Raw genomic sequence first — 56338 nt, 5'->3', positions numbered from 1 at the left:
ACTGGATGAAGACCGCGTGGCCTTCTTCCGTCGTGACAAGACCACCACGGCTTACAGCCACAGCTAAGGAGAAGCCCGCCATGCTGTTCCACGTGAAGATGACCGTGAACCTGCCGCCCGACATGGACCCGGCCAAGGCCACTGCCTTGAAGGCCGATGAGAAGGAACTGGCCCAGCGCCTGCAACGCGAAGGCAAATGGCGCCACCTGTGGCGTATCGCCGGGCTATACGCCAATTACAGCGTGTTCGACGTGGACAGTGTCCAGGAGCTGCACGACCTGCTGATGCAATTGCCGCTTTACCCCTACATGAAGATCGAACTGGATGCGATGTGCCGTCATCCTTCCTCGATTCACCAAAACGATCGCTGAAAAGACCTGAATCAACCGCATTGCCTAATAACTACAAGATGAGGCTACACCCATGAATATCAAAATCTCGCAAACCGAATCGGTACAGCAGTTCTTCAAGCAAGCCACCGGGGCGTTCAACGATGCTGGCAACGCCAGGTCCAAAACCCTGATACACCGCATTGTCACCGACGCGGTGAAGATCATCGAAGAACTGGACGTCACGCCAGAAGAGTTCTGGAAGGCAGTCAACTACGTCAACGTGCTGGGTTCCCACCAGGAAGCCGGACTGCTGATGGCAGGCCTTGGCCTGGAGCATTACATGGACCTGCAACTGGACGCCCAGGACGAGGCGGCCGGGCAACTGGGCGGTACACCGCGCACCATCGAAGGCCCGCTGTACGTGGCCGGCGCGCCTCTGGTCCAGCACCAGGCGCGACTGGACGACGGCACCGACCCGGGCACCCTGCTGTTCATGCAGGGCCAGGTCACCGACACCGACGGCAAGCCACTGGCAGCCGCCATCGTCGACGTGTGGCATGCCAACACCGGCGGTACCTACTCCTATTTCGACCCGTCCCAATCGGAGTTCAACCTGCGTCGCCGCATCGAGACGGATAGCGAGGGGCGCTATCGCTTCCGCAGCATCGTGCCCTCGGGCTACGGGGTACCACCCACCGGCCCGACCCAGCAACTGCTCGATGAGTTGGGCCGCCACGGCCAGCGCCCGGCGCACATCCACTTCTTCATCTCGGCGCCGGGCCACCGGCACCTGACCACCCAGATCAACCTGGCTGGCGACCCGTACCTGTATGAGGACTTCGCCCACGCCACGCGGGATGGGCTGATTGCTGAAATCCATTTCAGTGAAGACCAGGCCCGCGCGCAGCAGCACGGCGTGACGGGCAAGTTTGCCGAAATCGATTTTGACTTCACCTTGCAGCCTACCGAGATACCCAAGGCAGACCAGCGGCCACCGCGGGTTCGCGCTCTGGAGGTCTGAGGCCAGGCCGCTACGGGGCTTGAACGCACATACCGGATAAAAGAAGGGCAGCCCGTGGGCTGCCCTTCTTTTATCCTTAGTGGTGCTCCCGCGTAGCGCGGAATTTCACGTCCGGCCAGCGCTCTTCCATCAGCGCCAGGTTGACCCGGGTAGGCGCCAGGTAGGTCAGGTGACCACCGCCGTCCACCGCGATGTTCTCCACAGCCTTGTTCTTGAATTCTTCGAGTTTCTTCTTGTCGGCGCACTCGATCCAGCGCGCCGACCAGACAGTGATCGGCTCGTAGGAGCACTCCACCTTGTACTCTTCCTTCAGGCGGCTGGCGACCACGTCGAACTGCAGCACGCCCACGGCGCCGAGGATGATGTCGTTGCTGCGCTCGGGGAAGAACACCTGAGTGGCGCCTTCCTCGGCCAACTGCTGCAAGCCTTGGCGCAACTGCTTGGACTTGAGCGGGTCGCGCAGGCGCACACGGCGGAACAGCTCCGGCGCAAAATGCGGGATACCGGTGAAACCCAGAACTTCGCCTTCGGTGAAGGTGTCGCCGATCTGGATGGTGCCGTGGTTGTGCAGGCCAATGATGTCGCCGGCAAAAGCCTCTTCCAGTTGCTCACGCTCGGAGGAGAAGAAGGTCAGCGCATCGCCGATGCGCAGGTCCTTGCCAGTGCGTACATGGCGCATTTTCATGCCCTTCTCGTACTTGCCCGAGCAGATGCGCATGAAGGCGATGCGGTCGCGGTGCTTGGGGTCCATGTTCGCCTGGATCTTGAACACGAAGCCACTGAACTTCTCTTCCACCGGCTCCACGGTACGCTCGTGGGCAACCCGCGCCAACGGGCGCGGGGCCCAGTCGACAACAGCGTCGAGCACGTGGTCCACACCGAAGTTGCCCAGTGCGGTACCGAAGAACACCGGGGTCAACTGGCCATTCATGAACTCGTCCTGGTCGAACTCGTGGCAGGCGCCCTGCACCAGTTCCAGTTGTTCCAGGAAACGCTCGTACTCGTCACCCAGGTGCGCGCGGGCCTCGTCGGAGTCCAGCTTCTCGATGATCTTCACCTCGGTACGCTCGTGGCCGTGGCCCGGGGTGTAGACAATGATGTAGTCGCCAGCCAGGTGGTACACGCCCTTGAAATCACGGTAGCAACCGATCGGCCAGGTGATCGGCGCAGCCTTGATCTTCAGGACCGCTTCGATCTCGTCGAGCAGCTCGATAGGGTCGCGGATGTCACGGTCCAGTTTGTTGATGAAACTGACGATAGGCGTGTCGCGCAGGCGGCAGACGTCCATCAGGGCGATGGTCCGTGGCTCTACGCCCTTGCCGCCGTCGAGCACCATCAAGGCCGAGTCCACCGCGGTCAGGGTGCGGTAGGTGTCTTCCGAGAAGTCTTCGTGACCGGGGGTATCGAGCAGGTTGACCATGTGGTCGCGATACGGGAACTGCATCACCGAGGTGGTGATGGAGATGCCGCGCTGCTTCTCCATCTCCATCCAGTCGGACGTGGCGTGACGGTCGGATTTACGCGACTTCACGGTACCGGCCACGGCAATGGCCTTGCCCATCAGCAAGAGTTTCTCGGTGATGGTGGTTTTACCGGCGTCCGGGTGGGAAATGATGGCGAAAGTGCGGCGTTTCGCGACTTCGGCGGCCTGTTGGGTCATGGGAAATCGCCTGCGAGGTGATTCAAAAAAGGGCGCAGATTATAGCTGAACCCGAGGCGAGCTGAAACCATGCGTCCACCTCGCCCGTCGCCGCCTTGTCAGGATGTGGCCAAAGCCGCCTGGGGCGCCTTCTGCGTCACGGCCTGCGGGCGGTACAACATCACATAGTAGGTACCCAGGCAGATCAGCCAGCAGAAAATCGCCGCCCAGACGTTATGGGAGAGGAAATGCGCGCCCTGGATCATGCGCCCCACCGAAAACACCGTGCCCAGGCCAAACGCGAAGATCAAGCCTGCGCGGGCCATGCGCGGGCGGCGGTCACGCAGCACGAAGAACAGCGAGAACAGGGTAAAACCAGTGGCGGCATGGCCGCCCGGCCAGCAACGGCCTGGGTCGGCGGTGGCCGGCCGGTGCTCGAACAGCTTGCTGTAGGTTTGCTGGCCACCGAATTCGGTCAGGCTCCAGGGGCATTGCACGCCCGTCAACGTCTTCACCGGGCTGGTGTAGCTGGTGGATAGCGTCATGGCCACCACCAGGCAGGCCAGCTCGCGACGGATCGGCAACAGACGCTCGACCACGAAACTGGCCAGGTAACCCAGGCCGCCCAACACCCCAATGGCGATCACCAGGCGCTTGGCCTGGTCATGCAGCACGGTTTCCAGCAGGTAGCTGTGCTTGCCGGTGAACGCGTGCTCCACCGGGCTGTAAAACAGCTTTTCGATGTCCATGTCGATAGTGGTCAATTCCAGCAGGCACAGCGCGATGGCGATGACGGCAGGAATGCCCAGGCCTATCCAGAGGTTCAGCGGGCGTGAAACGGGGCGTGGCGCAATTGTTGGCATCAGGGGTTCCACGGTTGACGGGAATGGCACCTCGATGCGTGAAGGCGGTGAGGTCCGAAGGGTACGGGTGTACCGCAGGATGGACCCGCGCCTGTCACCTGCCTGTCAACGACAGGTTAAAATTTCGTCAAAAAAACCGCCGCAGTATAGCTGCGGTTTCCTGACCGGCCAGCCCGCTGGGGCAATTAAGGGTGGCCAAATGCTGCCGCAGATGGGAACCTTTTAATACGTGGAGGCGTCCACTCCCCTGATATGACCGTTCGTCAGGGTGCTGAAACACCGCAACAGCTGCCTGACGAGGCTGCGCTTATGGCACGTACCGGCCCTGTCTTCACAGCCCGCCGAACGTGCTGCTTCTCGCGAACCCACCGTTGACCGCCAGGAATGGCCGGTTGCCACTGACGGTGTGTGCGCCGACTGAAAAAAGGAGTCCGCCTGTGGCTATTCGCTATGGCAAAGGGCTGATGGGGTGCGCGGCAGTCGTCGTCATCCTGGCCCTGCTGATCCACTGGATCGGCATCAGTACCATCGAGCAATACCGTGAAGATTTACTGTTTTACCTGCAAGCGCATCTGATACTGGTGGTGGCCTCCATGGCCGCAGCACTGGTGGTGGGGATTCCCGCGGGCATTGCCCTCAGCCGACCGAACATGGTTGGCCGCGCCGAACGTTTCATGCAGATCTTCAACATCGGTAACACCGTCCCTCCCCTGGCCGTACTGGCCATCGCCCTGGGCATACTTGGCATCGGCAGCGGCCCGGCCATCTTCGCCCTGTTCCTCGCGTCACTGTTGCCCATCGTGCGCAACACCTACGAAGGCCTGAAAAACGTTCAGGGCTCCCTCAAGGAAGCGGCCGTCGGCATCGGCATGACTCCGCGCCAGGTGCTGTTCCAGGTCGAGTTGCCCAACGCGGTGCCCATCATCATCGGTGGCGTGCGCGTGGCCCTGGCCATCAACGTCGGTACAGCCCCCCTGTCATTCCTGATCGGTGCCAACAGCCTGGGCAGCCTGATCTTCCCCGGCATCGCCCTGAACAATCAGCCGCAACTGCTGCTGGGCGCCGCGTGCACCGCGCTGCTGGCGCTGTTGCTCGACGGCCTGGTGTCGATGGCCAGCCGCCTGTGGCTGGAACGTGGTCTGACTCGCTGAGCGAAGGAACCTACATGAAAGTATCAAGCATGCTGCTGGGCCTGGCCCTGCTGTGCGCGGGCGTCGCCAACGCCGCGGAAAAACCGGTGATCCGCCTCGGCGCCCGGGTGTTCACCGAACAGTCGGTGCTGGCCGCCATCACCGCGCAATACCTCAACACCAAAGGCTACAACGTCCAGGTCACCAGTGGTCTGGGCAGCAACCTGGCGCGCAGTGCCCAGGAAACCAACCAGTTGGACATGGTGTGGGAATACACCGGCGTGTCGCTGGTGGCCTACAACCACGTCGACGAGAAACTCGACAGCGCCGCCACCTACCAGCGGGTCAAGGAGCTCGACGCGAAGAAAGGCCTGGTATGGCTCGCCCCGTCCAGGTTCAGCAACACCTACGCCTTGGCCTTGCCGGAAAAGATCGCCAAGGCCTACCCGCAGGTCAACACCATCACCCAGCTCAACCAGGTGCTGATGGACGAACCGAACAAAGGCCACGTGCTGGCCCTGGACACCGAGTTCGCCAACCGCTCCGACGGGCTGGTGGGCCTGACCAAAACCTATGACCTGAAATTCACCCGCCCCGACATCCGCCAGATGGATGCCGGCCTGGTCTATACCGCGCTGCGCAACGGCCAGGTGTTCACGGGGCTGGTGTACACCACCGACGGGCGCCTGAACGCCTTCCATCTCAAGCTGCTGGAAGACGACAAGCACTATTTTCCCGACTACACGGCCGCCCCCGTGGTGCGCCAGGACTTCCTCGACAAGCACCCTGACCTGGCCGCCGACCTCAAGCCGCTGGCCGAGCTGCTGGACGACGAAACCATGCGCCAGCTCAATGCCAAGGTCGACGTGGACCACCTGAGCCCCACGGTAGTGGCCGACCAGTTCCTGCGTGACCACCCCGTTCCTGCGGCCGCGAAGGAGCAACCATGAATTTCCTCGATACCTTCTCCCTGCTGGACTGGTCGCAGGTCATGCACCTGACCGGCCAGCACATCGCCCTGGTCGGCGTGGCCGTGAGCCTGGCCATTCTGGTGGGTGTGCCCCTGGGCATCGTCATGACCCGCTTCCCGGCCGCCGCCGGCGTCATGCAGGCCAGCGCCACGGTGCTGCTGACTATTCCGTCCATCGCCCTGTTCGGCCTGTTGCTGCCCTTCTATTCGAAGTTCGGCCAGGGGCTGGGGCCGTTGCCTGCCATTACCGCGGTGTTCCTCTACTCGTTGCTGCCCATCATGCGCAACACCTACCTGGCGCTGACCGGCGTGGAGCCTGGCATTCGTGAAGCCGCCCGCGGTATCGGCATGACGTTCGGCCAGCGCCTGCGCATGGTCGAATTGCCCATTGCCGTACCGGTGATCCTGGCGGGCGTGCGCACCGCCGTGGTCATGAACATCGGCGTCATGACCATCGCCGCCACCATCGGCGCCGGTGGCCTGGGCGTTCTCATCCTCACCTCCATCAGCCGCAGCGACATGTCGATGCTCATCGTCGGCGCCGTGCTGGTGAGCGTCCTGGCAATCATCGCCGACCTCGCCCTGCAATGGCTGCAACGCGCCCTGACTCCCAAAGGATTACTCAAATGATCGAACTTCAGAACCTGACCAAGACTTTCAACAGCAACGGCAAAGACGTCAAGGCCGTGGACTCCGTGAGCCTGACCGTCAACGAAGGCGAGATCTGCGTGTTCCTGGGCCCATCGGGCTGCGGCAAGAGCACCACGCTGAAAATGATCAACCGCCTGATCATGCCTACCTCGGGCAAGGTGCTGATCAACGGCGAAGACACCACGGGCCTGGACGAGGTGACCCTGCGCCGCAACATCGGCTACGTGATCCAGCAGATCGGCCTGTTCCCCAACATGACCATCGAGGAAAACATCACCGTGGTGCCACGCCTGCTGGGCTGGGACAAGCAGAAATGCCACGAACGGGCCCGCGAGCTGATGAGCATGATCAAGCTCGAACCCAAGCAGTACCTGCACCGCTACCCGCGCGAGCTATCGGGCGGCCAGCAACAGCGTATCGGCGTGATCCGCGCCCTGGCGGCCGATGCGCCGCTGCTGCTGATGGACGAACCATTCGGCGCCGTGGACCCGATCAACCGCGAGATGATCCAGAACGAATTCTTCGAGATGCAGCGGGCGTTGAACAAGACCGTGATCATGGTCAGCCACGACATCGACGAAGCCATCAAGCTGGGTGACAAGATCGCCATCTTCCGCGCCGGCAAGCTGCTGCAGATCGACCACCCCGACACCCTGCTGGCGCACCCGGTGGATGATTTCGTCAGCAACTTCGTGGGCCAGGACAGTACCCTCAAGCGCCTGTTGCTGGTGAAAGCCGAAGACGCCGCCGACAACGCACCGTCCGTCAGCCCGGAAACCCCGGTGGCCGATGCCCTGGAGCTGATGGACGAGCACGACCGCCGCTACGTGGTCATGACCGACGCACAGAACAAGGCCATGGGCTACGTGCGCCGCCGCGACCTGCACCGCCAGCAGGGCACCTGCCACGACTACCTGCGCCCGTTCAACGCCACCGCCGCCTACGACGAACACCTGCGCATCCTGCTGTCGCGCATGTACGAGTTCAACCGCGCGTGGCTGCCGGTGCTGGACGCGGAGAATGTGTTCCTGGGTGAGGTGACACAGGAGTCCATTGCCGCGTACCTGAGTTCAGGGCGTTCGCGGGGCATGAAAACCAACATCGTGTCGCCGGCGGAATTGGTTGAACAGACCACCGTCGCATGAACCAGTGGGGCGTGCGCGATCCAGATGGGGGGAACATCAGCCTGTCATGCAGGTCGGTTATCAAGGGTGTACCCAAGGCTCAGCGACGAACGCGTGTAAAAACGCGACATTTTTTGTTGATCTTGAGCCCCTCACGTCCTAAAGTTCGCGCCGACCGTCCATGCTGGAAACGATCCATCCGGCTCAAGTACTGACGACGAGACAGCAAGGCCATGAGGAAGCATGCTTCCAGTGGCCTTTTTGCTTTCGGCGACATGCCTTGGGAAGTAGGCGAACCAAAGTGGGGATACGGAGGGCGGTCAAGAGAGGTGTGCATCCGGTGCCACCTTCACCCATGAATATTTTCATTGTTTGCCAGCAGGAGTCCCAGCATGTCGATCCAGGTCGAAGACTATTTCGCGCGCGAAACCTTCCAGAAAATGAAGGCGTTCGCCGACAAGCAAGAAACCCCTTTCGTACTCATCGACACCCAGATGATCAGCCAGGCCTACGACGACCTGCGCGCCGGTTTCGAATTCGCCAAGGTCTACTACGCCGTGAAGGCCAACCCAGCCGTCGAGATCATCGACCTGCTGCGTGACAAGGGCTCGAGCTTCGACATCGCCTCGATCTACGAACTGGATAAAGTCATGGGCCAGGGCGTTGGTCCTGAGCGCATCAGCTACGGCAACACCATCAAGAAGTCCAAGGACATTCGCTACTTCTACGAGAAGGGCGTGCGCCTGTTCGCCACCGACTCCGAAGCCGACCTGCGCAACATCGCCAAGGCCGCCCCGGGCTCGAAAGTCTACGTGCGTATCCTGACCGAAGGCTCCACCACCGCTGACTGGCCGCTGTCGCGCAAGTTCGGCTGTCAGACCGACATGGCCATGGACCTGCTGATCCTGGCCCGCGACCTGGGCCTGGTGCCTTACGGGATCTCGTTCCACGTAGGTTCGCAACAACGCGACATCAGCGTGTGGGACGCCGCCATCGCCAAAGTGAAGGTGATCTTCGAACGCCTGAAGGAAGAAGACGGCATCCACCTGAAACTGATCAACATGGGTGGCGGCTTCCCGGCCAACTACATCACCCGTACCAACAGCCTGGAAACCTACGCGGAAGAGATCATCCGCTTCCTGAAGGAAGACTTCGGCGACGATCTGCCGGAAATCATCCTGGAGCCAGGCCGTTCGCTGATCGCCAACGCCGGCATCCTGGTCAGTGAAGTGGTGCTGGTGGCCCGCAAGTCGCGCACCGCCGTCGAGCGCTGGGTATACACCGACGTGGGCAAATTCAGCGGCCTGATCGAAACCATGGACGAAGCCATCAAGTTTCCGATCTGGACCGAGAAGAAAGGCGAAGTGGAAGAGGTGGTCATCGCCGGCCCGACCTGCGACAGCGCCGACATCATGTACGAGAACTACAAGTACGGCCTGCCGCTGAACCTGGCCATCGGTGACCGCCTGTACTGGCTGTCCACCGGCGCCTACACCACCAGCTACAGCGCCGTGGAATTCAACGGCTTCCCGCCGCTGAAATCGTTCTACATCTAAGCATTCGCTGTACAAGGAAACCGGGCCTCGCGCCCGGTTTTTTTATGGTGGCTCGCCACCCCGACTGGCCGCGTCAGGAACGCCCCGCAGCAACAGGCACACCGCATGCACCGCCGACGCGGCCAGGTCCGCTGCTACAGAGTCTCCGTCATCAGGGAATCGGCTTTCGCCTGGTACAGCGTCGCCATGGCACGAATGCGAGGATCGCTGGCCTGCAGCAACGCAGGCCCGCTGACACACAGGAAATTCAGGTTGCCGCCTTCCAGCGCCCGCCGCAGCCAGTGCAGCGCGTCCTCCACCCTGCCCGTCTCCGCCAGCACCGCCGCGTGGCTGAACTGGCCACGAAAATCCCCGGCTTCGGCCGAGCGTCGGTACCAATCATGGGCCTGGGCAGGGTCGGCGGCGCCCGCCATGCCGTTTTCCAGGTAACGCCCCAGCAGGTTCATCGATTTGGCATGCCCCATCAGCGCCGCACGGCGGTAGCAGGCCAGCGCCAGTTCATGGTCAAGGGCCACGCCCCGCCCGGTGCCCAGCAGGTTGGCGTAGTTGTACAACCCCCAGTCCAGCCCGGCGGCCGCGGCTTCGCGGTAATGCACGGCCGCTTGCCGCACATCCACCGGGCCACCCCAACCGTGCTCGTGGCAGCGCCCGAGCATGTTGCGCGCCATGGGGTGGCCGCCGTTGGCGGCGATGGCGAACCAGGTACGCGCCAGCCCCGGGTCACGCTCGATGCCCTGGCCGTCCAGCAGTATCTGCCCCAGCAGCGCCTGTGCGTCAGCCATGCCCGCACGGGCCGCCGTGAGGATAGCCTGGGCGGCGCGCGCAGGGTTGGCGTGCAGCATCGCACTCAGGCTGTCAGCGTCGAGCACTTCTTCGCGGCGTAGTTCAAAGCCCATCTCAGACGTCCACCCAGCGCCGCAACAAATTGTGGTAGGTGCCCGTCAGGCGGATCAGCGAGGGGTGGTCGGGCACATCACGCGTCAGGCTCTGGATGGCACCGTCCATCTCGAACAGCAGTGCCCGCTGGCTGTCCTCGCGCACCAGGCTCTGGGTCCAGAAGAACGAGGCGTAGCGTGCACCGCGCGTCACGGCGTTGACCTTGTGCAGGCTCGTGCCGGGGTACAGCACCAGGTCGCCGGCCGGCAGCTTGACCCTCTGGGTGCCGAAGGTGTCCTGGATCTCCAGCTCACCCCCGTCGTACTCGTCCGGGTCGCTGAAGAACAACGTCGACGACAGGTCGGTACGCACCCGCTCCGGGTTGCCCCGGGCCTGGCGCACGGCGTTGTCGATGTGGAAGTCGAAATTGCCGCCGGCCGTGTAACAGTTCAGCAACGGCGGAAACACCTTGTGCGGCAGCGCCGCCGACATGAACAGCGGATTTTGCCACAGGCGCTCCAGCATCGCGGCGCCGATCTCGACCGCCAGCGGGTGGCCTTCGGGCAACTGCAGGTTGTGCTTGGCCTTGGCCGACTGGTGCCCTGCGGTGAGTTTGCCGTCGGCCCAGTCAGCAGCCTCCAGCGCCTGACGAATGCGCGCCACCTCGTCTCGGGAGAAGATTCCGGGGATGTGCAACAGCATGACGGCGGTACCTGCAGGCGGAGGGATGCCAATGGTATTGATTCTTATTGACTGTGTACAACGCGCCATCGTACGAATTTGTAAAAAAGGTAACCGAAAATTGTAAAGAACGTAAATTCAACGCGAATGGCACCGTGTCGCAATTGATACCGAGTTTCATTTACCCTACATTCCGCCGCCTCGACACACCTTGGGGAAGGCTAAAAACAATGTCACGTCAACACGCTCACATACCTGTCAGCTCGCCACGCTTGCTGGTCTCGGCCATTGGCATGGCCTTGGGCGCCGCCTCGGCTACCCAATTCGCCCAAGCGGCCGAAGACACTGGCTCCAAGCAGAACGGGGCGATCTCGCTCGGTGCCACCAGCATTACCGGTGAGGCGCAAGAGCCTTCCTACCAGGTCGAGAAGTCGGCTTCGAACAAATATACCGCGCCGCTGACCGACACCCCGCGGTCGGTCACCGTCATCCCGCAGCAAGTGATCAAGGACACTGCCGCCACGTCGCTGCAGGACGCCCTGCGCACCGTGCCCGGCATCACCTTCGGCGCCGGTGAAGGCGGCAACCCGCAAGGCGACCGCCCCTTCATCCGTGGCTTCGATGCACAGGGCGATACCTACCTGGACGGCGTGCGCGACACCGGCGCGCAGACTCGCGAAATCTTCGACATCGAGTCGGTAGAAGTCAGCAAGGGCCCGAACTCGGCATTCGGCGGCCGTGGCTCTGCCGGTGGCAGCATCAACCTGGTCAGCAAACTGCCCAAGGATCACGACTTCATCGACGGTGGTTTCACGTACGGTTCCGACCAGACCCGCCGCTACACCCTGGACGTGAACCGCAAGTTCCTCGACACCGCAGCGTTCCGCCTGAACCTGATGAGCCACGAGCAGAACGTGGCTGGCCGTGACGCGGTGAACTACGACCGCTGGGGCGTGGCACCATCGGTGACCTTCGGCCTGGGCACCGAGAACCGCCTGAACCTCAGCTACTACCACGTGGAAAGCAACGACCTGCCGGACTCGGGCATTCCCTACGGCTACAGCTCGGCCACCGCTACCGCCCACGTGCACGACAAGCCCACCGATGGCGGCAACAGCAACAACTTCTACGGCCTGAAAGACCGCGACTTCCGCAAGACCCGCGCTGACATCAGCACCGTTTCGTTCGAGCACGACTTCAGCGACACCATGACGCTGAAGAACACCCTGCGCCACGGCAACACCGGTCAGGACTACATCCTCACCCAGCCAGACGACAGCCAGAAGAACGTCAACAAGTACGGCACCGTATGGCGCCGTGCCAACGCCCGCGTCAGCACCACCGAGACAACCACCAACCAGACCGACCTGTTTGGCGAATTCAACGCGCTGGGCTTCAAGAACAATTATTCCACCGGTGTCGAATTCACCCGTGAAGTCAGCCATGTCACCGGCTACACCTTCTCCAACCCGGCCAACAGCAACCCGACCGCAGCCTCGCCAGGCGGAGTTGGTTGCCAGCCGGGCGAGTCCTACGGCGGCACCTGTACTTCACTGAGCAACCCGAACCCGGACGACGACTACACCGGCACCATCACCCGCAACTACCAGGGTACCAAGACCACGGGTACCACCCGTGCCCTGTACGCGTTCGACACGATCGAGCTGGACCCGCAATGGCTATTGAACCTGGGTGCGCGCTACGACAGCTTCGACACCACTGCCAACAGCGACACCAGCGGCAAGGTCAGCAATGATTCGCACTTCTGGAACTGGCAAGCCGGCCTGGTGTTCAAGCCAACCGACAACGGCAGCATCTATGCCTCGTTCGCCACCTCGGCCACACCACCGGGCTCCATGCTTAACGAGGGCGTGGACGGCAACGGCATCCCTGCTGGCAATACCGTGATCCAGAGCGACCTGGAGCCGGAAACCACCAAGAACTACGAAGTGGGCACCAAGTGGGACCTGCTGAACGATCGACTGTCGCTGACCGCTGACGTGTTCCGCACCGAAAAGGAAAACACCCACGTCCTGACAGCCACCAACACCTACGAAAACGCCGGCAAGACCCGTGTAGACGGTTTCGAGTTGTCGGCCACCGGCAAGATCACCGAGAAATGGCAAGTGTTCGCTGGCTACAGCTACCTGGACAGCGAAATCGTCAGCGGCGGCCTGGCGGGTCGTAGCGGCACAGTGACAGGCGGTGCCACCACCGACGGCAAGGAACTGCCCAACACGCCGAAACACAGCGCCAGCCTGTGGACCACCTACCAGGTGGCGCCGAAGCTGACCATCGGCGGCGGTGCCTTCTACGTAGGCGAAGTCTGGGGCGACACGGCGAATACGGTGTACGTGCCGTCCTACACCCGCTACGACGCCATGGCCGCGTACAAGCTGAGCAAGAACGTCGACTTCCAGCTCAACGTGCAGAACCTGACCGACAAGGTCTATTACGACAAGGCGTACGCCGCACATTTCGCCAACCAGGCAGCCGGCCGCACCGTGTTGTTCAGCACCAACTTCCACTTCTGATTCAAGAGAAGTGCCCCAGCCCCGCTCACCGGTTGAGCGGGGCTTTTTCGTGCATGAGATTTATTCGCAACCGATCCGGCATAATGCCCTCCGCGTTCGGTGCCAGCTTTCGGCAAGGTGATTAAAAGTGTTGAAGAAAACACTGTTCCAACTGCATTGGTTTTTCGGCATCACGGCAGGCCTGGTGCTGGCGCTGATGGGCGTGACCGGTGCGCTGGTATCGTTCCAGGACGAGATGCTGCGCGCCCTGAACCCTGACACCCTGCACGTCCAGGTGCAGGACAGCGGGGTGCTGCCGCCCTCGGTGCTGGTGCCCAGGCTGGAAGCCGCCAAGGGCAAGCCCATTACCGCCTTGTGGGTGGAAACCGATACCGGCCTGGCCTCACGGGTGTTCTACATGCCGCCACCCGGCGAGCGTCGCGGCGAACTGCGTTATTTCAACGCCTATACCGGCGAACTGCTGGGCAAGGTGCGTGGCGAGGGGTTCTTCGGCTTTACCTTGCAACTGCACCGCTTCCTCGCCATGGGTGAAGTGGGCAAGAACATCACCGGGGCCTGCACCCTGGTTCTGGTGTTCTTCTGCCTGTCGGGCCTGTACCTGCGCTGGCCGCGCCAGGCGCTGAACTGGCGCGCCTGGCTGACCCTGGACTGGGCCAGAAAAGGTCGCAGTTTCAACTGGGATCTGCACGCCGTGACGGGTACCTGGTGCCTGCTGTTTTACCTTCTGCTGTCCGTGACAGGGCTGTTCTGGTCCTACGACTGGGCGCGTGAAAGCATGAGTTCGCTATTGGGCAGCGCCCCCAAGGGTGAACACCGCGAAGGCCAGCGTGGCGGTCGTATGCCGCGGCCAACGCCCCCCACAGGCCCGGTAAACGTCAACTACGACGCGGTGTGGGACAGCATCCGCAGTCAGGCGGGCCCTGCCCTGCGCGCCTACAACCTGCGCCTGGCGCCCAATGGCCAACCGCTGACGGTGTTCTACCTGCTTCAGGACGCGCCCCACGAGCGCGCGTTCAACAGCCTGGTCCTGGACCCGCTCTCGGGCCAGGTGCGCCGGCATGAACGCTTTGCCGACAAGCCTCTGGGCGGCCAATTGCTAGACAGCGTGTATGCCCTGCACGTGGGCAGCTACTTCGGTCTCCCCGGGCGCATCCTCAACACACTGGCGGCGTTGAGCATGCCGCTGTTCTTCGTTACCGGCTGGCTGTTGTACCTGGACCGCCGCCGCAAGAAGCGCCAGGTGCGCGCCGTGCGGCAGCAACTGGGCAATACCGACACCCAAGGCGGCTGGCTGATCGGTTTTGCCAGCCAGAGCGGTTTCGCCGAACAACTGGCCTGGCAGAGTGCCAACCAGTTGCAGGCCGCCGGGCTCGCGGTGCGGGTTGAGCCGTTGTCGCGCCTGGGCGAGCACGACCTGCGCCAGGCCGCCCATGCGCTGTTCGTCGTCAGCACGTTCGGCGACGGCGAAGCACCCGACAGCGCCCGTGGTTTCGAGCGCAAACTCCTCGGCCAGGCATTGGCGCTCGGGCACTTGAACTACGCCTTGCTCGCCTTGGGTGACCGCCAGTATCAGCACTTCTGCGGCTTTGGCCAGCGCCTGCATGCCTGGCTCGGGCAGCAAGGCGCCCGCAGCGCCTTCGAGCCCGTGCAGGTGGATAGCGCCGACCCGCTACGCCTGCAACAGTGGCAGGAACAACTGGGCCAACTGACCGGCGCCCAACCGACGATGGCCTGGCAGGCGCCCCTGTACGAAGACTGGACGCTGAGCGAGCGGCAACTGCTGAACCCAGGCAGCCAGGGTGCGCCGGTATACCTGCTGCGCCTGACGCCGCCGGCGCCTCACCCGTGGGAGGCCGGCGACCTGATCGAAATGATGCCGCGCCTGACCAGCGACATCCCCCTGCAGACCCAGGCCCGGGAGTACTCCATCGCCTCTGTACCCGAGGACGGCGCACTGGAATTGATCGTACGCCAGGAACGCCACCCTGACGGCACTCTGGGCCTGGGCTCGGGCTGGCTCACCGAGCATGCCCCGCTGGGCGCGCTCATCAGCCTGCATGTGCGGCGCAACAATGGCTTCCATGCACCGCGTGACGATGCGCCAGTGATACTGATCGGCAACGGTACGGGGCTGGCTGGATTGCGCAGTTTGCTCAAGGCCCGAATTGCCAAGGGCCATGCACGCAACTGGCTGGTATTTGGCGAGCGCAATCAGGCGCAGGACTTTTTGTGCCGGGATGAATTGCAAAGCTGGCTCGCGGACGGCCACCTGGCCCGTCTGGACCTGGCGTTTTCTCGCGATCAGGCGAAGAAGATCTACGTGCAGGACCGCTTGCGCGAAAATGCGCGGCAGGTGCGCGAGTGGGTGGCCGAGGGGGCGTTGATCTATGTGTGCGGCAGCCTTCAGGGGATGGCGGGCGGTGTCGATGAAGTGCTGCGTGAAGTGCTCGGGGCGGATACCCTGGAATCGCTGAGCGAACAAGGGCGCTACCGCCGCGACGTTTACTGATATGGGCGCATGCGAACCCTTTAGACCAAGCGAAGCTCGGGAACCAGGCGCCGCGCCGTAACTGACACTACGCGGTGCGCCCTTCCCGAGCTGGCGCCCGGTCCTGCCGGTGCAGGCGGGCGCACCAGGGTCAGGCCTTGACGGGTTCTACCGCCAGTTCCACAGCTTCGGACTTTTTGATCACCGCATACACGACCGCCGTCACCGCCGCCCCCGCGGCAATGGCCAGCAGGTACAGCAATGCATGGTTGATGGCGTTGGGGATCAGCATCACGAACAAACCACCATGGGGTGCCATGAGTTTGCAGCCGAAGTACATGGACAGCGCACCGGTCAAGGCGCCGCCGGCGATGCTGGCCGGGATGACCCGCAACGGGTCCTTGGCAGCAAACGGAATGGCACCTTCGGAAATGAAGCACAACCCCAGCACCAACGCAGCCTTGCCGGCTTCACGCTCGCTCTGGGCGAATTTGCGGCGGGCCAGGAAGGTGGCGATGCCCAACCCGATGGGAGGCACCATGCCCGCAGCCATGGTGGCGGCCATCGGTGCGTAGCTCTGGGAGGCCAGCAGGCCTACCGAGAACGCGTAAGCCGCCTTGTTGATCGGGCCGCCCAGGTCGACGCACATCATGCCACCCAGCAGTACACCCAGCAGAATGGCGTTGGTGGTGCCCATGCTGTCGAGGAAGTGGGTCAGCGCTTCGAGCATGCCGGCCACCGGCTTGCCCACCACGTAGATCATCACCAGGCCGGTGAACAAACTGGCCAGCAACGGAATGATCAGGATCGGCTTGAGCGCCTCGAGGCTTGCCGGCAAACGCGCGTAACGGTTGATGGCCTTGGCGGCGTAACCGGCGATGAAGCCTGCCGCGATGCCACCAATGAAACCGGCACCCAGGGTGCTGGCCAGCAAGCCACCGATCATGCCGGGCGCCAGGCCAGGCCGGTCGGCGATGGAGTAGGCAATGTAGCCGGCCAGCAGCGGCACCATCAGTTTGAAGGCGCTATCGCCACCAATCTGCATCAGCGCGGCAGCCAGGGTGCCCGGCTCCTTGAAGGCAGTGATACCGAACACGAACGACAGGGCAATCATCAAGCCGCCCGCTACCACCATCGGCAGCATGTACGACACGCCAGTGAGCAGGTGTTTGTAGACCCCGGTCTTTTCCTGCTTGGCCGGCGCGGCAGCACCAGCGCTGGCAGCAGACTCTTGCTTGCCTTCGGCCAAGGCCTTGTCGAGGATCGACTTGGCCTGCTTTAGCGCCACGCCGGTGCCGCAGCGGTAGATACGTTTACCGGCGAACCGTTCGGTGGCCACATCGATGTCGGCGGCCAGCAGTACCACGTCGGCGTCCTGAATGGCTGCGGCGCTGAGCGGGTTGCGCGCGCCCACCGAGCCCTGGGTCTCGACCTGCAGGTCGTAGCCCATTTGCTTGGCGGCCGTCTGCAAGGCTTCTGCAGCCATGAACGTGTGGGCTACGCCGGTCGGGCACGCAGTAATGGCCACCAGCCGCGGCGCACGGTCGGCTACCGGCGCGACAACGGCCTCGCTGGACGCTTCGTGAACCTTGGCCTGCTCCGCGGCCTGGCGCAGGAACGCGTCGGCGTCCTGCAGGGCCGCGGCCGGGCTGCTCTGGAACAGGCGCTTGCCGACAAAACGGCTGAGGTCGATGGGGCCGGTGTTGATCACCAGTACCCAGTCGGCGGCCTCGATGGTGGCCGGCGACAATTTGTTTTCAGGGTGCTGCGGGTCATGCACCTCAACGCTGGTGCTCCAGCCCTGGCGCTGGGCCACGGCATCGAGCAAGCGTGCACTGAGAACACTGGAGACGCGGCCGCTGGGGCAAGCCGTGACGATGGCAAGTTTCATCTCATACCCTCTTATTGTTCTGCAAGCGCGCGCACGCAGACGCCGCTTTCGAGCCGCGCCAGTTCGGCGTGGTCATTGATGCCAAAACCGATCTGGCTGACCGCCATGGCCGCGATGGCGGTGGCGGTGCACAACGTCTGGTGTGGGGTGGCGCCGCTCAGCAGGCCGTGAACCATGCCCGCCAGCAACGAGTCGCCCGCACCCACGGTGCTGCCGATGTCGACCGTGGGCGGCAGGGCCTGCAGCGCCGGTTGGCCGCTGAACCAGTTGACGCCCTGGGCGCCTTGGGAAATCACCACATGCTCGATGCCCTGGGCGTGCAGACGCTTGGCCACGGCGGCCTGCTGGGCTGGCGTGTCGACGGCTTCGCCGAGCACTTCGGCCAATTCCGCGGTATTGGGTTTGATCAGCCACGGCTGGGTGGCCAGGCCCGCGCGCAACGCCGCGCCGCTGGTGTCCAGGGCGACTTTCAGGCCCAACGCAACCAGGCGTTCCAACAGCGCCTGCAACCACTGGGCATTGATGCCCCGGGGCAGGCTGCCAGCGACCACCACGGCATCGTGGCCGGGGGCGATCCGCTCCAGGCGCGCCAGCAGCGCGGCCTGGGCTTCATCGTCGACGAAAGCGCCAGGACCATTGAGGTCGGTGATCCGCCCGCCGCGCTCGGCCAGCTTGATGTTGGTGCGGGTTTCACCCGGCACCCGGATGAACTCATCGGTGAAGCCACGCGCGACGAACAACGCCTCGAACGGCAGCACATTGTCCTGGCCGAGGAAACCGGCCACCGTCAGTTCATGCCCCAGGTCAGCCAGCACCTGGGCGACATTGATGCCCTTGCCGGCGGCATGGCTGTGCATGGCCGTGGTACGGTTGACGTCGCCCACCAGCAGGCTGTTGAGTTCCACGGTCAGGTCCAGCGCCGGGTTCAGGGTCAGGGTCAGAATCTTGGCCATTTACTGTTTCTCCACCAGGGCGCGCACGTCGGCGGCGCTGCCCAGGCCCAGCGCAGTCTGCGCCAGGCTTGTTGCGTGTTCCAGGGTCAGTTCGCGGACCCCGGCCTTGACCTCGGCAATGCTGCGCGCCGAGACACTCAATTCATCCACGCCCAGGCCTACCAGCAGCGGCACGGCCAGCGGGTCGGCGGCCAGTTCGCCACAGATGCCCACCCACTTGCCGTGGGCATGGGCAGCCCGCACGGTGATGTCGATCAGTTGCAGCACCGCCGGGTGCAGGCCATCCGCCTGGGCCGACAGGGTCGGGTGGCCACGGTCGATGGCCAGGGTGTACTGGGTCAGGTCGTTGGTGCCGACACTGAAGAAATCCACTTCCTTGGCCAGCACCGGCGCCAGCAGGGCAGCGGACGGTACTTCGATCATGATGCCCAGTTGCAGGTCAGCGACCGGTATCTCCAGGCGCAGGCGCTCGGTCATGTCCCGAGCCTGGCGCCACTCCTCGACACTGCCCACCATGGGGAACATGATCCGCAGCGGGCGGTTGTCGGCGGCGCGCAGCAGCGCGCGCAGCTGGCTTTCCATCACGTCGGGACGCTGAAGGGTCAGGCGGATGCCGCGCACACCCAGGAAGGGGTTTTCTTCCTTGGCGATCGGCCAATAAGGCAGCGGTTTGTCACCGCCCACGTCCAGGGTGCGCACCACCAGTGGCCGGCCGGCCAGGCCGTCGAGCACGCGGCGGTATTCAGCTTCCTGTATGGCTTCATCGGGCGCCTGGGAATGGGCCATGAAAATCAGCTCGGTGCGCAACAGGCCGACACCTTCGGCGCCCTGCTCCACCGCGGTTTTGACGCCGGCGCTTTCACCGATGTTGGCGAACACTTCAACGGGGTGGCCGTCCCGGGTGACGGCGGTTTCCATACGCCGGGCATTCGCGGCTTCCTGGCGACGCGCACGGGTTTCGCGCTCTTCGATGGCGCGCTGGCGCACCTCTTCACTGGGTTCGACCACCAATTGGCCGCGCTGGCCATCGAGCATCAACGGGCAGCCGGACTTGAGCAGCAGCACCGCCTCGCCCGCCCCCACGATAGCCGGGATGCCCAGGGCACGGGCAACGATGGCACTGTGGGCGGTAGCGCCGCCGCGCGCGGTAAGGATACCGGCCACGCGGGCGGGGTCCAGGCGGGCGACGTCGGACGGGCCCACCTCGTCCATCACCAGGATATAAGGCTGGTTTGGCTCATCGACGCTTTCCACGCCGCACAGTTGCGCCAGCACACGACGACCAATGTCGCGCAGGTCGGCGGCGCGCTCGGCCAGCAGGGCATCCTGCAACGCTTCCTGCTGACGGGCAGCGGCTTCGATCACGCTGATCCACGCCGCAGGGGCGCTTTCGCCCTGCTTCAGGCGGCTGGCGACCTCATCGGTCAGCGCCGGGTCGTCGAGCATTTCCTGGTGGGTGACGAAAATCTCGCGAATGGCCTTGGCCTGGCTGCGGCGGATCAAGCCTTCAATGTCTTCACGCACCTGCACCAAAGCGTCTTGCAGCCGCTGGTGTTCCACCGGGTGAGACTCACCGCGCAGCGGGTAGTCGAATTCCTGCGGCACCTGCACATGAGCCGGGCCCATGGCGATGCCCGGCGCGGCAGCGATCCCCTGGATCTGCTGGCCCGCGACCGGGGCCTGCACCTTGGGTACGATAACGGCGGCCTCTTCAACCACTACGGTCACTTCGGCAACCGCCGGCAGCGGCTCGACCTCCTCGCCCAGGCCTTCTTCAACTGCCGCCAGCAATGCGGCCAGCGCATCATTGGCAATGGCCGGTTCGGCGATGAATTCAAGCACCTGGCCGCGGCGGGCGCCCAGGCTCAACAGCTTACTCAGGCTTTTCGCCGACACGGCAGGCTCGGTACTGTCCACCAGGCGCAGGTGAATCTCACCCTCGAAGCTCTTGGCCAATTGCGCCAACACCTTGGCCGGGCGCGCATGCAGGCCGTGGGCGTTGGCCAAGCCAATGCGGGCGCTGGGCCAGTCGGCCGGCACATCACCGCCCAAGGCTTCCAGTACCGCGCGCGGGTTGGTGGCGCGGCCCAGTTCCTGGCCGCGGCCTTCGATCAGCAAACCACACAGCCGCTCCAGCAAAGCCTGGTGTGCCTCGCCCAGGCTGGCCAGGCAGAACAGCCCGGTCAGCGGTTGGCCCAGGTAGCGCAAAGGTTGTTGCGGGGTGACGAACGCCAGCCCGGGTTTCTTCACGGTCTGTTCGCTGTGCAACCACCACAGGCCGTCGCCCAGGGGCAAGGCTTCCACTTGCTGCAGCACGGCGGCGAAGCCATTGCTGACACAGTCGGCCTGGCGCAGCAGGCGGGCGCCACGCCATACCAGTTCTTCGAAGTCTTCGGCGGCCACGCTCAGGCTGATCATCTGCGCATCCAGCGCCAGTTCCTGGGGCGCGCCCTGCAACAGTTTCAGCAGCGCTTCAGGGGTACTGGCCGTGCGCAACGCCTGGCCCAGGTCGGTCTCGCCCAAGGCGCGGGTCAGCAGTTGCAGCAGGCGCAGGTGCTCGTCGGACTTGGCCGCGATGCCGATGGCCAGGTAAACGATCTGGCCATCACCCCAGTCCACGCCTTCAGGAAACTGCAGCAGGCGCACGCCGGTGGCGAACACCAGGTCACGGGTCTCCGGGGTGCCGTGGGGGATGGCGATGCCCTGCCCCAGGAAAGTAGAACCCTGGGCCTCGCGCGCTTGCAGGCCCGCCAGGTAGCCGTCGGCCACCAGGCCATCGGCAACCAGCTTTTCAGCGAGCAATTGCAGGGCGGCGGGTTTATCCACGGCACGCTGGGCCATGGATATCTGCTCTATAGTGAGCTCGAGCATGCCAATCTCCTTTACGGCATCCACAGGATGCAGAAGTCTTGTTTTAAGGGTGCAGCATAGGACCGAAACCCTTGCAGGGTCAGCCCCGAGCTGTTGGACAACCTCAGCCAGCCATCGACGGGAAAATTTACTGACCACCCCGACAGATTTTTTTCGGCAGAAAACACGCCGGCTGAATCGTTTAACCTAGAATGACAGGCACGTTACCCGATAATCTTCAGGCATTGAAGCCCAACCTGACGGCGGCATTGCGACAATGGTCGCCTGCCGCGGTGGCCAATGATGGTGAAAAATGCATCGGGCAGCCTGAACGCCCGGCGTCGCACGCCGTAAAACAAGGAATACTCGGTTGAAACTCAGTGATATTGCTCGCCTCGCCGGAGTGTCGGTGACCACCGCCAGTTACGTCATCAATGGCAAGGCGCAACAGCAGCGCATCAGCAAGACCACCGTGGAGCGTGTCCAGGCGGTGGTGCAGGAACATGGCTTCACGCCCAACCCCCAGGCTGCCGGCCTGCGCAGCCGCCATACGCGTACGCTGGGTTTTATCCTGCCCGACCTGGAAAACCCCAGTTATGCCCGTATTGCCAAGCGCCTGGAAAAGCGTGCGCGCGAGCACGGCTATCAGTTGCTGATCGCCAGCTCCGACGATGAACCGGCCAGCGAACTGCAATTGCAGCAGTTGTTCAAGGCCCGCCGCTGTGACGCCTTGTTCGTTGCCAGTTGCCTGCCGCCTGAAGACACCAGTTACCTGGAGCTGCAGAACAAAGGCGTGCCGATCATCGCCATTGACCGGGTGATGGACAGCAACCACTTTTGCTCCGTGGTCAGTGACGACCAGCACGCCGCCCTGCAACTGACCAGCAGCATCCTGCGCACAACCCCCAGGGATATCGCCCTGATTGGCGCCCGCCCCGAGCTGAGCATCAGCCAGGCCCGCGCCGCCGGTTTCCATCAGGCCGTGGAAGGTTTCACCGGCAAGGTGCTGGTGTCCGAAGGCGAATCGTTCAGCCGCGAAGGCGGCCGCCAGTCAATGGCCGAGCTGGTGGAGCAACTGGGCCATCTGCCCGCGGCCCTGGTGACGACCTCTTATGTATTGCTGCAGGGGGTGTTCGATGTGCTGCAAGGCCATCAGGATGAATTCCCTTCGCTGCATCTGGCGACCTTCGGTGATACGCAACTGCTGGACTTTCTGCCTTTGCCCATCAACGCCATGGGCCAGCAACACGACCTGATTGCCAGCAAAGCCCTGGAGCTGGCACTGGCCGCGGTGGAGCGCAACGAATACCAACCTGGCGTGCACGCCATAGCCCGTACCTTCAAGCAGCGCATTTTCGAGGCGTGAGCCATGGGGCTGATCGACACCCACACCCACCTGGACTTCCCCGACTTCGACGTCGACCGCCCGGCGGTGCTGGCCAACGCTCGCGCCTTGGGCGTGCAACGAATGGTGGTACTGGGTGTGCATCAGGCCAATTGGCAGCGGGTGTGGAACCTGGTGCAAGGCGATGCGCAACTGTACGCCGCCTTCGGCCTGCACCCGGTGTACCTGGATGAGCACCAACCGGCTCATCTGACCGAACTGCACGGCTGGCTGGAACGCCTGGCGGGGCATCGCCAGCTATGCGCGGTGGGCGAATTCGGCCTGGACTACTTCCTCGAAGACCTGAACCGCGAACGCCAGCAAGCCTTGTTCGAGGCGCAGTTAACACTGGCGGCCGAGTTCGAATTACCGGTGCTGCTGCACGTGCGGCGCAGCCACGCGGCGGTGATCGCCACGCTCAAGCGTTTCAAGCTAAAGCGCGCGGGGGTCATCCATGCCTTCGCTGGCAGTCATGAAGAAGCGCGGGAATACCTGAAACTGGGCTTCAAACTGGGGCTTGGCGGCGCGGGCACCTGGCCGCAGGCGGTGAAGCTGCGCAAGACTCTGGCCCGCCTGCCCCTGGAAGCCGTGGTGCTGGAGACCGACTCACCGGACATGGCCCCGGTGATGTACGCCGGAGAACGTAACAGCCCGGAGCATTTGCCGAAGATTGCCGAGGCCTTGGCCGAGGTGATGGGGGTTGATGCACAGGCGTTGGCGGCGGCCAGTACCGCGAATGCCTGTGACATGTTCAACTGGCCTGGCGCCTGACCGCTCACGTCACTGCCCCGCAGGGTTGCCACCGGCAATCCGGGGGTTAGAACAGCACTGTCCACAGGGCGATGACGGCATACCACAGCACCGCCGAGCGCAGCAGTAGCTCCCACAGGCTGTCCAGGCTGGCGACACCCGCCTCGCCCGCCGCGGTGGCCGGCAGTTCACCCGCCACGCGCCCGACGTCGGCGATCAGCTTCTTCGCACCGATGCCCCAATGCAGTACCTCATGCAGCATCACCTTGCCCACCGCGACGAAGTTACCCACAAGGGCAAAGCTCACGGCCAGCACCCGCACCGGCAGCCAATCGAAGGCGTGGCGAATGCTGCCCGCGCGAGCCACCACGCCCGGGTGCCTGGCGTTGCGCACCGCCAGCGCCAGCAATCGATAAACCAGCGCCGCCACAGGCCCCAGCAGCACATACCAGAAGATCACTGCAAAGAAACTCTGATACGCCTGCCACAGCAGGTTGTCCTGCACCTTGGCCAGCAGGCCCGATTCGTCGTCGGCGCTCAGCCCCAGGTCACGTTCGGCCACATGCACGGCTGCCTGCTCGTCGCCCCGCCGCCAGGCGTCACGAAACGGCCCCAGTCCGGCTTTCACATCACCACGGCCCAAGCTGTAGATCACCACCAACAGGTGAATGGGCAAGGCAAACAGGCCATAGGCCACTGGCTTGAGCGCCAGCAGCAGCGCCCCCAGCACCACCGCGGGCAGCAGCACCCACAGCGCCAGGATAAGCGCCGGTTCCTTGGCCAGACGCGGCTTGGCTTCCAGGCGAGCCAGCTCGGCCAACCAGGCACGGTCACCTTGCAACCGGTGGCGCAACGCCGAGAATTTCTCAATCACCAACACCAGCACCAACACCAGAAAACTCATTGCACTCCCTCGTGGGCCAGCAGGCTGGCGCGGTAGCGCGGCCAGTCGAAGTGCGGCCCTGGATCTGTCTTGCGCACGGGCGCGATGTCGCTGTGCCCGCAGATGCGCGATGAAGTAATGGCCGGGTACTGCGCCTGCAGTTGCCGGGTCAGGTGTGCCAGTGCCTGGTACTGGGCATCGGTGAACGGTTCGAAGTCAGTCCCCTCCAGCTCGATGCCGATGGAGAAGTCATTGCACGCTTCGCGCCCTTCGAAATTCGACACCCCGGCATGCCAGGCCCTCTGCAGACAAGAGACGAACTGGGTCAGCCCGCCGTCACGCTCGATCAGGAAGTGTGCCGACACCTTCAGTTCGGCGATGGTCTCGAAGAAGGGGTGGGCGCTGCAGTCCAGTTGGTTCTGGAAGAACTGCTGCACGCGGCCGGTCTTGAACTGGCCAGGCGGCAGGCTGATGTTGTGGATCACCAGCAGGGAGATTTCACCCAGCGGGCGCTCATTGAAATTGGGCGATGGGCAGTGCGTGGCTGGCTGGCACCAGCCAGTGATGGGATCAATGGTCATAAGGCCTCCTTGGCGACACGGCTCGATCGCCCCAGTATGCCGCGTCGCTGACTGGCTGGGCATGCAACTATATATTTTTCCGCCGCCGCAGGTTGGAGACCACTGAATCAAGGGCGCGGTCGAACAGCAGGGTATCATCCAGAATCCGCGCCGCACCCTGGCGAAACTCGACGGCCAGGCCCGTGCGGGTCTTTTCCAGCACCTTCATGCCGGTGCGGTTGACGAACACATATCGGTCAGTAGCCTCGATGATCGCCGCCAGCTTGCAACGCTGACAGTGGCCCTCATCGTCGATGAACTCCACCCAGCAACCGGTGCGCAACGCGTTGACCTGCAGCAGGCCGGGGTCATCGGCCGGCAGCCGTACCTGGGCAGGGGGGGCATCGCCGTGCCCCGCCAGCACGATTTCCTCGACCACCGCCACCAGCGCCGGGGGTTCCTGGCCCTCGCCCCACGCCGCCGGGTGAAGGGCATCGCGCTTGAGCGCCTGCACATGCAGCAGCTCCAGCTGGCTGAAGAATTCGCTGGTGGCAAAGGGGTCGAACGCCGAACTGGTCAGGCCGTCACGCAGGGCCTTGAGCAGTCCCGGCACCACATCCAGCAAGCGCTCATGGGCCTGGGGTTCGTCGTGGGGCTCCACGCTCCAGATCAGATCGTCCATGGTCGCGAGGCCTTCGAGCCATTGGGGCGAACCGTCGCCATGTTTCAGGCAGGTCAGCAACAGCACCTTGCTCCAGGCCTCTTCCAGCAGCCGCACCACCACCAGCGGCAAGACCTTGCCCAGCAAGCGGCGGTTGAGTTCCTGTTGCACGCGCTGGCGCGCGAGCTCAGCCTTGGCCCGGCCCTCCTCCGCGTCACGGGTACGCTGTTCGAGCAACTCGCTGCGCCGCCGCTCATCGGCGGTGAAGGCCAGGAAGTCGGCCAGCAGTTCGGAGAAAATCGCCGGGTCGTCGACAAAGTCGTTGAGCAGGCGCTGCACGATCTGCTCGATCCGCAGGTACAGGCTGTCACGCTGGTAGTCATCGCGGTTGCCCCAGCCCATGGCCGCCGAAGCGATCTCGTTGAGCAGGCGCCGCGCCGGGTGGCTGCCACGGCTGAAGAAGCTCTTGTCCATCACCGCGACCTTGAGCATCGGGATCTGCAAGCGGCCGATCAGCGCCTTGAGCGAATCGGGCAGGTTGCGGTCATCCAGGATGAACTCGAACAGCATGGTCACCAGGTTGATGACGTCTTCGTCGACCACGCCGATCACCCGGAACCTGCCACTCTTGACGCTTACCCGAGTCAGCAATTGCTCCAGCTGGTGGCGCAGGTCGTAATCGTCCTGGGCCGCCTGGGACGAAGGCACGTATTGCTGCAAGTGCGACAGCAGGCGCATCAGGTCGTTGGTGGAAATGGGCTGCGCTTCGTGGCTGCTTTCCAGCTTGGGCGCGACACTGCCGCGCAGCTGGTGGAGCAGCTCCTGCAAGGCGCCGAACACTTCCTGCACGCTTTCATCGAGCTGCGCGCCGGTCTGCGGGCCGGCCACGGCGGCGTCCTCGCGACGCTGGCTGGGACGCGGCGGCGCACGGTCAGCGCTGCGGCGGGCCGGCGCGGCCTTCAGTTCCGGCAGCACGCCCGTGGCGATCAGCAACTGATTGGCCTCGGCATACAACTGGTCGGTGTCGGCCAACACGTACTTTTCGAACAGCTTGAGCACGATCAGCTTGACCTTGATCTCCACGCCCAGGTTACGCCCGGCCTGGAGGAAATAATCACAGAGCATGGCCGGCCCTACGGGGTTGCTGGCATCGTCCAGGCGCTTGAGCACCAAAGCATTGAGCCGGGCGGTCAACTGCCCCAAGGCCAGGCCATCGCGGGCCAGCACCTTGCCAACCATGGCGTCCAGGGCGACGGTGCGCTCCAGATCGTCATTGGCCACCAGTTCCAGCTTGTCGTAATTGACCGGCGAGGCCACCGCAGGCTCGGCGATCTCGTATTGGCCGATGGCCACGAACGCCTCATAGAGTTTTTCCAGGAAGCCGCGCTCAATGCTCTTGCGCTTGAGGCGCAGGTCGCGCATGGCTTCGAAGAAGGTGTTCTGCTCGGCGTTGTTGTGGGCCTTGTCGGCCATCTCGAACAGGGTGTCGTCGGCATTGTCGAACAGCGCCTGCAAGCCTTGGCGCAGTTGCTGGGCGGCCTTGTCGCGAACCTGCAGCAGGACGACGGGCAGGCGTGCCAAGGGCGTCTGATTGGCGTGATCAGCAGCAGCCTTGTTCAACGGCACGACTTTCCCATCGTTATGCATCCCGTTCTCCAGAAAGAATGAGGGTACGCTTTCGCTCTAGTATGCAGGTTACCCGCGCCCGCCCACAGCCCTCTGGCGCAACGCCTTTGTAAGCGCCGTCACGCACAGTGGAAACAAAGATTCAAGGCGTCAAAGCTATGGCGCCAAATACAAGGCGCTCATTATCTGCAAAAGCGTAGCGCTGTGCTAGAGCACCTGCCGCAGATATTTGCGGGGCGATGCGAAGTGGACAACAAAACCAGCAAAAAGCTCCCTGGGGCGGGATGTTTTCGCGCCTTTTCGCCACTGGGCCGCCTGGCTGTCGCAAGGCTTCGCGCCGGGCATCGCCTGCCCTATAATCCGGCCACTTTGCTTGTGGAGCCTGCTATGCCGAATCTACGCCTCGCCGACCTGACTGCCGAGATAGAAGCCAACGTGCGCCGCGCGCTGCTGGAAGACATTGGCAGCGGCGACATCACCGCCCAGCTGATCCCCGCCGAGCGCCTGGCCAAGGCCACCATCATCACCCGCCAGGACTGCGTGGTCGCCGGCACCGCCTGGGTGGACGCGGTGTTCCGCCAGCTCGACCCGCGCGTGGCGGTGCACTGGCAGGTCGTCGACGGCCAGCGCGCCACGGCCAACCAGGCCCTGTTCCACCTTGAAGGGCCGGCGCGCGCGCTGTTGAGCGGCGAACGTACCGCGCTGAACTTCCTGCAGATGCTGTCCGCTGTCGCCACCCAGGCCCAAGCCCTGGCCGACAAGGTAGCCGCCACTCAGGTCAAGCTGCTCGACACGCGCAAGACCCTGCCCGGCCTGCGCCTGGCACAGAAATACGCGGTTACCTGCGGCGGCTGCCACAACCACCGCATCGGCCTGTACGACGCCTTCCTGATCAAGGAAAACCACATTGCCGCCAGTGGCGGCATCGCCCAGGCCATCAGCGCCGCCCACCGCATAGCCCCCGGCAAGCCGGTGGAAATCGAAGTGGAAAGCCTGGAAGAACTCCGGGAAGCCCTGGCCGCCGGTGCCGACATCATCATGCTCGACGAACTCAGCCACGACGACATGCGTGAAGCCGTGCGCCTGAATGCGGGCAAGGCAAAACTGGAAGCCAGCGGCGGCATCAACGAAAGTACCTTGCTGCCCATTGCCCAGACCGGTGTGGACTACATCTCCATCGGCGCCATGACCAAGGACGTCAAGGCCATCGACCTGTCGATGCGCCTGAGTCTGTGACACAACACCCCACGAGATGAACGAAGGTATTGGAGTACTCGCAGTGACGAACACGCTCAACCCCGGGGCCGACACGGTCTACATCATCCGCATCGACGGTACCCGCCTGGGTCCTTTCCAGACCCAGGTAGAACCCAACAAGGCGCTGATCTACGAAGTAACCCTGAACGCCGGCGCCGGCGACACCCTGGAACACCACCGCGAAGGCGGCGTGGTGGACAAGTACCTGATCACCAACACCCACTTCCAGCCGCAGATGACCACCGTGGCCGCGCATTACACCGTGCGGTGGCGCCAAGAGGGCTGACTTGCGAATTTAGCCCCCCTTCCCTCTGTGGGACCGGGCAAAGCTCGGGAAGCCGGCACCGCGCAGCCACTTAAACTGCGCGCCGTCCTTTTCCCGAGCTTCGCCCGGTCCCACACGGTTGACCCCCGCTACGGCATCAACGGCAAACACTCCACTTGAGGGCGGGCGAACAGATACCCCTGCATCAGGCGGATCCCCAGCCCCAGCAACGCATCCCGCTCCCCCGCCGTCTCCACCCCCTCGGCCAGCAGGGTAATGCCTAGGCGCTGCGCCACCAGCACGATCCCCGCCACGATAGCCTCACGCACCGGGTCGCTGTCGATGGACCGCGTCAACGCCATGTCCAGCTTCAACACCTGAGGCTGGAAGGTCGCCAACAGATTCAACCCGGAATACCCCGAGCCAAAGTCGTCGATTGCCGTGGTAAACCCCTGGCGCTCATACGCCTTGAAAATGGACTTCAGATGCTCCGGGTCCTCTACCCGCTCCCCCTCGGTCACTTCGAACATCAAGCGATCCAAGGGAAAACTCGATGCCTTCGCCGCCTCGAGGGTCGCCCGAATACAGGTCTCGGCGCGGTACACGGCGTTGGGCAGGAAGTTGATGCTCAGCTTGCAATCAGGGATGCTCACCAAGCCCAACCCGGCTGCCAACTCAATGGCCTTGACCCGGCAAGCCTGGTCGAAGCGGTAGCGGTTACCGTCGTTGACCTTGCCCAGCACGCTGGCCGCCGACTCGCCGTTGGGGCCGCGCACCAGGGCCTCGTAGGCGTAGAGCTTGCCGGTGGAAACGTCGAGAATGGGCTGGAACGCCATGGTGAACTGGAAATCCAGGCCTTCCAGGTTGCGGCATTGGGCGCAGCCGGTGGGTTCGAAGGGGTGGGGGAAGAAGGTTTGGGTCATTGCTCCTCCGGGGAGGCAAATATTTTGTCCGGTGAGCTTGTCACCCTGGGCCAAGCTAACAAATAAAAGCGTTTAAAATGAAAAACCCCCAATAGAAAAGGGGGTTCAGAAGCGCTCAGGGCCAGCACATCAACCGGCGCGGCGACACCAAGCGGCGGCGTTACTAGCCCCAGCGTGTAAATCGAGACGTTTTCAGAATAGGCGGGCGTCAAGGACAGGTCAATGGATGGAGCGGTGCTCCGATTCGTGTCTTTGGATAGCGAGAATAAAGATTCAGGAACCGTATGAAGCCGAGTAAATCCTGGCCTAGGCAGGATCAAATGAACAACTCGTAGCTGGAGAGGTGCTTGACGATTTCTGGGAGCCGTTGCGTAAGCAGAGTATCCAGTAGCTCGCGAGCCGTGTACCTAGGATTCTTCAACAAAGCGCGCTGCTTTTGAACTGCCTCGAGTACGGCTGCTTGATCCAGGTCCCAGACGTCAGAAAGAAAGACATCGGGGTGCAAAGCCTCGATCTCAAAGCGCTTCAAGATCTCAGCGGGGAAATCCTTCAGATTGTATGTGACGATGACCGTTGCGCCGCATTTGATTGCAGCGGCCAACACATGCCGATCATCTTCGTCAGGAAGGTCAAGCCCTGGCATCAACGGCTCGTAGTCGCTCACAAGACAATCAGGAACTGCCCGGTTCATGGCCTCGACAGTACGATGAAGCTGGGCTTTCGTCAGGTCGGAACGATTTTTCAGCACATTTCGCGTCCACTCATCATGGATCTGCCCGGACCAGCGCGCACGATAGACGCCGGTCAAGGCCAAATGCATTAGCAGATCACGCAGAGGAGCTGGATACAGCACACAAGCATCATAGATAACAGTGAACGGTGAATGCCTCATTAATACCCCATATTAAGCTCTTGGGCTTGTGCAGCCAGCTCTTCCATCGCGGCTTGGCTCGCTCTGTCACGGTCGGCTTTGTAGGCCATGATATCGGTGAACTTGATGCGGCGGTGGCTGCCGGTCTTCGTGTGTGGAATCTGACCGTCGTCCAGCAGCTTGACAAGATGTGGACGCGAGACGTTGAGCAGGTCGGCGCCTTCTTGAGTCGTCAGTTCTGCGTGGATCGGCACCACCTTTACGGTGTTGCCCAAGGCCAGTTCGCTCAATATTTCCCCGAGCAATCTAAGAGCAAACGTTGGTAGCTCAACGGCTTGGCGTTGCTGGGCTTCATCAATCAGTTCAATGCGCTGAGTATCCAGCTTCGTCGAAACGAAAGCAGCAATCTGGCGGCTTGATTCAGTAGCCGCGGCGATCGCTCTCTCATCTGGAAGGACGCTTCGAGCCAGATCGGCGGTAGTCATGGTGTATCTCCAAAAGCGACTTGAAATTCCTGGCGCCTCATACGGCAGGTAGAGACGTTATAATCGAAATAAACGAAAACCACAACAAACGAAATAGACGAAACGAAGCCACGTGCTGGCCTACGCATAGCCATGAGCTGGTGGCTGGCCGCCCACAGCACCCTCAGGCCGAGGCTCCCGATGAAACTGCATCGCCGACGCGCTGGTGGGCCGCGCGCATCACGGTAGTGGCAGAGGGGTTGGCAGGTGATCGGGAGCACGTCGTGCGTGGAGTATGCGGCTTATGGCAACCCGTTCAACGTCAAGGTGGATGACCGCTGGGTCTGGTTGATCGACAATTCGAAGATGACCACGAACATTCGGAGTTCGGGACATTCAGGGGGACCATGGAGGGTGAGGCGGGGGGAGATGGTGCCGGGGATAGGAATCGAACCTACGACCTTCGCGTTACGAGTGCGCTGCTCTACCGACTGAGCTACACCGGCTTCGAGCGCTAAGCTAACATCCCAAGTACTGCCGAGCAAGATGAACAGCCGCCCTCAAGCCCCCGGGCAGCCAACAGGGGCATACACTGCGGGAGCGCTCGTCACACATGCCCAACTACCGCCAGCAGCTTTTGTCCAGCTGACGGTTTGCCCGTTTACCGCGGATGGAGCATTGGTGAGTGTGCAGATGACGGATGCGACGCCGGTAGCGGCCGTTCCGGACACCGCCACTGAGCTGCAGTTGGTTGATGAAGTCGCAGCACCTATATCTGACGCAGAAGCGATATCGTGCCCTTGGTCCAGCTCTACCTGCACCAAGGACTTGAGCATGGAAGTCTCTGTGACACCAGCTATTACCTTCGATCGAGCCAGATAGCTCGAGTAAAAGGGCAACGCGATGGCCGCAACAACTCCAATGATAGCCACGACAACCATCAGCTCAATCAGCGTAAAACCCTCCGTTTTCTTCATTACAGCTCCCTGAAAACTTCACGGGCGGCGAATGGCGCTCGCCCGTGAAGCGGTACATTACCCGGCGTTAGCAGCTGCAGCGCAACCTTTAGGCAGGTAGGTAGACGCGATAGCACTTGAGGTGCAGGTCCACCCAGTCGACGAGCGAGTCAGTAGAATAGTACCGCCAGCAATCACTGTTGGAGGGTTGACCAAGGCGCATTGAATCGTGCCGGTTACGCCGTCCGTGAAGGTGAAGGTGCAGTTCCCTGTGGAAGCCGGAGCATTGAGGTTGGTCTGGCTTACAGTAGTACCTGAATTTAGCAGATCCTCAAAACCGCTTTTGTACGACGCTGCTTCAGCCAGGCCTGCAGACACCTTCGCACGCGCTTGATATTTGGAGTACTGGGGAATGGCAATAGCTGCCAGGATACCGATGATGGCGACCACCACCATCAATTCGATCAGGGTGAAGCCCTTTTGATTTTTCATCTGTTTTCTCCAATGTGGACACCCGGCCAAACGACCTTGATCTGCAGGCAGCAATGTACGTGCCATACGCGATGGGGCGGGCATGCACAGGCACACTGGTGCTTTAGCCGCCCAGGCCTGTCGCAGAGAGATTTAAACTGACAATTTTTGTCACCAACTCATCAAAATTTGGCACCTAGACCTGACTAGGCTATAAAACACCGAATAGATGTAATCGGTGCTCCAATGAACGATATTGCCCTAAGCGGTCTTGCCAAACATTTGGTCCAGGCCGAGCTGCTTACAGACAAAAGTGCGCAACAGGCGTATCAGCAGGCTCAACGAAACCGTACGTCACTCGTACACTTCCTGGTACAAAACAAGCTGGTCTCCGGCAGATCTGTCGCTGAAATAGCATCCGAGCAATTCGGCATTTCATTTCTCGATCTCTCAACCCTTGAAAAAGACGTACAGCCGAAAGGCCTGGTCAGCGAAAAGCTGGTCCGCCAACACCGGGCGCTTCCTCTGTGGAGGCGTGGTAACAAGTTGTTTGTCGGCGTATCCGACCCGACCAATCAACAGGCAATTACCGATATTCAGTTCAGCACCGGCTTGACTACCGAAGCTATCATCGTCGAGGACGACAAGCTGGCGGACGCCATTGAGAAGCTTTTTGACCACGACACGACCGGTCTGGAGGAAATGGCTGATGTCGACCTGAACAATGTGGACGTTGAAAGCGCCAACGAACAAGATGATGAGCCGATAGCTGGCCAGGACGCCGACGATGCACCTGTTGTCCGTTTCGTGAACAAAATGCTTCTGGATGCAATCAGAGGCGGTTCATCCGACTTGCATTTTGAGCCGTACGAGAAAGTCTATCGTGTTCGGCTGCGCACAGACGGTATTCTGAGAGAGGTGGCTAAACCGCCCATCAACCTGGCAGGCCGAATTGCAGCCCGACTTAAAGTCATGGCGAATCTAGATATTTCCGAGCGCCGCAAGCCTCAGGATGGTCGCATCAAAATGCGGATATCGAAGAGCAGATCAATCGATTTCAGGGTTAATACCCTCCCCACTCTGTGGGGTGAAAAAATTGTGATGCGTATTCTTGATCCATCCAGCGCACAAATGGGTATTGACGCGCTAGGCTATGAGCCAGAGCAAAAAGAATTATACCTCCAGGCGCTGAGACAGCCTCAAGGAATGATCTTGGTTACTGGCCCAACGGGCTCCGGTAAAACCGTATCGCTTTACACAGGCCTGAACATCCTGAACACTGTTGATATCAATATCTCCACTGCCGAAGACCCAGTGGAGATCAACATGGAGGGTATCAACCAAGTCAATGTCAATCCTCGCCAGGGATTAGACTTCGCACAAGCACTGCGCTCATTCCTGCGCCAAGATCCGGACGTAATCATGGTCGGTGAGATTCGAGACCTGGAAACAGCCGAAATTGCGATCAAGGCGGCCCAAACAGGGCATTTGGTGCTGTCGACCCTCCACACCAACAGCGCTGCCGAGACGTTGACTCGATTGCAGAATATGGGAGTGGCTGGTTTTAACATCGCGACTTCCGTGAATTTGATCATTGCCCAGCGTCTTGCGCGCAAACTGTGCCCTAGCTGTAAGAAAGAAGCGGACATTCCTCATGAGACCCAGATGAAGGAAGGTTTTCCACCCCAGATGATTGGCAAATTCATCATTTACGAGCCTGTGGGATGTGCTCATTGCAATGGCGGCTACAAAGGACGTCAAGGCATCTACGAAGTGGTACGAAACACCCAAGCTCTGCAGCGCCTGATCATGGAGGACTCGAACTCGATTGACATTGCTGATCAAATGCGTGCAGAAGGCTTCAGCGACTTACGAACTTCAGGCCTGGCCAAGGTTATGCAAGGCGTCACGAGCCTTGAAGAAGTCAACCGGGTTACCAAGGACTGATGATGGCGGAGAAAGCGAGTACACCAAAAGTAATTACGTACATCTGGGAGGGCACTGACCGCAAAGGGGCCAAGGTTACCGGAGAGATGAGCGCGCCGTCGCTCCCGCTACTCAAGGCTCAGCTACGAAAACAAGGGGTAACCCCCGGAAAAATCAAGAAAAAAACTGTTTCGATCTTCAATAAAGGCAAGAAGATCAAACCGATGGATATTGCACTTTTCACTCGTCAAATGGCGACCATGATGCGTGCCGGGGTCCCCCTTCTCCAATCATTCGACATTATCGCAGAGGGTGTCGATAACCCAAACATGAAAAGACTGGTCGAGGAGCTAAAGGCCGAAGTTGGCGCTGGCAACTCCTTTGCATCTTCCCTGAGGAAGAAACCGCAATATTTTGATGACCTATATTGCAACTTGGTGGATGCGGGCGAACAAGCAGGCGCGCTTGAGGCCTTGCTTGATCGTGTAGCGACTTACAAAGAAAAAACGGAGGCACTCAAAGCCAAAATCAAAAAAGCGATGACCTACCCCATCGCAGTGCTGGTGGTAGCGTTAATAGTATCGTCCATCCTGCTGATCAAAGTTGTCCCACAGTTTCAGACCGTATTCCAAGGCTTTGGAGCCCAACTTCCTGCATTTACATTGATTGTCATAGAAGTGTCCGAAGTCCTCCAGCATTGGTGGTGGATAGTGCTCGCATGCATAATTGGTGCGGCATTCGCGTTTCGCCACATATATAAAATCAGCCCTAAATTCCGCGACGGCCTTGACCGTATCCTTCTAAAAATTCCGATTGTCGGGATGATTATTTACAAGTCCTCCGTCGCTCGTTACGCCCGTACGCTTTCGACAACTTTTGCCGCAGGCGTCCCCCTAGTCGAAGCATTGGACTCAGTAGCGGGCGCCACGGGAAATGTTGTGTTCCGGAATGCCGTCAATAAGATAAAGGCCGATGTTTCAACAGGTATGCAGTTGAATTTTTCCATGCGTTCAACGGGCGTTTTTCCAAGCATGGCCATTCAGATGACCGCAATCGGCGAAGAGTCCGGCGCGTTGGATGATATGCTGGATAAAGTGGCCAGCAACTATGAAGCAGAAGTTGATAACATGGTTGATAGCCTCACCAGCCTGATGGAGCCGCTGATCATGGTAGTGCTCGGTTTGGTCGTAGGCAGTCTCGTTGTAGCCATGTATCTTCCCATCTTCCAACTCGGCGATGTCATCTGAGATGCCCCTATCCGACTACCTGGCCACCACCCCCATGGCCTTCACCCTCTGCGCCCTGATCCTCGGCCTGGTCGTAGGCAGCTTCCTGAACGTCATCATCCACCGCCTCCCCAAGATGCTGGAACGCGACTGGAAAGCCCAAGCCCGCGACATCCTCGGCCTCCCCGCCGAGCCGGAGGGGCCGCGCTACAACCTGATGCTCCCCGCCTCCACCTGCCCCCACTGCGGCCACAAGATCCGCGCCTGGGAGAACATTCCCGTGGTCAGCTACCTGGCGCTGAAAGGCAAGTGCAGCCAATGCCAAGCCCCCATCAGCAAACGCTACCCGCTGGTGGAGCTGGCCAGCGGCGTGCTCAGCGCGTTCATCGCCTGGCATTTCGGCTTTGGCTGGGCCGCTGGGGCGATGATGTTGCTGACCTGGGGGCTGTTGGCCATGAGCCTGATCGACGCGGACCACCAGTTGCTGCCCGATGCGCTGGTGTTGCCGCTGTTGTGGCTGGGCCTGATCGTCAACGCGTTCGGGTTGTTCGCGACCTTGCCTGATGCCCTGTGGGGCGCGGTGGGCGGCTACCTGGCGCTGTGGATCGTGTTCTGGCTGTTCAAACTGGTGACCGGCAAGGAAGGCATGGGCCATGGCGACTTCAAGTTGTTGGCCATGCTTGGCGCCTGGGGTGGGTGGCAGGTGTTGCCGCTGACCATTCTGCTGTCGTCGCTGGTCGGGGCCATTCTGGGGGTGATTCTGTTGCGCTTGCGCAACGCGGCGCATAGCACGCCGATCCCTTTTGGGCCTTACTTGGCCATTGCGGGCTGGATCGCATTGCTCTGGGGTGGTCAAATAACCGCTTCTTACATGCAGTTCGCTGGTTTCTGATGACGACAGCTTCTCCCGCACCCTGGATTCTGGGCCTGACCGGCGGCATCGGCAGCGGCAAGAGTGCCGCCGCCGAGCGCTTCGCCGAGCTGGGCGTGCACGTGGTGGACGCCGATCAGGCGGCGCGCTGGGTGGTCGAGCCCGGCCGCCCGGCCCTGGCCGAGATTGCCAGGCACTTCGGTGAAGGGGTGCTGCAGGCCGATGGTACGCTGGACCGGGCGATGTTGCGGCGGCTGATTTTCGAGAACGCCGACGAGCGTCGCTGGCTGGAAGGCCTGCTGCACCCGTTGATCGCCACCGAGATCGCCGAAGCGCTGGCCAAGGCCACGTCGCCGTATGCGGTGTTCGTGTCGCCGCTGATGATCGAGTCCGGGCAGTACCGGCTGGCCCAGCGCTTGCTGGTGGTGGACGTGCCGGAGGCGTTGCAGATCGAACGCACCTTGCGTCGGGACAACACCAGCCTTGAGCAGGTACAGGCGATCCTGAAGGCCCAGGCCACCCGGGAAAAACGCTTGAGCCATGCTGACGATGTGCTGGTCAATGACCGTGACCTGGCAGCCTTGCGCGCCGAGGTCGAGCGGCTGCATGCCTTTTACCTGACATTGACTGGAGGCCACTGATGAGCCAACCCCTGACCGTACAATGCCCCACCTGCGGGGCGCCGGTGGAATGGAGCGCAGCCACGCCTACCCGGCCGTTCTGTTCGGAGCGCTGCAAATTGATCGACCTGGGCGCCTGGGCGGCCGAAGAGCACAAGATTCCGGTGGGGCCGGATGCCGAGGATGAAATGTTCTCGGGCGATTTGCCCCATAGCGAGCATTGATTTCACCGCACCACAGAGGCAGGCGCCGATGGGCTGGGCATCAGTCATCCTTCCACGGCGCCGCCAGGTAGCGGGTACGGTTGAAGGTCTCCAGCCATTCGGGGCAGAACACCACCAACGCGGTGACGATGACGCCGTTGATGAAGGCCTCGGGAAAGATCACCAGCCACAGGTAGCCGATAAAGTCCCATAGCCATTCCGGCAAGGCAAAACGCCCGTCCAGCCACAGCAGCCCTACCCCCGCCAATACACACAGCAATGCCGCCAACGCCGCAGGAAAGAACCCCGAGCAGAAAATGTAGATGAAGGGATTTTTCGGTTGCAGGCGCTCTACCCCCTGCGCGCACAGCTCGGTGACCAGCACCGGCAGGCCAATCAGCAACAACCCGTTGACGCCCGCGGCTGGCAGGTCCTGGTACCCGAGCGCTACCAGGCCCATCTGCGCAGCCAGGGCACCGACCAGGGCCAGCGGCCAATCCAGCAGCAGGGTGACCGCCGTCAGGCCTAGAAAGTGGTAGGACACCCCACTGTCGAAGTCCCGCCGCACCAGCCACAACATGAACAGCGCCAGCACCGTGCCGAACAGCAGGTGCTGACGGCGGCTGTCGGCGAACAGCTCTACCCACGGTGCGCGCCATACCGCCCAGCCGAGGACGGGGACATACAGGCACCAGCCGATCGCGAGGGTCGCGCCGGACAGCACCTGCGCGCTGATCATTTTTTCGCCTGTTCCAACGCCGCCTTCAACGCGGCGGCGTCGGTGAATTCATGCTGGGCCACCACGCGCTGGTGGTCCAGTTCCAGCCACAGTACCGAGTCGTCGGCGACGTTGTAACCAGGCGCGATCCGCCCCTCGCGGTCGAGCACCACCCGGTAGTCGTAGGAGCGCATGGACGGCAGGGCAAACATCTTCGCAATCAGCCGCGGCATGCGCTGGATATCGGCCAGGAACACCGCGTGACGGCTTTCCAGGTAGCCTTTTGGCTGGCCTTGCAGGGCCGCGTTGACCAGCTTGGCGCCCCCCATGTCGCGGGCCACCAGCAGAACGCGGGCTTCGTCGTTGAGGGTGTAGGCAGTGTCGAACTGGTCGAGCAGGGTCCAGGCGGGCACGTGTTCGCCCACTTCCAGGGCCATCGCCCAGCACGGCAGCAGGCTGAGCAGCAGGCAGGTCCAGAACTTCATCGGCAGGTTCCTCAGGGAAATTTGGCTTATTGGCAGTCTACACCCCAGGCCATGACACGGCGTGTGCAAGTCATTCACTGCAAAGCGCATTTGAACGCTAAGCTTGTGTGCATGGATGACTCAGATTACCTGCGCCTGCTCACCATCCAGGCCGAACAAGCCAATGCGTTCCTGTCCAATGCCCGCAAATGGGAGCGCGAGCGTTGGGTCTGCCAGCGCTTGTTGCAAGGCTTGAACATTCCCTACCGGGCCGAAGAATTCAACCCCGCCGGGCAGGAGCCACCGGACGTGCTGTTCCGCGACGCCAGTTTCGAGGTGTTCTTCGTGCTGGATGAAGGTCGCCGGCTCAACGACGAATGGCGCGAAGAGTTACAGCGGCGCCGCAGCGCGTTTTCCCTGGCACAGCTGGTGCGGCGCGAAGCCCGGCCCCGGCGTATCGGCGCACCGGAACTGCTGCAGCGGCTGGCGCCAACCTTGCGCAAGAAGTCCCATAACTACAAAGAGCGCGGCCTGGACCTGGGCGAGCTGGACATCATTGCCTTCGCCAGCCTCAAACGCGAAGTGCTGGACCTCAACAGCCATTTCCCGCCGCCCACCGAATACCTGCGCCAGGGCTGGCGCTCGCTGTCGCTGGTGGGTCCGACCTTCGCCCGGGTGTTGTTCGCCCACCCCGATGCACCGGATTTCCTGCGCAGCAACCTGGGGCGCAGCATCGTCTTCGACGTGGGTATCAGCCTGTAATGCCCCCCACTCCCTGCAAAAACCCTGTGGGACCGGGCGAAGCTCGGGAAACATGCACCGCGCAGTAATTGGCGATACCCGGTGCCCTTTTCCCGAGCTTCGCCCGGTCCCACAGGCCAGTCCTACAGTGGTTTATATACCGTCATTGTGGAACACTGTACTTTTCCCACAGTCAGAAGCGTCTACCTTCCGAGGTCACGATGAGCAGCCGTTTGAGTCCCGAAGATCAGCAGCGCGTGGATGATTACCTGCAACTGCCCCAGCACAAAGTCGAGCGCCGGCCTTTTCGGCCGTGGATGCTCCTGGTGCTGACGGTGGCCATTACCGTCGGCCTTGGCCTATTGAGCCGTCTGATCAGTTACCTGGTGCTTTGAGCTGCTTTGCGCTCGCCCGGAACCGGCCGCCAGAAGCGGCCTTCACCCATGACCCACAGAATTCCGTAAACCTTATGAGTACTTTGAATGACACATCGTATCGTGATTGTCGGCGGTGGCGCCGGCGGCCTGGAGTTGGCGACCCGCCTGGGTAAAACCCTGGGCAAGCGTGGCACCGCCAGCGTGACCCTGGTCGACGCCAACCTGACGCACATCTGGAAACCACTGCTGCACGAAGTGGCTGCCGGCTCGCTGAACTCTTCTGAAGACGAACTGAACTACGTGGCCCAGGCCAAATGGAACCATTTCGAATTCCAGCTCGGCCGCATGAGCGGCCTGGACCGTGCCGCCAAGCAGATTCAACTGGCCGCCACCCTGGACGAGAACGGCCTGGAGCTGGTGCCTGCGCGCACCCTGGGGTATGACAGCCTGGTGATTTCGGTGGGCAGCACCACCAACGACTTCGGCACCCTGGGCGCGGCGCAGAACTGCCTGTTCCTGGACACCCGCAAGCAGGCCGAGCGCTTCCACCAGCAACTGCTGAACCACTACCTGCGCGCCCACGCCCATCAGGACCAGGACAGCCAGATCAGTGTTGCCATCGTTGGCGCCGGGGCCACCGGGGTCGAGCTGGCTGCCGAGCTGCACCACGCGGCCCACGAGCTGGCTGCCTACGGCCTGGACAAGATCAAGCCGCAGAACATGCGCATCACCCTGATCGAAGCCGGCCCTCGTGTACTGCCTGCCCTGCCCGAGCGCATCGGCAACCCGGTGCACAAGACCCTGGAAAAGCTTGGGGTCACGGTGCTGACCGGCGCCTCGGTGAGTGAAGTAGGCCCTGACAGCTTGAAGACTGCCGACGGCAAAGTCATTCCGGCCAGCCTGAAAGTATGGGCGGCAGGTATCCGCGCGCCGGCCTTCCTCAAGGATATCGACGGTCTGGAAACCAACCGCATCAACCAGCTGCAGGTGCTGCCGACGCTGCAAACCACTCGCGACGAGAACATCTTCGCTTTTGGTGACTGCGCCGCCTGCCCGCAGAAAGGCACCGACCGCAACGTGCCGCCGCGTGCCCAGGCCGCCCACCAGCAGGCGTCCCTGCTGGCCAAGTCGCTTAAACTGCGCATCGAAGGCAAGGAATTGCCGGAATATACCTACAAGGATTACGGCTCGCTCATCTCGCTGTCGAAGTTCTCGGCAGTGGGTAACCTGATGGGCAACCTGACCGGCAGCGTGATGCTGGAGGGCTGGTTGGCGCGCATGTTCTACGTGTCGCTGTACCGCATGCACCAGATGGCGCTGTACGGCACCTTCAAGACCATGATGCTGATGCTGGGCAGCCGCATCGGCCGCGGCACCGAGCCTCGCCTCAAACTGCACTGATCCCCTCCCCACCCTTCGGCCGCTGCCACGTGTAGCAGCGGCCGCAAGGCCGCGTCCGCGGTATATGCGGTGGCCTGACACTGCGCGGTGGCTGTGACGCGGCCGGGTCCGCTGCTACGATTATCCATTTCTATTTGCGACAAGGTGCGCTTTACCGGCGACGTGACGCTTGCTATACCTGTATATACAGGATTATATAGCTCCCATCACAACCTGACATCAGGACACCGCCATGCCCGCCCCACTGCACATCCTGCCCGGCCATTTCGACCTCGACCAACTGCGTGCCATCTATCAACAGCAAGCTCCGTTCGAGCTGGATGCGTCGGCCCGGGACGTAGTGGCGGCCAGTGCCAATACCGTCAGCCAGATCATCGCCAATGAACGCACCGTGTACGGCATCAATACCGGCTTTGGCCTGCTCGCCCGCACGTCCATCGCCACCGACAAGCTGGCCAAACTGCAGCGCAACCTGCTGCTGTCCCACTGCACCGGCACCGGCCCGTTGCTGGACGATGCCAGCGTCGGCTTGATCATGGCGCTGAAAGTGGCATCGCTGGCACGTGGTTTCTCCGGGGTGCGCTGGGAGCTGATCGAAGCACTGCGTAGCCTGTACTCCGCCAAAGTGTTCCCCTGCATCCCTTCCCAAGGCTCGGTAGGTGCTTCGGGCGACCTGGCGCCCCTGGCGCACATGTCGGCAGTACTGATCGGCGTTGGCCGTGTGCGCCATGAAGGCCGCGAAATGGACGCTGTCGAGGGCCTGACCATCGCCGGGTTGAAGCCGCTTGAGCTGGGACCGAAGGAAGGCCTGGCCCTGATCAATGGTACCCAGGTGTCCACCGCCCTGGCCCTGCGCGGCCTGTTCGCCGCCGAGAAACTGTTCAGCGCCGCCGTGGTAGCGGGCAGCTTGACCGTCGAAGCCCTGAAAGGCTCGGCCGTGCCCTTCGACCCGCGCATCCAGGCCGTGCGTGGCCAACCTGGGCAGATCGCCGCGGCGGCGTATTACCGTGACCTGCTGGGCGCCACCAGTGAGATCCGCCAGTCCCACGCCGACTGCAAACGCGTGCAAGACCCCTACTCCCTGCGCTGCCAACCTCAGGTGATGGGCGCCTGCCTGGACCACATGCGTTTCGCCGCGAGTGTTTTCCTGCGCGAAGCCAACGCCGTGTCCGACAACCCGCTGGTGTTCAGCGCTGACGGCGACGTGCTGTCGGGCGGCAACTTCCACGCCGAGCCCGTGGCCATGGCCGCCGACATCCTGGCCCTGGCCATCTCGGAAATCGGCGCGTTGTCCGAACGCCGTACCGCGCAACTGGTGGACCCGGCCCTGTCCGGCCTGCCCGCCTTCCTGGTGCGTGAAGGCGGCCTGAACTCCGGCTTCATGATTGCCCAGGTGACCGCGGCGGCCCTGGCCTCCGAGAACAAGACCCTGGCCCACCCCGCGTCCATCGATAGCCTGCCCACCTCGGCCAACCAGGAAGACCACGTTTCCATGGCCACCTTCGCCGCCCGCCGACTGCTGGACATGGCCGGCAACAGCAGCGCCGTGGTGGCTATCGAATTGCTCGGTGCCGCCCAAGGCATCGACCTGCTGGCGCCGTTGCAAACCTCGCCGAAACTCACCCAAGTGATGCAGTTCATCCGCGAAGGCGTGGCCCACTACGATGAAGACCGCTACTTCGCCCCGGATATCGCCGCAGCGCGCGGCTGGGTCGAAGACGGTGTGTTTGGCCGCTGGCTGGCCTTCAGCGAGCTGTACCAGGGATGACCCAGGCGCTCTACCAGAAGGCCAAGGACTTTGTACTGCACAAGGTCCAGGTCGGTGACTGGAAGCCCGGCGACTTGATTGCCTCGGAAAACCAGTTGGTGCAAACCCTGGGCATGTCGCGCATGACCGTCAACCGCGCCCTGCGCGAGCTGGCCGATGAGGGCCGACTCGTGCGGGTCAATGGCGTGGGCACCTTCGTGGCCGAGCACAAGCCGCAGTCCAACTTGATGCGCATCAGCAACATCGGCGACGAGATTGCTGCCCGGGGCCACCGTTATGAGTGCCGCATGCTCCACATGGGACGTGAATTGGCTTCCATGAGCATCGCCGCAGCCATGGGCCTGGCCACGGGCACATCGGTGTTTCATCTGCTGTGCGTGCACTTGGAAGAAGGCGTGCCGGTGCAACTGGAGGATCGCTATGTGAACCCGGAGCTGATCCCGAAGTTGCTGGAACAGGACTTTGGCGCGCAGCTGCAACCGGCGAGTTACCTGCTGCAGGTGGTTCGGCCAGATGAGATGGAGCACATCGTCGAAGCCGGGCATCCGAATGAGCAGGAGGCCAGGCTGCTGCAGATGGAGACCAATGAGGCCTGCCTGGTGTTGCTGCGGCGTACGTGGACTGCCGAGCGGGCGGTGACTTATGTGCGGTTGGTGCATCCTTCTTCGCGGTATCGGTTGGGTAGTCGCGTGAAGGTGTAGGTAGGCGGCGCCTGTTTCCCGAGCTTCGCCCGGTCCCACATGGCAATACGCAACGCCTGCAGGACCGGGCGAAGCTCGGGAAGCGGCACACACAAATCCAACGCATAAAAAAAGGCGTCCGCAAGGGACGCCTTTTTTCTGAATATGGTCGGGGTAAGGGGATTCGAACTCCTGACATCCTGCTCCCAAAGCAGGCGCGCTACCGGACTGCGCTATACCCCGGTACAAAAAAGGCACCCATAAGGCGCCTTTTTTTATGCCTCCAGACGTTACTCTGAAGGTCTTTTAAGATCTGACCCAGCGAACTGGAGTCAAAAATGGTGGGTCGTGTGGGACTCGAACCTACGACCAATTGGTTAAAAGCCAACTGCTCTACCAACTGAGCTAACGACCCAAAAATGGTCGGGGTAAGGGGATTCGAACTCCTGACATCCTGCTCCCAAAGCAGGCGCGCTACCGGACTGCGCTATACCCCGATATGAAATTTGGCTCCGTGACCAGGACTCGAACCTGGGACCCAATGATTAACAGTCATTTGCTCTACCGACTGAGCTATCACGGAACTATCAATTTCAGTTACATCTACAGCAAGCTTCGAATCTGTATTCCTACCGCTTCGAACTCTTCGACGCTTCCGTATCGCTACGTTAGTGCCTCTGAGGCGCGCTATTCTACAACCTTCAAAACCCTTGTCAACCCCTAATTTTCATTCAACTTACTGAATTTCAAACTATTTTCAGATCCCGGTGTTGCGTGGTGATCTGTGGGTTGCCGTTACTGCGGGGCGCACTTTACTAAAGGTTTTTTGGAAATGCAAATAGAAACATGCATTTAGCTTCAATTTTTTTAGGAGCCCGCGAATGCCGTGCCTGGCTGCAGGACCGGGCGGGGCTCGGTCCTGCAGGGGCACTGCATTCGCCCGTCAGGCAAAAACGATCTCGTCGTCTTTTACCGTGGCGGTCACGGTGGTGCCGGGCAGGAACTGCCCCGACAGGATCAGCTGTGCCAGCGGGTTCTCGATCCAGCGCTGGATGGCGCGCTTGAGCGGCCGTGCGCCATACACCGGGTCATACCCCACGGCGATCAGCTTATCCAGGGCCTCATCGCTCAGCACCAGGCTCAGCTCACGCTCGGCCAGACGGCTGCGCAGGCGGCCCAACTGGATCTGCGTGATGCCGGCGATCTGGTCGCGGGCCAGCGCTTCGAACACCACCACCTCGTCGATACGGTTGATGAACTCCGGCCGGAAGTGCGAACTCACCGCGTCCATCACCGCCGCACGCTGGGCTTCGCGGTCACCGGTCAACTCCTGGATCTGCGCCGAGCCCAGGTTGGAGGTCATCACGATCACCGTGTTGCGGAAGTCCACGGTGCGGCCCTGGTTGTCGGTCAGGCGGCCGTCATCCAACACTTGCAGCAGCACGTTGAACACATCCGGGTGGGCTTTCTCCACCTCATCCAGCAGCACCACCGAGTACGGCTTGCGACGCACGGCCTCGGTCAGGTAGCCGCCCTCTTCATACCCCACGTAGCCCGGTGGTGCACCGATCAGCCGGGCCACGGAGTGTTTCTCCATGAACTCGGACATGTCGATGCGCACCATGGCCTCTTCGGTATCAAAGAGGAATTCGGCCAGCGCCTTGCACAACTCGGTCTTGCCCACGCCGGTTGGGCCCAGGAACATGAACGAGCCGCTTGGGCGGTTGGGGTCGGACAACCCGGCACGGGAGCGGCGCACGGCGTTGGCGACGGCCACCACAGCCTCGTCCTGACCGATGACACGCTGGTGCAGCAGGCTTTCCATCTTCAGCAGTTTTTCCCGCTCGCCTTCCAGCATCTTCGCCACGGGAATACCTGTCCACTTGGACACCACTTCGGCAATTTCTTCCTCGGTCACCTTGCTGCGCAGCAACTGGTTGTCGCTTTTACCGTGCTGGTCGACCATCTGCAGGCTGCGCTCCAGGTCCGGGATAACCCCGTACTGCAGTTCGGCCATGCGGTTGAGGTCGCCACGGCGACGGGCCGCTTCCAGCTCCTGGCGCGATTGCTCGATCTTCTGCTGGATCTGGGCCGAGCCTTGTACCTCGGCTTTCTCCGAGGTCCACACCTCTTCCAGGTCGGCGTATTCGCGTTCCAGGCGGGCGATTTCCTCGGTCAGTTTTTCCAGACGCTTGATGGCCGCGTCATCGTCTTCTTTCTTGAGGGCCTGGGATTCCACCTTCAATTGGATCAGGCGACGCTCCAGGCGGTCGAGCACTTCAGGCTTGGAGTCGATTTCCATGCGAATGCGGCTGGCGGCCTCGTCGATCAGGTCGATGGCCTTGTCCGGCAACTGCCGGTCAGTGATGTACCGATGGCTGAGCTTGGCCGCGGCAATGATCGCGCCGTCGGTGATGGCCACCTTGTGGTGCACCTCGTAGCGCTCTTTAAGGCCACGCAGGATGGCGATGGTGTCTTCCTCGCTCGGCTCGTCCACCAGCACTTTCTGGAAGCGCCGCTCCAGGGCCGCGTCTTTCTCGATGTACTGGCGATACTCGTTCAGCGTGGTGGCGCCCACACAGTGCAGCTCACCACGGGCCAGGGCCGGCTTGAGCATGTTGCCGGCGTCCATGGAGCCCTCGCCCTTGCCGGCGCCGACCATGGTGTGCAGCTCGTCGATGAACAGGATGATCTGGCCTTCCTGCTTGGACAGGTCGTTGAGCACACCCTTGAGGCGTTCTTCGAACTCACCGCGGAACTTGGCGCCAGCGATCAGCGAGCCCATGTCCAGGGACAGCAGGCGCTTGCCGCGCAGGCCGTCGGGTACTTCGCCATTGATGATGCGCTGGGCCAGGCCCTCGGCGATGGCAGTCTTGCCCACGCCCGGCTCACCGATCAGCACCGGGTTGTTCTTGGTACGGCGCTGCAGCACCTGAATAGTGCGGCGAATTTCATCGTCACGGCCGATCACCGGGTCCAGCTTGCCTTCCTCGGCGCGCTTGGTCAGGTCGACGGTGTATTTTTCCAGGGACTTGCGCGAGTCTTCGGCGTTGGCGTCATTCACCGCTTCGCCGCCGCGCAGGTTGGTGATGGCGTTTTCCAGCGCTTTCTTGCTCACGCCCTGGCCGAGCAGGAGCTTGCCCAGCTTGCTGTTCTCGTCCATGGCGGCCAGCAATACCAGTTCGCTGGAAATGAACTGGTCACCTTTCTGCTGGGCCAGGCGGTCGGCCTGGTTGAGCAGGCGCGCCAGGTCCTGGGACATGTTCACGTCGCCGGTGGGGTTCTGGATTTTCGGCAGGCGGTCGAGCTCTTTGCTCAACTCCTTGCGCAGGCTGTTCACGTCAAAGCCGACCTGCATCAACAGCGGCTTGATGGAACCACCCTGCTGGTCGAGCAGCGCCTGCATCAGGTGCGGCGGCTCGATGGCCGGGTGGTCCATGCCAACGGCCAGGGATTGGGAATCGGATAAGGCTAATTGCAGCTTGCTGGTCAAACGGTCTATACGCATGAGTCACCTTCCTAAAGGGGCAGGCCGGAGCGATGGACACACCTGATGAAGATAAACCTGCCTGAGATACCGATATAGATGGGGGGGATTGTTCAAGATTCAAGCGGCAGGAGCTTGACCCAGATCATCAAATCGGCAGCGCCTGGTTCCCGAGCTTCGCCCGGTCCCACAAGGGATAGCGTTTATTCCAGCCAGATCAATGAGGCAAAGCGCCCCGTCTGCGGCGCACGCCGGTAAGAGAAGAAGCGTAGATCCTCGATGGTGCATTCACCACCGCCATAAACGGCCGTGATGCCCATCGCCGCCAGGCGCACCCGTGCCAGCGCATAGATGTCGGCGAGGAACTTGCCCGGCTGGGCGCCTGGCACAAAGGCCTCGCCCGCCTGAGGGTGACTGGCCATGAAGATATCGCGCACTTCAGCGCCCACTTCAAAGTTGCGCGGGCCGATGGCCGGCCCCAGCCACACCAGAATTTCGTTCGCCGGCACGCCCAGGCTTTCGGCCGTGGCCTCCAGCACGCCGGCGGCCAGCCCGCGCCAGCCTGCGTGAGCCGCGCCCACGCGGGTACCGGCGCGGTCGCAGAACAACGCGGGCAGGCAGTCGGCGGTCATCACCGTGCAGGCGATACCCGGCGTCGAGGTCCAGCTGGCGTCCGCCTCGGCGATCACCGACGGGTCGGCATGGGCCACGTTGACGCCGTGCACCTGCTTGAGCCACGCCGGCTGAATGCCGAAGGCCTGGGTCAGGCGCCGGCGGTTCTCGGCGACCGCGGCAGGGCTGTCGCCCACATGGTCACCCAGGTTGAAATGCTCGAAAGGCGCGGCGCTGACACCGCCCTCTCGCGTGGTGACGCAGGCCTTCACATTGGCCGGTGCCGGCCAATCGGGAAATATCAGGTCCTGCGCCAACCCACTCACCCGACGAACGCCTCGCGGTCCTGCTTGAGCAGCGACAACAGCCAGACGAAGTCGTCGGGCAGTGGCGATTCCCAGCTCATGCGCTCACCCGTGCTCGGGTGTTCCAGCTCCAGGAAGCGGGCATGCAGGGCTTGGCGCGGGAAGGTCTTGAGCGCATCGACCATGGTCGCGCTGGCGGCCGGCGGAATGCGGAAGCGACCGCCGTAGGCCGGGTCACCCACCAACGGGAAGTTGATGTGCGACATGTGCACGCGGATCTGGTGGGTACGGCCGGTTTCCAGCTTCACCCGCACGTGAGTGTGGGAGCGGAAGCGCTCCAGCACGCGGTAGTGGCTGACGGCAGGCTTGCCGCCTTCCATCACCGCCATGCGCTGGCGCTGCTGGCCGTGACGGCCGATGGGTGCGTTGATCTTGCCGCCGGCGGTTACCACGCCGATGACGATGCACTCATAAATCCGACTGACGGTACGGCTTTGCAGCTGGGTCACCAGTTTGGTCTGCGCCTGAATGGTCTTGGCGACCACCATCAGGCCCGTGGTGTCCTTGTCCAGACGGTGGACGATGCCCGCGCGCGGAACATTGATGATGTCCGGCACGTGGTGCAGCAGGGCATTGAGCAGGGTGCCATCGGCGTGGCCGGCGGCCGGGTGCACCACCAGGCCCGCAGGCTTGTTGATGACCAGGATGTCGTCGTCTTCGTAGACGATGTCCAGCTCGATGTCCTGGGCGATCCACTCGCCCTGGGCTTCCTGCTCGGCGGAAAGGGCCAGGATAGCGCCGCCATGGACGATGTCACGCGGGCGCAGCACGCCACCGTCCACGGTCAGGCGGCCTTCTTTGATCCAGGCGGATAGGCGCGAGCGCGAGTGCTCGGCGAACAATTGTGCGGCGACTTGATCGAGGCGTTGGCCGCCCAATTCGGACGGCACCTCTGCGCTAAGTTGTATGATCTCGGACATGCTCGGACTAGGCGGCGGCACAGCCTTTGGTTTCGGCTGCACGCTTGTGGTTAAATACGGCGTCTTTTGCCCCGAGGACTTCACGGGGCGCCCATCATAACAGGACGGTCACGCCCAAGACAGCGGCCGTCATAGGGACGCAAGCCGCCATGCAAGTGAAACACCTGCTGCTGATCGCCATCCTCGGACTCACGGCCGCCTGTTCGTCGAAGAAAGAAGTGGTCGACGAAAACCTGAGCGAAACCGAGCTGTACCAGCAGGCACAGGCCGATCTGGACAACCACAGCTTCACCAGCGCCACCGCCAAACTCAAGGCGCTGGATTCCCGCTACCCGTTCGGCCGCTACGCCGACCAGGCCCAGCTGGAGCTGATCTACGCCAACTACAAGAACTCGGAGCCCGAAGCTGCCAAGTCGGCCGCCGAGCGCTTCATCCGCCTGCACCCCCAGCACCCGAACGTCGACTACGCCTACTACCTCAAGGGCCTGACCTCGTTCGACCAGGACCGCGGCCTGCTGGCGCGCTTCCTGCCGCTGGACATGACCAAGCGTGATCCGGGTGCTGCCCGCGACTCCTACAACGAGTTCGCGCAACTGACCAGCCGCTACCCCAACAGCCGCTACGCGCCGGACGCCAAGCAGCGCATGATCTACCTGCGCAACCTGCTGGCGGCCTACGAAATCCACGTGGCTGACTATTACCTGACCCGTCAGGCCTACGTCGCTGCCGCCAACCGTGGCCGCTACGTGGTGGAAAACTTCCAGGAAACCCCATCGGTCGGCGACGGCCTGGCCGTGATGGTGGAGTCCTACCAGCGCCTGGGCCTGGACGAGCTGGCTGCCAGCAGCCTGGAAACCCTGAAGCTGAACTACCCGGACCACCCGCAACTGGTGGACGGCAACTTCGTGCCCCAGCAGAAGGAAGCGGACAACCGCTCCTGGCTGACCAAGGCCACCCTGGGCCTGGTGGGCACCAGCGCACCGCTGCCGCCGGGTGAAACCCGTGCCAACCAGGAACTGACCAAACAGTTCCAGGACGACAAGGATGCCATCCCGCACGACCTGTTGCCTGCTGACCAGGGCGGCACCGCCGACGAGCCTGCCAAGCCGGTCGATGATTCGCCGAAGAAAAAGCGTGGCTTCTTCAGCTACCTGACCTTCGGCCTGTTCGACTGAGCAACGTCGCACTGAGAAAGAGGCCCACGGGCCTCTTTTTTTGTATCCGCGAAAAAATATACAAGCTCCGGGCATGCTCCTGTAACACCGGGCGAAGCTCGAGAAACGCACACCGCGCAGCGCCTGAAGAAGCGCGTCGCCCTTTTCCCGGGCTTCGCCCGGTTCCACAGGGGGATCGCGGCGGGTTCGAGCCCAGGGCCCTGGCGCAAAAGCCATCAAAAAGATATCACCGCCGATACCCGTCCGCGCTTGTCCCCCGCCCTGCCCGCTCCTACACTGCCGCATCTTCTTCTGTTTGAGCCGTCGCCCATGATTCGCCTGATTTTCTGGATCGCCATTGTCTTTGCCGCCCTGTGGCTGTGGCGCAAGATCAAGCCCAGCGCCCCGCAACAGGCCCCGAAGGGCGGCGACCAGACGCTGCTGATGGTGCGCTGCGCCCACTGCGGCGTGCACCTGCCCCAGGACCGCGCCCTGAACCGCGACCAGCAGTGGTACTGCAGCCCGGCGCACCTGCAACAGGGCCCGGCTGCCCGTGACCGCTGAGACCTTCCAGCCCGGTGGCCCCCAGGCGCGGCGGATGCTGCGCCTGTACCACCTGTACCGCCTCACCATCGGCATTACCCTGATCCTGCTGATTTCCAGTGACATGGACGACAAGTTGCTGGAACTGGCCAATGGCGCCTGGTTCCGCAACGGCAGCTGGGCCTACCTGCTGATCAATATCGCGGCGGTGATCCTGCTGGAAAAACTGCGCCCACCGGGGCACGTGTTCGCCCTGGCGCTGTTCGACATTCTCATGCTCTCGGGGCTGTTCTACGCCGGCGGCGGGACCCCCAGCGGTATCGGCAACCTGATGATCGCCTCGGTGGCCATGAGCAACCTGCTGCTGCGCGGGCGCAACGGCCTGTTGATCGCCGCGCTGGGCAGTATCGGCATCATCTACCTGACCTTCTACCTGAACTTCCTGCGCCCCAACAGCAGTAGCAACTATGTGCAGGCCAGCACCCTCGGCGTGCTGTGCTTCGCCGTGGCATTGATGGTGCAGGCCCTGACGCGTCTGCTGCGGGTCAGCGAGAACCTGGCCTCCCAGCGCGCCAGCGACGTCACCAACCTGGAAGAGCTCAACGCCCTGATCCTGCAGCGCATGCGCACCGGCATCCTGGTGCTGGACACCGTCAACCGTGTGCAACTGGCAAACGAGGGCGCGTTGAAGCTGATCGGCCACTACCACCTGAGCGGCCAACTGATCACCGCCTATTCCCCCGAGCTGGTGGAACGCCTGCTGCAGTGGCGTACCAACCCCACGCTGCGCTTGCGTAGCCTGAAGTTCACCCCCACCGGGCCGTCGGTGCAGCCCAGCTTCATCGCCCTGCGCCGCGGCGAACAGCAACAGACGCTGGTGTTTCTCGAAGACCTGTCGCAGATCGCGCAACAGGCCCAGCAACTCAAGCTGGCCGCTTTGGGGCGCCTGACCGCCGGCATCGCCCACGAAATCCGCAACCCGCTGGGCGCCATCAGCCACGCCGGCCAGTTGCTGCAGGAGTCCGAGACCCTGGACCCCGCCGACCTGCGCCTTACGCAGATCATCAAGGACCAGTCCAAGCGCATGAACCTGATCATCGAAAACGTGCTGCAGCTGTCCAGGCGCCGCCAGGCCGAACCGCAGCCATTGGACCTGGGCAATTTCCTGCAGCAGTTCCTGGCCGACTTTCGCACCACCGCCACGGCCAACCAGGCGCTGCACTTGTACGTCACCGACGGCCCCATCGAGACCCGCATGGACCCGCACCACCTGACCCAGGTGCTGACCAACCTGGTGGACAATGGCCTGCGCTACAGCGCGCACAACCACGGCCAGGCCCAGGTTTGGCTGAACCTGTTCATCGAACCGACCAACGGCCTGCCGATTCTCGACGTGCTGGATGATGGGCCCGGCTTTTCGGCCGATCAACTGCAACACATCTTCGAACCTTTCTTCACCACCGAGACCAAAGGAACAGGATTGGGCCTCTACATTTCCCGTGAGCTGTGCGAAAGCAACCAGGCGCACCTAGACTACAAACCACGTGAGCGCGGTGGCAGTTGCCTGCGAATCACGTTCGCCCATGCACGGAAGCTGACTTGAACATGAGCCAACGGCAAAAGATCCTGATCGTCGACGATGAGCCGGACATCCGCGAACTCCTGGAAATCACCCTGGGCCGGATGAAGCTCGACACTCGCAGCGCGCGCAACGTCAAGGAGGCCCGCGACTGCCTGGCCCGCGAACCCTTCGACCTGTGCCTGACCGACATGCGCCTGCCCGACGGTACGGGGCTGGAGCTGGTGCAGCATATCCAGCAGCGTTTCCCCCAGGTGCCGGTGGCCATGATCACCGCCTACGGCAGCCTCGACACCGCCATCAATGCCCTCAAGGCCGGCGCCTTCGACTTCCTGACCAAACCGGTGGACCTCACCCGGCTGCGTGAACTGGTGGGCAGCGCCCTGCGCCTGCAAGGCCAGGCCGCCGAGCAGCCGAGCATCGATGACCGCCTGCTGGGCGACTCGCCGCCCATGCTGGCCATGCGCAAACAGATCGGGCGCCTGGCGCGCAGCCAGGCGCCGGTGTACATCAGCGGCGAATCGGGTAGTGGCAAGGAGCTGGTGGCCCGCCTGATCCACGAACAGGGCCCACGCGCCGAACTGCCTTTCGTACCGGTGAACTGTGGCGCCATTCCCTCGGAACTGATGGAAAGCGAATTCTTCGGCCACCGCAAAGGCAGCTTCACCGGCGCCATGGAAGACAAGCCCGGGCTGTTCCAGGCGGCCCAGGGCGGCACGCTGTTCCTCGATGAAGTGGCCGACCTGCCCTTGGCCATGCAGGTCAAGCTGCTGCGCGCGATTCAGGAAAAGGCCATTCGCAGCATCGGAGGCCAGAGCGAGGTGGTGGTGGACGTGCGCATCCTCTGCGCCACCCACAAGGACCTGGCCGCCGAAGTGGCGGCTGGGCGCTTTCGGCAGGACCTGTATTATCGGCTCAACGTCATCGAACTGCGCGTGCCATCACTGCGCGAACGCCGTGAAGACATCGCCCTGCTGGCCAACAAGGTGCTCAAGCGCCTGGCACACGGCAGCGGCCTGCCGCCCGCGCAGCTCAGCGCCACGGCGCTGGAAACCCTCAAGGCCTACCGCTTCCCCGGCAACGTGCGCGAACTGGAGAACATGCTCGAACGTGCGTACACCTTGTGCGAAAACGAGCGCATCGAAGCCAGTGACCTGCGCCTGACCGACACTGCGCCAGTAGCCGAGGGCGGTGTGCCAGACCTGACCAACGTGGATAACCTGGAAGACTTCCTGGAGAACATCGAGCGCAAGCTGATCCTCCAGGCACTGGAAGAAACCCGCTGGAACCGCACCGCGGCGGCGCAACGCCTGAGCCTGTCGTTCAGGTCGATGCGCTACCGCCTGAAAAAACTGGGGCTGGAGTAGAGACCGACGGCCGCGATTTGCCTTCGTGTGACCGGGCGAAGCTCGGGAAGCCGACGCCGCTAATCCCCCGCCAAACGCCCCGCTGGCGCATACGGCGCCGGATCGATGATCGGCTCGCGCCCCAGCATCAAATCCGCAAACAACTGGCACGAAGCCGGCGCCAGCACCAGCCCATTGCGGTAATGCCCGCAGTTCAGCCATAGCCCGTCAAAGCCTTCCAGCGCACCAATGAACGGAATGCCCTCCGGCGACCCCGGCCGCAACCCCGCCCAATGCTTCACCGGCTGGGCATCGGCCAGCGCTGGCAACAACTCCACCGCAGACGCCTTCAAGCTCTCCAATGCGCTGACGGTCGGGGTCTTGTCATAGCCCTCATGCTCCAGCGTACTGCCCACCAGAATGTGCCCATCACGACGGGGAATGGCGTAGCGCCCCTTGGCCAGCACCATGCTCGGCAGGAAATCCGCCTCGCACTTGAACAGGATCATCTGCCCTTTCACCGGTTCCACCGGCAGGCGCACGCCCAGGCTTTCCAGCAAGTCGCCGCTCCAGGCGCCAGCGGTCAGCACCACCTGGTCGCCATGCAGTTCACCGTCAGCCGTATTCACCCCGACCACGGCCTGGCCATCGCGCAGGAAGCCTCGCACCTCGCAATGCTCGCGCACGGTCACGTTCGGTTGCGCCAGCAAGGCCGCTTTCAGGGACTTTACCAGCCGCGGGTTGCGCACGTTGGCCACATCGGCCATGTACACCGCGCTGCGGTAACCGCCACCCAGTACGGGCACCCCGTCGTACGCCGCCGAAATGTCCACCTTGCTCAGGGGCCGGTTCAGGCGCTGGGCCCAGGCCAGGGCCTCGTCTTCGTCCGGCAAGTCCAGCCAGTACAGCCCGGTGGTGTGTACCTCAGGGTCGATGCCAGTATCGGCGAACAACCGTGCGCCCAGTTGCGGGTAGAAATCCTGGGACCAGTGCGCCAATGCCGTGACCGCGGCGCTGTAGCGCCAGGGGTATAGCGGCGAGACGATGCCGCCACCGGCCCAGGACGATTCCTGGCCCAGGCCGGAGCGGTCCAGCAGGGTAACGTGGCCCACATGGGGCGCGAGGTTCAGGGCGGTCAGCAAACCGATGACGCCGCCGCCGACGATGATCACTTGTTGTTGTGTGGGCATGCTTGATCCAGTTTCAGTGAACTCAACGGCCCCAGCAGGTGGCGGTGGCCGTGGTGCCGGAGCTGCTGCGCAGGCCGGTGTTGTCCAGGGTGAACGTACCGCAGGTGTCGGTGGCCATCAGGGTACCGGCAATGGGCGCGGCGGTAATAGTGTAGGTCGTGGCATCGCGCACCAGCTTGACGGTGTACCAGGCGTTGCTCGACGGGTTGGTGAACGTCACGGTACTGCTGTAGTCACCGTAGGTACCGTATTTGGAATACCAGCGCTCCAGGTTCTGCGCCGTCTCGGACATCAGCTCGGTAATCTCCGCGCGGTGAGTCTTGCGCACATAGTTGGTGTAACTGGGGTAGGCGATGGCCGCTAGAATGCCGACGATCGCGACCACGATCACCAGCTCGACCAGCGTGAACCCGCGGGTACTTCGTTGCATGTTCAGAGTCCTTCTATTGGATTTGCCGCCACATGACCCTACCAACACTTGCCACTCCATCCCCCGCCTCGACCAAGGTGGTAATGGTACCGCTGGAGTCGTTGATTATTTTACGCTGGCTGGCGGTGGTGGACGTCGTGGCCGCAACGTCGATAATGCCATTCAGGTTGGGGATACCCGTGGAAATGTATATTCCGCTAACGAGGCTGTCTTTGGAGTCGACGACACCATCGCCGTTGGTGTCCAGGACTGGGTAGCTCAACATACTGCCGTTAAGGGCATTAACCTCGATGGGGTAACCCGAGCCTTGACTGGCACAAGCATCGGTGGTGTCAACGAAGGCCGTGGTAAAGATGATCCTCGCCGATTTGTAGGCCGCCTGGTAGATAACCCGGTGGCCGGTCAAGGTGGAACCGAAAACCAATGGAAGGTACCAGCCCTTCAATGAGGTGTAGTCGGTGGTATTGGTGGTCGTGGTGATGTACTGGCTACCATTGGAGCTAGCGATCCCGGTAACCGCCTGTGCCTGCAAGTTGGACACCGTATAGTTACCCGTCGTATTGGTATCGGCATCCCAGATGGCATAGAACCCTTGGGCAGCAGTAGTCGTCTTGTCGCTGGTTTCGTTGAGCTTACCGGTACCGAAATAAACCATCTTGCCACTGGTGGCGTTGGTGATCAGCAGTGGGGCCGCGGTAATGGGTTGGTTGGCGCCCCCAGGTGCTGTGAACAATGGGCTGCCGCCAAACGCCAAGCCCCAGCTCGCCGTGGACGCATTGGTGAGATCGAATTTCCACATATGGCCCAGCAAGTCCCCACCATAGGCCGCCTGAACCACGTTCGAGGCATTGACCTTGAGCGCCACGGTCGACAATCCATTATTGCCGTTACTGCTCTCAGCCACAATTTCCTTGATCAACGCCCCGGTTGCCAAATTGACAACGAATAACGAAGCAACACCTTTGGTGCTACCGTAACCATTTGCAATAAAAGCGGCCCACGTCCCGTCCGGCAATTTGGCTACCTGAGGGGTGGAATAGGCGTACCCCAGATTCGCGAAGGGGGTAGTGCTGGTCGTGGAGAAACT

General features: G+C 62.3%; 51 protein-coding genes and 5 tRNA genes (1 of these 56 cut by a window edge). 28 read left to right on the top strand and 28 right to left on the bottom strand.

Annotated features, from left to right (window positions below; genetic code table 11):
* The 3 genes in view from QBK88_RS22765 to catA are tightly spaced (at most 52 nt apart) and all read left to right on the top strand, a layout consistent with a single transcriptional unit that may run on beyond the window.
* On the top strand, positions 1 to 67 hold the final stretch of the coding sequence (locus QBK88_RS22765) for a muconate cycloisomerase family protein (protein WP_268148368.1). Its footprint begins 1082 nt before the window's first position; only the last 67 of its 1149 coding nucleotides appear in the window; the start codon falls outside the window, past its left edge; the stop codon is at positions 65 to 67.
* Between the two features lie 13 nt (positions 68 to 80).
* Positions 81 to 371 (top strand): muconolactone Delta-isomerase, encoded by a 291-nt coding sequence (catC, locus tag QBK88_RS22760; protein WP_277963799.1) that lies wholly within the window; start codon positions 81 to 83, stop codon positions 369 to 371.
* Positions 372 to 423: 52 nt separating this feature from the next.
* Positions 424 to 1353 (top strand): catechol 1,2-dioxygenase, encoded by a 930-nt coding sequence (gene catA, locus QBK88_RS22755; RefSeq protein WP_277963798.1) that lies wholly within the window; start codon positions 424 to 426, stop codon positions 1351 to 1353.
* Between the two features lie 76 nt (positions 1354 to 1429).
* Here catA and QBK88_RS22750 read toward each other — a convergent pair whose 3' ends face one another.
* Both QBK88_RS22750 and QBK88_RS22745 read right to left on the bottom strand, forming a co-directional pair.
* Complete coding sequence (locus QBK88_RS22750) at positions 1430 to 3013, bottom strand: peptide chain release factor 3 (protein WP_268148364.1); 1584 nt, start codon at positions 3011 to 3013, stop codon at positions 1430 to 1432.
* Positions 3014 to 3111: 98 nt separating this feature from the next.
* Positions 3112 to 3858 (bottom strand): phosphatase PAP2 family protein, encoded by a 747-nt coding sequence (locus tag QBK88_RS22745; protein WP_277963817.1) that lies wholly within the window; start codon positions 3856 to 3858, stop codon positions 3112 to 3114.
* Positions 3859 to 4319: 461 nt separating this feature from the next.
* Here QBK88_RS22745 and QBK88_RS22740 point away from each other — a divergent pair, with 461 nt between their 5' ends.
* The 5 genes from QBK88_RS22740 to QBK88_RS22720 all read left to right on the top strand — a co-directional run bounded on the left by QBK88_RS22740 (position 4320) and on the right by QBK88_RS22720 (position 9286).
* Complete coding sequence (locus QBK88_RS22740; protein WP_277963816.1) at positions 4320 to 5006, top strand: ABC transporter permease; 687 nt, start codon at positions 4320 to 4322, stop codon at positions 5004 to 5006.
* Positions 5007 to 5020: 14 nt separating this feature from the next.
* A complete protein-coding gene (locus QBK88_RS22735) occupies positions 5021 to 5935 on the top strand; it encodes a glycine betaine ABC transporter substrate-binding protein (RefSeq protein ID WP_268148362.1) in 915 nt (304 codons plus the stop codon).
* A complete protein-coding gene (locus QBK88_RS22730; RefSeq protein WP_268148360.1) occupies positions 5932 to 6585 on the top strand; it encodes an ABC transporter permease in 654 nt (217 codons plus the stop codon). The genes QBK88_RS22735 and QBK88_RS22730 overlap by 4 nt, the downstream gene beginning before the upstream one ends.
* Positions 6582 to 7751: an ABC transporter ATP-binding protein gene (locus tag QBK88_RS22725; protein WP_277963797.1), complete on the top strand. Its 1170-nt coding sequence runs from the start codon at positions 6582 to 6584 to the stop codon at positions 7749 to 7751. The genes QBK88_RS22730 and QBK88_RS22725 overlap by 4 nt, the downstream gene beginning before the upstream one ends.
* Before the next feature lie 371 nt (positions 7752 to 8122).
* Positions 8123 to 9286: a type III PLP-dependent enzyme gene (locus QBK88_RS22720; RefSeq protein WP_158152702.1), complete on the top strand. Its 1164-nt coding sequence runs from the start codon at positions 8123 to 8125 to the stop codon at positions 9284 to 9286.
* A 134-nt stretch (positions 9287 to 9420) separates the two neighbouring features.
* Here QBK88_RS22720 and QBK88_RS22715 read toward each other — a convergent pair whose 3' ends face one another.
* On the bottom strand, positions 9421 to 10182 hold the full coding sequence (locus QBK88_RS22715; RefSeq protein WP_277963796.1) for a tetratricopeptide repeat protein: 762 nt from the start codon (positions 10180 to 10182) through the stop codon (positions 9421 to 9423).
* Between the two features lies 1 nt (position 10183).
* On the bottom strand, positions 10184 to 10864 hold the full coding sequence (locus QBK88_RS22710) for a Fe2+-dependent dioxygenase (protein WP_277963795.1): 681 nt from the start codon (positions 10862 to 10864) through the stop codon (positions 10184 to 10186).
* 209 nt (positions 10865 to 11073) lie between these two features.
* Between QBK88_RS22710 and QBK88_RS22705 the strand changes: the two genes are divergently transcribed.
* The gene (locus QBK88_RS22705; RefSeq protein WP_277963794.1) at positions 11074 to 13377 is read left to right on the top strand and encodes a TonB-dependent receptor domain-containing protein; all 2304 of its coding nucleotides are present in this window, start codon (positions 11074 to 11076) and stop codon (positions 13375 to 13377) included.
* A 127-nt stretch (positions 13378 to 13504) separates the two neighbouring features.
* Complete coding sequence (locus QBK88_RS22700; RefSeq protein ID WP_277963793.1) at positions 13505 to 15886, top strand: sulfite reductase flavoprotein subunit alpha; 2382 nt, start codon at positions 13505 to 13507, stop codon at positions 15884 to 15886.
* A 130-nt stretch (positions 15887 to 16016) separates the two neighbouring features.
* On the opposite strand, the gene QBK88_RS22695 is transcribed toward QBK88_RS22700, so the two are convergent.
* From QBK88_RS22695 to ptsP, 3 genes are read right to left on the bottom strand one after another with little or no spacing between them, the layout of a single operon-like run.
* On the bottom strand, positions 16017 to 17756 hold the full coding sequence (locus QBK88_RS22695; protein WP_277963792.1) for a PTS fructose-like transporter subunit IIB: 1740 nt from the start codon (positions 17754 to 17756) through the stop codon (positions 16017 to 16019).
* An 11-nt stretch (positions 17757 to 17767) separates the two neighbouring features.
* Positions 17768 to 18709, bottom strand: coding sequence for a 1-phosphofructokinase (gene pfkB, locus QBK88_RS22690; protein WP_277963791.1), 942 nt, complete (start codon positions 18707 to 18709; stop codon positions 17768 to 17770).
* Positions 18710 to 21580, bottom strand: coding sequence for a phosphoenolpyruvate--protein phosphotransferase (gene ptsP / locus QBK88_RS22685; protein WP_277963790.1), 2871 nt, complete (start codon positions 21578 to 21580; stop codon positions 18710 to 18712).
* Between the two features lie 349 nt (positions 21581 to 21929).
* Here ptsP and cra point away from each other — a divergent pair, with 349 nt between their 5' ends.
* Entirely contained in the window at positions 21930 to 22925 is a 996-nt protein-coding gene (gene cra / locus QBK88_RS22680; protein WP_277963789.1) for a catabolite repressor/activator, read from the top strand.
* Positions 22926 to 22928: 3 nt separating this feature from the next.
* The gene (locus QBK88_RS22675; RefSeq protein ID WP_277963788.1) at positions 22929 to 23714 is read left to right on the top strand and encodes a TatD family hydrolase; all 786 of its coding nucleotides are present in this window, start codon (positions 22929 to 22931) and stop codon (positions 23712 to 23714) included.
* 46 nt (positions 23715 to 23760) lie between these two features.
* Here QBK88_RS22675 and ampE read toward each other — a convergent pair whose 3' ends face one another.
* From ampE to QBK88_RS22660, 3 genes are all read right to left on the bottom strand, one after another.
* A complete protein-coding gene (gene ampE, locus QBK88_RS22670; RefSeq protein WP_268148338.1) occupies positions 23761 to 24597 on the bottom strand; it encodes a regulatory signaling modulator protein AmpE in 837 nt (278 codons plus the stop codon).
* Entirely contained in the window at positions 24594 to 25157 is a 564-nt protein-coding gene (gene ampD, locus QBK88_RS22665; protein ID WP_277963787.1) for a 1,6-anhydro-N-acetylmuramyl-L-alanine amidase AmpD, read from the bottom strand. Before ampD ends, ampE begins: the two co-directional genes overlap by 4 nt.
* 67 nt (positions 25158 to 25224) lie before the next feature.
* Positions 25225 to 27444 carry a DUF1631 domain-containing protein gene (locus tag QBK88_RS22660; RefSeq protein ID WP_277963786.1) on the bottom strand — a complete coding sequence of 740 codons (2220 nt, stop codon included), beginning with the start codon at positions 27442 to 27444 and terminating at the stop codon, positions 25225 to 25227.
* Positions 27445 to 27810: 366 nt separating this feature from the next.
* Between QBK88_RS22660 and nadC the strand changes: the two genes are divergently transcribed.
* Positions 27811 to 28659, top strand: a complete 849-nt coding sequence (gene nadC / locus QBK88_RS22655) for a carboxylating nicotinate-nucleotide diphosphorylase (protein WP_277963785.1) — start codon at positions 27811 to 27813, stop codon at positions 28657 to 28659.
* Between the two features lie 43 nt (positions 28660 to 28702).
* The gene (locus QBK88_RS22650) at positions 28703 to 28966 is read left to right on the top strand and encodes a hypothetical protein (protein WP_268148330.1); all 264 of its coding nucleotides are present in this window, start codon (positions 28703 to 28705) and stop codon (positions 28964 to 28966) included.
* 128 nt (positions 28967 to 29094) lie between these two features.
* Here QBK88_RS22650 and QBK88_RS22645 read toward each other — a convergent pair whose 3' ends face one another.
* The 6 genes from QBK88_RS22645 to QBK88_RS22620 form a co-directional block, all read right to left on the bottom strand.
* Complete coding sequence (locus tag QBK88_RS22645; protein ID WP_277963784.1) at positions 29095 to 29868, bottom strand: EAL domain-containing protein; 774 nt, start codon at positions 29866 to 29868, stop codon at positions 29095 to 29097.
* Positions 29869 to 30184: 316 nt separating this feature from the next.
* Positions 30185 to 30760, bottom strand: coding sequence for a PIN domain-containing protein (locus QBK88_RS22640; protein WP_277963783.1), 576 nt, complete (start codon positions 30758 to 30760; stop codon positions 30185 to 30187).
* The gene (locus tag QBK88_RS22635) at positions 30760 to 31224 is read right to left on the bottom strand and encodes a helix-turn-helix domain-containing protein (protein ID WP_277963782.1); all 465 of its coding nucleotides are present in this window, start codon (positions 31222 to 31224) and stop codon (positions 30760 to 30762) included. Before QBK88_RS22635 ends, QBK88_RS22640 begins: the two co-directional genes overlap by 1 nt.
* A 409-nt stretch (positions 31225 to 31633) precedes the next feature.
* Positions 31634 to 31709: transfer RNA gene (locus QBK88_RS22630), tRNA-Thr, on the bottom strand.
* 54 nt (positions 31710 to 31763) lie between these two features.
* The gene (locus QBK88_RS22625; protein WP_277963781.1) at positions 31764 to 32180 is read right to left on the bottom strand and encodes a pilin; all 417 of its coding nucleotides are present in this window, start codon (positions 32178 to 32180) and stop codon (positions 31764 to 31766) included.
* A gap of 57 nt (positions 32181 to 32237) precedes the next feature.
* The gene (locus tag QBK88_RS22620) at positions 32238 to 32651 is read right to left on the bottom strand and encodes a pilin (RefSeq protein WP_277963780.1); all 414 of its coding nucleotides are present in this window, start codon (positions 32649 to 32651) and stop codon (positions 32238 to 32240) included.
* A gap of 225 nt (positions 32652 to 32876) precedes the next feature.
* Here QBK88_RS22620 and pilB point away from each other — a divergent pair, with 225 nt between their 5' ends.
* Genes pilB through yacG form a run of 5 tightly spaced genes read left to right on the top strand, consistent with a single transcriptional unit; the run spans position 32877 to position 37497 of the window.
* Positions 32877 to 34577, top strand: a complete 1701-nt coding sequence (gene pilB / locus QBK88_RS22615; RefSeq protein ID WP_277963779.1) for a type IV-A pilus assembly ATPase PilB — start codon at positions 32877 to 32879, stop codon at positions 34575 to 34577.
* A gap of 2 nt (positions 34578 to 34579) precedes the next feature.
* The gene (locus tag QBK88_RS22610; RefSeq protein WP_277963778.1) at positions 34580 to 35803 is read left to right on the top strand and encodes a type II secretion system F family protein; all 1224 of its coding nucleotides are present in this window, start codon (positions 34580 to 34582) and stop codon (positions 35801 to 35803) included.
* 1 nt (position 35804) lies between these two features.
* Positions 35805 to 36674, top strand: a complete 870-nt coding sequence (locus tag QBK88_RS22605; RefSeq protein ID WP_277963777.1) for a prepilin peptidase — start codon at positions 35805 to 35807, stop codon at positions 36672 to 36674.
* Entirely contained in the window at positions 36674 to 37294 is a 621-nt protein-coding gene (gene coaE / locus QBK88_RS22600) for a dephospho-CoA kinase (RefSeq protein ID WP_277963776.1), read from the top strand. Before QBK88_RS22605 ends, coaE begins: the two co-directional genes overlap by 1 nt.
* Complete coding sequence (gene yacG / locus QBK88_RS22595) at positions 37294 to 37497, top strand: DNA gyrase inhibitor YacG (protein WP_268148312.1); 204 nt, start codon at positions 37294 to 37296, stop codon at positions 37495 to 37497. The genes coaE and yacG overlap by 1 nt, the downstream gene beginning before the upstream one ends.
* A gap of 40 nt (positions 37498 to 37537) precedes the next feature.
* Here yacG and QBK88_RS22590 read toward each other — a convergent pair whose 3' ends face one another.
* Positions 37538 to 38215: an energy-coupling factor ABC transporter permease gene (locus QBK88_RS22590; protein WP_277963775.1), complete on the bottom strand. Its 678-nt coding sequence runs from the start codon at positions 38213 to 38215 to the stop codon at positions 37538 to 37540.
* On the bottom strand, positions 38212 to 38679 hold the full coding sequence (locus QBK88_RS22585; RefSeq protein WP_277963774.1) for an FAD/FMN-containing dehydrogenase: 468 nt from the start codon (positions 38677 to 38679) through the stop codon (positions 38212 to 38214). Before QBK88_RS22585 ends, QBK88_RS22590 begins: the two co-directional genes overlap by 4 nt.
* A 111-nt stretch (positions 38680 to 38790) precedes the next feature.
* On the opposite strand from QBK88_RS22585, the gene QBK88_RS22580 reads away from it, so the two are divergent.
* The 5 genes from QBK88_RS22580 (at position 38791) to hutC (ending at position 43646) form a co-directional block, all read left to right on the top strand.
* Positions 38791 to 39420 (top strand): DUF1780 domain-containing protein, encoded by a 630-nt coding sequence (locus QBK88_RS22580; protein ID WP_158159028.1) that lies wholly within the window; start codon positions 38791 to 38793, stop codon positions 39418 to 39420.
* 200 nt (positions 39421 to 39620) lie between these two features.
* Positions 39621 to 39794, top strand: a complete 174-nt coding sequence (locus tag QBK88_RS22575) for a DUF3094 domain-containing protein (RefSeq protein WP_268148306.1) — start codon at positions 39621 to 39623, stop codon at positions 39792 to 39794.
* A gap of 87 nt (positions 39795 to 39881) precedes the next feature.
* Entirely contained in the window at positions 39882 to 41177 is a 1296-nt protein-coding gene (locus QBK88_RS22570) for an NAD(P)/FAD-dependent oxidoreductase (protein WP_277963773.1), read from the top strand.
* A gap of 232 nt (positions 41178 to 41409) precedes the next feature.
* Positions 41410 to 42945 carry a histidine ammonia-lyase gene (gene hutH / locus QBK88_RS22565; RefSeq protein WP_277963772.1) on the top strand — a complete coding sequence of 512 codons (1536 nt, stop codon included), beginning with the start codon at positions 41410 to 41412 and terminating at the stop codon, positions 42943 to 42945.
* Positions 42942 to 43646 (top strand): histidine utilization repressor, encoded by a 705-nt coding sequence (gene hutC, locus QBK88_RS22560; RefSeq protein ID WP_277963771.1) that lies wholly within the window; start codon positions 42942 to 42944, stop codon positions 43644 to 43646. The genes hutH and hutC overlap by 4 nt, the downstream gene beginning before the upstream one ends.
* A gap of 145 nt (positions 43647 to 43791) precedes the next feature.
* Here hutC and QBK88_RS22555 read toward each other — a convergent pair.
* The 7 genes from QBK88_RS22555 to rluD form a co-directional block, all read right to left on the bottom strand.
* Positions 43792 to 43868 (bottom strand) — tRNA-Pro (locus QBK88_RS22555).
* 96 nt (positions 43869 to 43964) lie between these two features.
* A tRNA-Lys gene (locus QBK88_RS22550) sits at positions 43965 to 44040 on the bottom strand.
* A gap of 5 nt (positions 44041 to 44045) precedes the next feature.
* A tRNA-Pro gene (locus tag QBK88_RS22545) sits at positions 44046 to 44122 on the bottom strand.
* A 10-nt stretch (positions 44123 to 44132) separates the two neighbouring features.
* Positions 44133 to 44208 (bottom strand) — tRNA-Asn (locus QBK88_RS22540).
* A gap of 360 nt (positions 44209 to 44568) precedes the next feature.
* Positions 44569 to 47133 (bottom strand): ATP-dependent chaperone ClpB, encoded by a 2565-nt coding sequence (clpB, locus tag QBK88_RS22535; RefSeq protein WP_268148298.1) that lies wholly within the window; start codon positions 47131 to 47133, stop codon positions 44569 to 44571.
* Positions 47134 to 47315: 182 nt separating this feature from the next.
* Positions 47316 to 48050 (bottom strand): peptidoglycan editing factor PgeF, encoded by a 735-nt coding sequence (gene pgeF / locus QBK88_RS22530; protein ID WP_277963770.1) that lies wholly within the window; start codon positions 48048 to 48050, stop codon positions 47316 to 47318.
* Positions 48047 to 49009, bottom strand: coding sequence for a 23S rRNA pseudouridine(1911/1915/1917) synthase RluD (rluD, locus tag QBK88_RS22525; RefSeq protein ID WP_268148296.1), 963 nt, complete (start codon positions 49007 to 49009; stop codon positions 48047 to 48049). Before rluD ends, pgeF begins: the two co-directional genes overlap by 4 nt.
* A gap of 149 nt (positions 49010 to 49158) precedes the next feature.
* Here rluD and QBK88_RS22520 point away from each other — a divergent pair, with 149 nt between their 5' ends.
* The 4 genes from QBK88_RS22520 (at position 49159) to QBK88_RS22505 (ending at position 53652) form a co-directional block, all read left to right on the top strand.
* Complete coding sequence (locus QBK88_RS22520) at positions 49159 to 50184, top strand: outer membrane protein assembly factor BamD (RefSeq protein ID WP_277963769.1); 1026 nt, start codon at positions 49159 to 49161, stop codon at positions 50182 to 50184.
* A gap of 309 nt (positions 50185 to 50493) precedes the next feature.
* Positions 50494 to 50727 carry a PP0621 family protein gene (locus tag QBK88_RS22515; RefSeq protein WP_268148292.1) on the top strand — a complete coding sequence of 78 codons (234 nt, stop codon included), beginning with the start codon at positions 50494 to 50496 and terminating at the stop codon, positions 50725 to 50727.
* A complete protein-coding gene (locus QBK88_RS22510) occupies positions 50717 to 52309 on the top strand; it encodes an ATP-binding protein (protein WP_277963768.1) in 1593 nt (530 codons plus the stop codon). Before QBK88_RS22515 ends, QBK88_RS22510 begins: the two co-directional genes overlap by 11 nt.
* Positions 52310 to 52311: 2 nt before the next feature.
* Positions 52312 to 53652, top strand: coding sequence for a sigma-54-dependent transcriptional regulator (locus QBK88_RS22505; protein ID WP_277963767.1), 1341 nt, complete (start codon positions 52312 to 52314; stop codon positions 53650 to 53652).
* Positions 53653 to 53711: 59 nt separating this feature from the next.
* On the opposite strand, the gene thiO is transcribed toward QBK88_RS22505, so the two are convergent.
* The 3 genes from thiO to QBK88_RS22490 form a co-directional block, all read right to left on the bottom strand.
* Positions 53712 to 54821, bottom strand: a complete 1110-nt coding sequence (gene thiO / locus QBK88_RS22500; protein ID WP_268148288.1) for a glycine oxidase ThiO — start codon at positions 54819 to 54821, stop codon at positions 53712 to 53714.
* Between the two features lie 22 nt (positions 54822 to 54843).
* Positions 54844 to 55251 (bottom strand): type IV pilin protein, encoded by a 408-nt coding sequence (locus QBK88_RS22495; protein WP_277963766.1) that lies wholly within the window; start codon positions 55249 to 55251, stop codon positions 54844 to 54846.
* A 13-nt stretch (positions 55252 to 55264) separates the two neighbouring features.
* Positions 55265 to 56338, bottom strand: a 1074-nt coding sequence (locus QBK88_RS22490; protein ID WP_277963765.1) for a PilC/PilY family type IV pilus protein, incomplete at its 5' end; no start/stop codon positions are given.

The organism is Pseudomonas sp. RIT-To-2, from assembly GCF_029623465.1.
Taxonomy (GTDB): Bacteria; Pseudomonadota; Gammaproteobacteria; order Pseudomonadales; family Pseudomonadaceae; genus Aquipseudomonas; species Aquipseudomonas silvicola.
This window is presented reverse-complemented; position numbering and strand designations above follow the sequence as displayed.

What these genes read in the sequence shown, in the direction of transcription:
- catC (WP_277963799.1), top strand. Translation starts at nt 81, where the DNA reads ATGCTGTTCCACGTGAAGATGACCGTGAACCTGCCGCCCGACATGGAC.
- catA (WP_277963798.1), top strand. Translation starts at nt 424, where the DNA reads ATGAATATCAAAATCTCGCAAACCGAATCGGTACAGCAGTTCTTCAAG.
- QBK88_RS22750 (WP_268148364.1), bottom strand. Translation starts at nt 3,013, where the DNA reads ATGACCCAACAGGCCGCCGAAGTCGCGAAACGCCGCACTTTCGCCATC.
- QBK88_RS22740 (WP_277963816.1), top strand. Translation starts at nt 4,320, where the DNA reads ATGGGGTGCGCGGCAGTCGTCGTCATCCTGGCCCTGCTGATCCACTGG.
- QBK88_RS22735 (WP_268148362.1), top strand. Translation starts at nt 5,021, where the DNA reads ATGAAAGTATCAAGCATGCTGCTGGGCCTGGCCCTGCTGTGCGCGGGC.
- QBK88_RS22730 (WP_268148360.1), top strand. Translation starts at nt 5,932, where the DNA reads ATGAATTTCCTCGATACCTTCTCCCTGCTGGACTGGTCGCAGGTCATG.
- QBK88_RS22725 (WP_277963797.1), top strand. Translation starts at nt 6,582, where the DNA reads ATGATCGAACTTCAGAACCTGACCAAGACTTTCAACAGCAACGGCAAA.
- QBK88_RS22720 (WP_158152702.1), top strand. Translation starts at nt 8,123, where the DNA reads ATGTCGATCCAGGTCGAAGACTATTTCGCGCGCGAAACCTTCCAGAAA.
- QBK88_RS22715 (WP_277963796.1), bottom strand. Translation starts at nt 10,182, where the DNA reads ATGGGCTTTGAACTACGCCGCGAAGAAGTGCTCGACGCTGACAGCCTG.
- QBK88_RS22710 (WP_277963795.1), bottom strand. Translation starts at nt 10,864, where the DNA reads ATGCTGTTGCACATCCCCGGAATCTTCTCCCGAGACGAGGTGGCGCGC.
- QBK88_RS22705 (WP_277963794.1), top strand. Translation starts at nt 11,074, where the DNA reads ATGTCACGTCAACACGCTCACATACCTGTCAGCTCGCCACGCTTGCTG.
- QBK88_RS22695 (WP_277963792.1), bottom strand. Translation starts at nt 17,756, where the DNA reads ATGAAACTTGCCATCGTCACGGCTTGCCCCAGCGGCCGCGTCTCCAGT.
- pfkB (WP_277963791.1), bottom strand. Translation starts at nt 18,709, where the DNA reads ATGGCCAAGATTCTGACCCTGACCCTGAACCCGGCGCTGGACCTGACC.
- ptsP (WP_277963790.1), bottom strand. Translation starts at nt 21,580, where the DNA reads ATGCTCGAGCTCACTATAGAGCAGATATCCATGGCCCAGCGTGCCGTG.
- QBK88_RS22675 (WP_277963788.1), top strand. Translation starts at nt 22,929, where the DNA reads ATGGGGCTGATCGACACCCACACCCACCTGGACTTCCCCGACTTCGAC.
- ampE (WP_268148338.1), bottom strand. Translation starts at nt 24,597, where the DNA reads ATGAGTTTTCTGGTGTTGGTGCTGGTGTTGGTGATTGAGAAATTCTCG.
- ampD (WP_277963787.1), bottom strand. Translation starts at nt 25,157, where the DNA reads ATGACCATTGATCCCATCACTGGCTGGTGCCAGCCAGCCACGCACTGC.
- QBK88_RS22660 (WP_277963786.1), bottom strand. Translation starts at nt 27,444, where the DNA reads ATGCATAACGATGGGAAAGTCGTGCCGTTGAACAAGGCTGCTGCTGAT.
- nadC (WP_277963785.1), top strand. Translation starts at nt 27,811, where the DNA reads ATGCCGAATCTACGCCTCGCCGACCTGACTGCCGAGATAGAAGCCAAC.
- QBK88_RS22645 (WP_277963784.1), bottom strand. Translation starts at nt 29,868, where the DNA reads ATGACCCAAACCTTCTTCCCCCACCCCTTCGAACCCACCGGCTGCGCC.
- QBK88_RS22640 (WP_277963783.1), bottom strand. Translation starts at nt 30,760, where the DNA reads ATGAGGCATTCACCGTTCACTGTTATCTATGATGCTTGTGTGCTGTAT.
- QBK88_RS22635 (WP_277963782.1), bottom strand. Translation starts at nt 31,224, where the DNA reads ATGACTACCGCCGATCTGGCTCGAAGCGTCCTTCCAGATGAGAGAGCG.
- QBK88_RS22625 (WP_277963781.1), bottom strand. Translation starts at nt 32,180, where the DNA reads ATGAAGAAAACGGAGGGTTTTACGCTGATTGAGCTGATGGTTGTCGTG.
- QBK88_RS22620 (WP_277963780.1), bottom strand. Translation starts at nt 32,651, where the DNA reads ATGAAAAATCAAAAGGGCTTCACCCTGATCGAATTGATGGTGGTGGTC.
- pilB (WP_277963779.1), top strand. Translation starts at nt 32,877, where the DNA reads ATGAACGATATTGCCCTAAGCGGTCTTGCCAAACATTTGGTCCAGGCC.
- QBK88_RS22610 (WP_277963778.1), top strand. Translation starts at nt 34,580, where the DNA reads ATGGCGGAGAAAGCGAGTACACCAAAAGTAATTACGTACATCTGGGAG.
- QBK88_RS22605 (WP_277963777.1), top strand. Translation starts at nt 35,805, where the DNA reads ATGCCCCTATCCGACTACCTGGCCACCACCCCCATGGCCTTCACCCTC.
- coaE (WP_277963776.1), top strand. Translation starts at nt 36,674, where the DNA reads ATGACGACAGCTTCTCCCGCACCCTGGATTCTGGGCCTGACCGGCGGC.
- yacG (WP_268148312.1), top strand. Translation starts at nt 37,294, where the DNA reads ATGAGCCAACCCCTGACCGTACAATGCCCCACCTGCGGGGCGCCGGTG.
- QBK88_RS22590 (WP_277963775.1), bottom strand. Translation starts at nt 38,215, where the DNA reads ATGATCAGCGCGCAGGTGCTGTCCGGCGCGACCCTCGCGATCGGCTGG.
- QBK88_RS22585 (WP_277963774.1), bottom strand. Translation starts at nt 38,679, where the DNA reads ATGAAGTTCTGGACCTGCCTGCTGCTCAGCCTGCTGCCGTGCTGGGCG.
- QBK88_RS22580 (WP_158159028.1), top strand. Translation starts at nt 38,791, where the DNA reads ATGGATGACTCAGATTACCTGCGCCTGCTCACCATCCAGGCCGAACAA.
- QBK88_RS22575 (WP_268148306.1), top strand. Translation starts at nt 39,621, where the DNA reads ATGAGCAGCCGTTTGAGTCCCGAAGATCAGCAGCGCGTGGATGATTAC.
- QBK88_RS22570 (WP_277963773.1), top strand. Translation starts at nt 39,882, where the DNA reads ATGACACATCGTATCGTGATTGTCGGCGGTGGCGCCGGCGGCCTGGAG.
- hutH (WP_277963772.1), top strand. Translation starts at nt 41,410, where the DNA reads ATGCCCGCCCCACTGCACATCCTGCCCGGCCATTTCGACCTCGACCAA.
- hutC (WP_277963771.1), top strand. Translation starts at nt 42,942, where the DNA reads ATGACCCAGGCGCTCTACCAGAAGGCCAAGGACTTTGTACTGCACAAG.
- clpB (WP_268148298.1), bottom strand. Translation starts at nt 47,133, where the DNA reads ATGCGTATAGACCGTTTGACCAGCAAGCTGCAATTAGCCTTATCCGAT.
- rluD (WP_268148296.1), bottom strand. Translation starts at nt 49,009, where the DNA reads ATGTCCGAGATCATACAACTTAGCGCAGAGGTGCCGTCCGAATTGGGC.
- QBK88_RS22520 (WP_277963769.1), top strand. Translation starts at nt 49,159, where the DNA reads ATGCAAGTGAAACACCTGCTGCTGATCGCCATCCTCGGACTCACGGCC.
- QBK88_RS22515 (WP_268148292.1), top strand. Translation starts at nt 50,494, where the DNA reads ATGATTCGCCTGATTTTCTGGATCGCCATTGTCTTTGCCGCCCTGTGG.
- QBK88_RS22505 (WP_277963767.1), top strand. Translation starts at nt 52,312, where the DNA reads ATGAGCCAACGGCAAAAGATCCTGATCGTCGACGATGAGCCGGACATC.
- thiO (WP_268148288.1), bottom strand. Translation starts at nt 54,821, where the DNA reads ATGCCCACACAACAACAAGTGATCATCGTCGGCGGCGGCGTCATCGGT.
- QBK88_RS22495 (WP_277963766.1), bottom strand. Translation starts at nt 55,251, where the DNA reads ATGCAACGAAGTACCCGCGGGTTCACGCTGGTCGAGCTGGTGATCGTG.